Raw genomic sequence first — 55,257 nt, 5'->3', positions numbered from 1 at the left:
TCCCGCTTGCCGCTCACGTAGGTGACCGGCAGCGCACCTTGCGCCAGCCAGTCGCCGAGATCCGGCTGCTGGCCCAGGGAGGTGGCGCGCAGCATGGCGGCCACGGCCTTGCCGTCGTTGCCAAGGCGGCGGGCTATCTGGCGGGCGCGGGCATCCTCGCCCAGATCGGCGAACACCCCCTGCCGATACCAGTCGGCCAGCACGGTCGCCAGGGGCTCCTGCTCGAAGCGCCGGGCCCAGCCCTCATCGTGGGCGAGACGGGCGGGCCGCTCTGCCGGTGGTAGGCCGGGGTGGCAGTTCTCCAGCAGCAGGGCCTGCAGCCCAGCCGGCGACTGGCTGGCGTGATAGAGGGCGAGCCGCCCGCCCAGCGAATAGCCCACCAACAGGTAGCGACAGATGCCGCGCGCGGCCAGCTCGTCGCACAGCCAGCGATGGGCCTGCTCGAACCCCGCTACCCGCACTGCCTGGTTGCTGCCGTGGCCCGGCAGATCCAGCTCCAGGCTGGGGAGGTCGGCCAGGGCCGCCTGCACGGGTTGCCAGTCGTTGGCATCGCCGAGCAGGCCGTGCAGCAGCACCAGCGTCGGCTGGTCGGCACTAGCTGCCACGGATCGCGCTTCCCAGTGCCTTCAGATCCTCGGCGACTTCGCTGCTGGGGACCTTGATTTCAATCAGCGTTACCCCCTTTTCCAGTGCGGCGGCGTAATCCCGTTCAAAGTCGGCGAGGGTGGCCGGCGCCCGGTAGTGGAGGCCGAACATGGCGGCAGCGTGTTCGAAGTGCAGGCCGTGGGGCAGGCAGTAGTAGGTCTCCAGCAGCGCGTCCTGGGTCGGCACCGGCAGCATGCGAAAGATGCTGCCGCCGTCGTTGTTGAGCAGGATCACCACCAGCGGCCGGCTCGATTTGCCGAGCAGCGCCAGGCTGTTGAGGTCGTGCAGGGCGCTGAGATCGCCGAGCAGCAGGGTGGTGGGCTCATTGTTGCCCGATCCGACCGATTGCGCGAAGCCGTAGGCGGTGGCGATGAGGCCGTCGATGCCGGAGGCGCCGCGGTTGGTCATCACCCGGCTGGGGCCCTTGCCCACTTCGCCGAGCATGTCCATCAGCCGGGCCGGCATGCTGTTGCCGACAAACAGCTGGCCCCTGATCAATTGGTTCAGGCGGTGGCACACCCCGAGCTCGGAGAAACGCTCGCAGGCACTGCGCACCTGCTGGCTCACGGCCTGCTGGCGCTCCGCCAGCCGGTGCCAGGGCAGGTGCGGGTGCGCCACCGGATGGGCGGCGGCAAAGGCGCCGGGTTCGCACAGCAGGCGGCGGCGCAGCCGGTAGTCCGGGTCGAGCCGGGCTGGCTGCGGGTCGATGAGCCAGTATGCCTGCCAGGGCTGCTGCTTGATGAACTGACCGAGCCGCTTGGAAATGAGGCGGGCGCCAAATTGCAACAGCACCTCGGCCCGGGCCAGTTCGGCCACGAAGCCGCTGTGTTGCAGGGCGAGATCGGCGTGCACCAGGTTGCGGCCATCAAAGCGCAGCTGGCTCTGCAGGTCAGCCAGCAGTGGCCAGCCGAGCCGCTCGGCCAGGGCGGCGACCGCCTTGGCCTGGGCGGGATCCTGGATGCGGCCGGCGATGATGAGGCCGCGCTTGCCCTGCAGCTCGTCCCAGTCGGGCTGATGCGGGCAGGGGGCCTGCGCCAGTTGCCAGGGGCTCCAGGGCTCGGACGAGCGGAGCCAGTCGCCGAGGGGGGCCAGGTAGGCGGAGAAGTCCAGATAGGTGTCGCCCGGATAGAGGGGCTCCGGGTACATGCAGTTGAAGTGCACCGGCCCCGGCGTGCGCGCCTGCTGGGCCAGCGCCTGATCCACCGAGCTCAGCACGAAGGCGGCCGGGATGGTGGCGGTGGGGCTCGGCAGGTTCTGCTGATAGACGGGGTAGCGGCCGAAGATCCCCTGCTGATCGATGGCCTGGTTGGCGCCGTTGTCGATGAGTTCGGGCGGCCTGTCGGCAGAGAGGATGATGAGCGGCACGCCGGTGAGTTGCGCCTCGGCCACCGCCGGCCAGAGGTTGGCCACCGCGGTGCCCGAGGTCATGATCACCGCGACCGGGCGGCCGCTGCCCTTGGCCAGCCCCAGCGCCATGAAGCCGAGGCCGCGCTCGTCAAAGTGCAGATGGCGGCGAAAGCCGGGGTGGGCGGCCGCCGCCATGGTGAGCGGCGCCGAGCGCGAGCCGGAGGCCAGCGCGATGTCGCGCACGCCGAGGCGAAAGAGCTCCTCCAGCAAGAGGGAAGACCAGACGTGGTTGAAGGTGGCATGGTGGCTGGCAAACTCTTGACGCGCGGACATGAGGCTCTCGCAGTGAGGAAACGGTGAGAAAACGCTATCCCAGCAGGGAGAGCACGTTGGCGATCTTGTTGTCGAGTTCGGCCCACTCGGCGGCAGGCTCTGAACCCGCGACGATACCGGCGCCGGCAAACAGGGTGATGGCCTGTGCCGTGATGCGGGCGCTGCGGATGGCGACCGAGAACTCCGAGGTCTCCCGGCTCAGCATGCCGCAGGCGCCCGCATACCAGCCGCGATCATAGGGCTCGCGCTCGCGGATGAAGGCCAGCGCCGCCTCGCGCGGGGCACCGCCCACCGCGGGGGTGGGGTGCAGCGCTTCCAGCAGTTGCCAGTCGCAGACACCGGGCTTGAGCTCGGCCTCGATGTCGCACTTGAGGTGCTGCAGCAGCCGCAGTTTGAGAATGCGCGGCTCGGTCAGGCTGGCATCCGTGGTGAGCGGCGCCAGCCGGCTGAGGATGTCGGCGTGTACCAGCCGGTTTTCCAGCCGGTTCTTGCTGTCGGCCAGCAGCTCGGCGGCCAGTTGGGCATCAACCTCTTCGTCGCCGGAGCGGCGGATGGTGCCCGCCAGCGCCTCGGTGAAGAGGTGCTGATGTTCACGGCGATAGAGCCGCTCGGGGGAGCAGGCGATGAAGCTCTGCTCGGGCGAAAACTGGAAGCCGAAGTGAAAGCAGTCCTGACCGTGCTGTGCCCAGCTGGCCAACAGCGACCAGGGGGCGACGGCCTGCGGGTCGACCGCGTGCGTCGCACCGTCATGGGTGAGCCGGCTCTGGCGCGACAGCACCACCTTGGGGGTGTGGGCCTGGAAGTCGGGGGCGGTAACCTGCTCGACCAGGGTCTGCCACTGTGGCTGGCTCGGGCAATCTTCCCGCTGCCATGAATGACGAGTCAGCGGCGGCAGAGGGGCTTCCGGCCGAAGGGCGTCGAGGGCAGCGGCGGCGGCCTGCAGTTCGGCCTCGAAGGCGTCGCTGCCGGTCTGCTCTGGCAACCAGAGGTTGAGGCAGAGGGTGACGCACTCGCCACGGCGCACCAGCTCGATGCGGGGCAGCACGAAGCGGCAGGGGCCGAACCCCTGCCAGCCGGGCTGGGTGGGGTCGAACGCCAGTCCGCCATAGTAGCGGGGGCTGTCGTCATGGGGCTGGCTGGTCTGTTCGCAGACCTGACGGATCGCCTGGGATTCAGTCAGCTCGCTCAGGCAGCCCAGCGCCACGTATTCGGGACGGTCGTGTCCTCTGGCATGCCAATAGATACGGGGATAGAGGGTCTGCGCCGCGAGCCAGCCCAGAAAGGAGCCGACCTCGATTGCCACGCGCAGCCGTACGAAGCCGCTGGCATTGCCGTGACGCAGGGCGTCCAGTTGTTGCTTGATATGGGTCTGAGCCAACATGGATTTCGTCTATGAGCCGATAGTGACGGTCCATCCTGCAGAAGGATGCCGTTGGTTTATGCCAAAGGAGCGATTATTCCTATATATTATCTGCCCATTCGTCCATGTAAATCGCCCGGGGAGCTACCTCCCGAGGGGCCAAGTATACCGAAATCCGGTTCGATAACCCTTAACACGATCAATATCTGATTGTTTGGCCATCACAATATGACAAATACCTTATCTATTTGGTTGCTGGCGGCGCGTTTGCGAACGTTGCCGCTGGCGTGCTCCTCCATTTTGCTGGGTTCCGGGCTTGCGGCCAGCCGCGGTGCCTTCGACGGCACCATCATGGCACTCTCCCTGCTGACCGCCATTCTGCTGCAGATCCTCTCCAATCTGGCCAACGATTATGGGGATGCGGTATCCGGGGCGGACAATGGCGAGCGGATCGGCCCCCAGCGCGCCGTGGTCTCCGGCCTCATCACCCGCCGGCAGATGTGCGTGGCCATGGCGCTGACCGCGCTGGCCGCGGTGGTCAGCGGCCTCGCCCTGCTGGGCTGCGCTTTTGGCGATCAGTGGCTGCAGATCCTCACCTTCGTGCTGCTCGGCGGCGCCGCCATCGTCGCCGCCATCACCTACACGGTGGGCAAGACCCCTTACGGCTATCGCGGCTTCGGCGACATCTCGGTGTTCCTGTTCTTCGGCCTGCTGGGGGTGCTCGGCTCTTACTACCTGTTCACCAAGACCCTGCAGTGGGATCTGCTGCTGCCGGCCACCGCCTGCGGCCTGCTGGCCACTGCGGTGCTCAACATCAACAACGTGCGCGACATCGAGACCGACGCGGTCAGCGGCAAGATCACCCTGGCGGTGCGGCTCGGTCGCAACCGGGCCATCGCCTACCACTGGGTACTGCTGGGGGCGGCGTTGCTGACCACCATCGCCTTCCTGCTGACCCAGCCCGCCAGTTTCTGGCCCTGGATCTTCCTGCCGGCCATGAAGCCACTCACCGATGCCGCCAAGACCCTGCGCCAGAGCTTCGATGGCGAGGTGCTGACCGGCGCGCTCAAGAAGACCGCCATCAGCGCCTTCCTCTACAGCCTGTTGCTCTCCATCGGGCTGGCGCTCTCCTGACCGGGTGTCATGTGATCGGCAAGGCAAAAGGGCTCCCGGACGGGGGCCCTTTTTGTTGGTTGAGGTATGCTGGCCGGCCAATCACTCATCAGGCCGGAACGCCGCCATGCGCGACTCGCTCAAACAGAAAATCATTCAGGTGTGCCATCAGAAAATCGCGCAGAAGGGGGAGACTGTCGGCGTCTCCTTCTATGCGTTTTTTGCCAACCGCAATGACGACCCCGAGTTGCTGATGGAGGCGGCGACCTGGTGGATCCAGACCCAGCGCCTCGATCACTTCGAGAAGGCGAGGAAGATCCTCCAGCTGGTGGAGCAAGCGTAAAGGCGCGCTGAAACCAGGAGGGCTCCCGTGTGGGAGCCCTCCTTGATTCGCTGCTTGGTGCGGTGCACGGTGCCGGCGACTAGCTGACCCGTGCCAGCCGGGGTGCCCGACGGCGGGCGAAGAGCAGGCAGTCCAGCAGCCAGATCACCAGCATGGAGCCGCCCACCAGCGGGAAGCAGATACCGAGCAGGATCAACAGGGCAATGGCACCGCGCATGGGGGGCAGGCTGGCCGGCAAGGGCGGGGCGGCGAGGCGACCACTGGGGCGGCGGCTCCACCAGATCCAGAGCCCGCTCACCGAGCTCAGCAACACCAGCAGGCAGATGAGCAGCATGGCCAGCTGGTGCGGCCAGCCGTAGAGCTTGCCCATGTGCAGCATGACGCCGGTTTCCACCGTCTTGGCGACCGGGCCGTAGTCTTGCCAGCGCACGTCGGCCAGCACCTTGCCGCTGTATTGATCGATGTGCAGGGTGGCATCGTTGCGCGGATCATCGGCCGAGATGGCGATGGTGTAGACGCCGCTCGCCCCGGCCGGTGGCGTGATGCTGTAGCCCGGCGTGACCTGGCGCGCAGCGGCGATCTCCACCACCTGTTGCAGCGGGATGCGGTGCTCCGCCATCACCATGCCGTCGTGCTCGCCGCCGTGACCCATGGCGCTGTGGTCGTGGGCCTTGGGCTCGGCCGAGCTGGGGATGGGGGTGTTCTCGACCGCCCAGGGGACTGTCTGTTGATGGGAATGGTTGAGGCTGCGCGCCAGGGGAGCCGACTTGGGTACCTCGTTCCACATGGCGGCCGGGAAGCGATTCCAGACGGCGGCAAACTGATCGCCCCAGAAGCCGGTCCAGGTCATGCCGCTCAAGAGCAGCAGCAGCAGGAAACCGGCTCCCCAGAAACCGACCACGGCGTGCAGGTCGCGCCACCAGAGCCGCCCGCGCTGGCTCCAGCGCGGCCACAGGATGCCGCCGACTCCTGGCCCCTTGCGTGGCCACCAGAGATAGAGCCCGCTGATGAGCAGCACTATGCCCCAGCCGGCGGCCAGCTCGATCAGCCGATCCCCTATGGTGCCGAGCAGCAGGTCGGCGTGCAGGGCGCGCGCCACCGCCTGCAGATTCCACTTGTTGTCCAGAGTGCCGAGCAGGGCGCCGCTGGCGGGATCGAGGAACAGGGTCAGCTCGTTGCCGCCCTGGCGGACGATGAACTGGGCGCTGGCCTCCGGGCTGACCGGTGGCAGGTACTTGCTCAGGCTGGCATCCGGCATGGCCACCATCGCCTTGACCAGCAGCTGATCGGCGCTGAGCGGCTGGCTGACGGGGGCGACCTTCATCAGCTCGGGGTACATCAGGTTGTCGAGCTGGGGCTTGAACAGATAGACGATCCCGGTCAGCGAGAGCAGGATCAGGAAGGGGGCGACGAAGAGACCCGCATAGAAGTGCCAGCGCCAGATGCGCTGATAGTGGTTCGCGTCCCGATTTTTCATCTCTGTTCCTTGCGCCGTGAGTTAACGTTTCAGTTGGTGGAATGTTGGTGGCGGCGCGGATGATAGCAGCAACGTTTTGTTAACTGCAACAGAACATGGCGGCTGGCCGATGTGGCGGGCAAGGGCGTGCTGAGCCGGCGGCCAGTGGGTCAACCGGTGACGCAGTCCATCCAGGCTAGCGTCTGGCAGAATGGACTTTTTGCAGAGAAATCCTTACCTTGTTGCAACATAAAAGGGTGCTTGCGCGACGAAAAATCCAGGGAAGGAGGCAGACGTGAAGTTGCAACCACACGGCCATTTCGAGATGCAGCGACGCGGTCAGGTGCTGATCTGCCGCCCGAGCGGCCCCTTCAATCTGGCGGGGGCCATGGCCTATGAGGCCCAGTTCAGCCAGCAGATCGCCAGCCTGCGCGACGCGCCCTGGGGCATTGTCGAAGTGGCGACCGAGTTCGAGGCAGCGGGCCCCGAGGTGCTGGCCCGCTTTCGCCGCCAGTTCGGCTGGTGCGCCAGCAACGGCTGCGCCTTTCTGGCGGTGGTGCTGGCGGGCAGCTTCAAGCAGTATCTGGCGGATCAGGTGTTCAGCGGTTTGCCGTTTCAGGGCGTCCGCTACTTCGAGCAGACCGACGAGGCGCTGCAGTGGCTGGAACGGCAACTGGCCGGGCTGGTCTGACGGCACGGCAGGCTGATTATTACCCGCAGCTCAATTGAGCTTGATAAACCACTTGTCCCGCTCGTCGACGCAGTCGGGTTCGCCCATTTCAAATTCACGGCATATCAAGGGGCGGACTTCGTAGATGCGGCACATCATGGTGTTGCGGTCGAGCGCCGCGCACCAGCCATCTTCCAGCCGGTGCATCACAGGCACTTCACCTTCTCGCTCTTCCACATAGCGATCCGGTACGCCGGTATCGGTAAACAGCATCACCTCGAGGCGGCAGCAGCAGGCTTCGCAGTTCTGGCAGCTCACTTCGGGTCGGGTTGTCTGGGTCATGGCATCTGCCTTGTTCTCATGGGCACGGATAAATATGAAACAGGCGCCGAACCGGCGCCTGTGTCGTGAACCTTAGCCCAGCTTGCGAGCGCGGTAGCTGCGCCCCTTGATCTTGCCTTCCTGCAGCCGCTTGAGGGCGGCGCTCGCCACCTGGCGCTTCACCGCCACGTAGGAGTACTGCTCGGAAATCTGGATCTTGCCCACATCGGCCCCGGCAATGCCGCCTTCGCCAGTCAGGGCGCCGAGGATGTCACCGGCGCGCACCTTGCTCTTGCGGCCCGCATCGATGGAGAGGGTCACCATCTGCGGTGCGATCGGCTTGATGTCGCGGCCGATCCCGGCCAGGTCGCCCTGGGGAATGGGGGCCTGCTGGTACTCCTCGATGAAGTTGACGCGCTGGGCCTCGTTCGGCTGGTAGAGGCTCAGTGCCAGGCCCTGCTGGCCGGCGCGGCCGGTACGGCCGATCCGGTGCACGTGCACCTCGGGGTCGTAGGTCAGCTCGTAGTTGATGACTGCCCCCAGTTCCTTGATGTCGAGACCGCGGGCGGCCACATCGGTAGCCACCAGGATGGTGGCGCTGCCGTTGGCGAAGCGCACCAGCACCTGATCCCGCTCGCGCTGCTCCAGGTCGCCGTTCAGCGCCAGCGCCGAGAAGCCCTTGGCGGCCAGGTGATCGGCCACGTCGTTGCAGGCCCGCTTGGTGTTGCAGAACACCACGCAGGAGCTCGGCTGGTAGTGGCTGAGCAACCAGCCGAGGGCGTCGAGGCGCTGGCCGGCCGGCACTTCATACAGCTTCTGCTTGATGGCGCTGTCTTCGTGCAGGGACTCCACGCTCACCTCGACCGGGTTGCGCTGCACACCGCGGCTCATCTGGGCGATCCCCTCCGGATAGGTGGCGGAGAACAGCAGGGTCTGCCGATCGCACGGGGCGTGGCTGATGACCCGGTTGATGTCTTCGCCAAAGCCCATGTCCAGCATGCGATCCGCTTCGTCCAGCACCAGCGTCTTGAGGCCGTCCAGCTCGAGGGTGTCCTGCTCCAGGTGCTTGAGGATCCGGCCCGGGGTGCCGACGGCGATGTGGGCGCCAAAGCTCAGGGTGGCGGATTGCGGTGCGGTCGGGGTGCCGCCGCACAGGGTGACCAGCTTGACGTTGGGCAGGGTACGGGCAAGACGGCGGATCTCGGTGGCAACCTGATCGGCCAGCTCGCGGGTCGGACAGAGCACCAGCGCCTGCACCTCGAGTCGGTTGACATCGAGGTTGGCAAGCAGGCCGAGGCCGAAGGCGGCGGTCTTGCCGCTGCCGGTTTTTGCCTTGGCGATCAGGTCTTTGCCATCGAGTACCAGGGGCAGACTCTGGGCCTGGATCGGGGTCATCTGCAGATAACCCAGGCTGGCGAGGTTGTCCTGCAGGGCGGGGGAGAGGTTCAGGCTGCTAAATTCGTTGTTCACAAAAAGACTCTATATCGGAGAAAACGGGCTGCGCCGTGCGCAAGGGCGCGCATTGTACCAGAAAGCGCTGCCGGGTGTGGCGGATTTTTGAACGACTGGACGGCGACGATGACGGGGCCGCCGCCGGGGAAAAACGGTGGCGGCATGTTGTCCGGCTCGTCTGAAAATACCCCACTGCCTTTCGGGAATTAGCTGAAAGAGGCCGGGCCATTCATCGCAAATAAGATAAACGTTTGTCACTTTGATTTGATTAAATAAATTCGCCGTAAATTTAACCTCACCGCTATGACGCCATTCGCCAGGTTTTAAATAAATGTGAGAAAGCTGTGAAAATAGCCCTTTCAGACTGAGTGGTTTATTTTCAACTTACTGTTTATTAATGATTTTTATGTTTATTGAACAATGATTAGATGCTTGCGTGAGCGTTTAATTAATTTAAAAACGTTTGTATTATCCAGCATGCATATTTTTACCGCAGATTGTGATGGCTATCTGATTTTTAAATATGCAAATGTCTATGATGGCGCCGGTCAAAAAATTACAAATTACTCAGGTGCTACTGGTATGGAATACGTTCACTTTGTGCTCGGACTCGTGATGGTCCTCGCTCTTGCTTTGCTGGCCAACCGCCACAACTGGAAACAGATCAAACTGCGTTATATCGGCCAACTGCTGGTGGTCGAACTGGCGCTGGCCTGGTTCATGCTGAACTCCGAAGTGGGTCTGGCGGTGGTGGGTGGCTTCGCGGCCGGCTTCACCAAGTTGATGGAGTTTGCCAAACAGGGTACCGACTTCGTGTTCGGTGGCCTGGTCAATGAAGGGGCCTTCTCCTTCTTCCTGATGGTACTGATGCCCATCGTCTTCATCTCCGTGCTGATCGGTATCCTGCAGTACATCCGTCTGCTGCCGCTGGTGATCCGCGGCATCGGTACCGTGCTGGCCAAGATCAACGGCATGGGCAAGCTGGAGTCCTTCAACGCCATCAGCTCCATGATCGTCGGCCAGTCCGAGAACTTCATCGCGCTCAAGAACATCCTGCCGCACCTGAACGAGAAGCAGATGTACACCCTGGCCGCCACTGCCATGTCCACCGTTTCCATGTCCATCGTCGGTGCCTACATGCAGCTGATCGAGCCGCGCTACGTGGTGGCCGCGCTGGTGCTCAACATGTTCAGCACCTTCATCGTGCTGTCGCTGATCAACCCCTACGAGCCGGACAATACCGTGACCGACGCCAAGGCGCTGGCCGAAGGTGACGAGCACCACAGCCCGAAGAAAGAGAACTTCTTCGAGATGCTGGGCGAGTACATCATGGCCGGTTTCACCGTGGCGGTCATCGTGGGCGCCATGCTGGTCGGCTTCATCGCCCTGATTGCCCTCATCAACTACCTGTTCGAGATGGCATTCGGCGTCAACTTCCAGTTCGTCATGGGCTACCTCTTCTACCCGATCGCCTGGATCCTGGGCATCCCGAGTGGTGAGGCGCTGCAAGCCGGCTCCATCATGGCGACCAAGCTGGTGACCAACGAGTTCGTGGCCATGATGGATCTGGGCAAGATCGCGGCCCAGCTCTCTCCGCGCACCATCGGCATCCTCTCCATCTTCATGGTGTCGTTCGCCAACTTCAGCTCCATCGGCATCATCGCCGGTGCGGTGAAGGCGCTGAACGAAGAGAAGGGCAACATGGTCTCCCGCTTCGGTCTGAAGCTGGTGTACGGCTCCACCCTGGTGAGCCTGCTCTCCGCCGTGATTGCCGGTGTGATGCTGTAATACCGCCACCTGCGCTCACCATGACAAACCCCTGCCTCGGCAGGGGTTTGTTTTTTTGGGCAACAGCAGGGGGGAGCTGGCCTGACGGACCGCTAGCCTGGCCAGTGGGCCCAGTAACCGGCGGCCAGCAGGGTGAGAGTGCAAAAGCCGGTCTCGACGGCGCCGCCACTTTTGAGCGGCCAGCCCGGCAGCCGGTAGCGGCGCTTGCTGGGCCACAGCAGCGGAATGCCGGCCGGGGTGAGCCAGTCTCCCTGCAGGTGGCTGAGGTAGCCGATGATGAGAGCATCCTTGACGCCGGTGGGCAGCAGGGCGGGAGCCAGGCTCTGATCCAGTCCCCAGATGGCGGCGGCCACCGCCAGCAGGCTGTGGGTGAAGCCGCGATGGCCGAACAGCCGCGACAAGGGTTTGGAAATCCAGGGCAGGCGTTGCCCCAGCACCGACTTGGGGTGGTCGAGGTCCGGCAGCAGGGCGCTGGCCAGTGCGGCAGGAATGGTGTGCCACAGGCTGGCGTCGGCCAGGGCCGGCGTCAGCTGGAGTTTGTGGGCGAGCAGGGTGCAGGTAACGGAGAAGAGCAGGTGCCCTTGGGCGGTCATGATGGCTACGACATGGGGAAAATGGCGGCGCATCTTACCAGTGTCGCGGGCCATTGCAGCAAAAAACCGGGGCCCGAGGGGCAGCCCGGTCATTAACTGCGCGGATCTTCCACCTTGGCGTCGGCGGGCACCCGTTTTTTGCCCAGCACCATGGCGCGCACCAGGTCGCTGCGGGTGAGGCGATCGGTCAGGATCACCACGGCCGCATGGACGCCGACGGCGGCCATCAGGGTGTTGGCAATGATGCCGTGCAGCTCCTCCATCCAGTCCTCGCCCCAGAAGGCATCCCAGGTGGTGAGCCAGCCGGTGACGACGGTGCCGACCAGCGACAGCAGCAGCAGCCAGATCATCAGGGCGCCGACTGGGTTGTGGCCGAGGTAGTAGGGGTGACGCCTCTGGGCCAGTTGACGCAGGTAGTAGCGAACCCGGGCCGGGGTCGGCCACCACTGGCCGAAGCGGGCGTAATGGGGACCGACCAGCCCCCACAGCAGGCGGATGATCAGCAGGATGCCCACTGTGTAGCCGGCATATTTGTGGGGCTTGCTGCCCTCTTCCAGCACGAAGAAGTTGAGCAGGCAGAGGGTGACGGTGGCCCAGTGAAACACCCGGATGAGGGGATCCCAGACTTTCACTTCAGACGAGGTTGTCATGGCGTGGCTCCATAGAAAGGGCCGGCAGGAGACCGGCCCATGGCCGGATTATTCGTCGATCTCTTCTTTCACTTTCTTCAGATCGGTCGGGTCGAAGTAGATCTCGACCTTGCGCTTCTCCTTGTCCCAACCGTAAATCTCGTAGCAGTTGGTCTTGGTGACCTTGAACTTCTTGATGTCGTAGCCCATCGCCTTGATCTGCTGCTGGGCGTCGGTTTCGCTCATCCACTTGCTCTTGTCGGCCTGGGTACATTGGGGATCGGCCAGGGCTGCGCCGCTCAACAGGGGGATCAGTAACAACAGGGGGGTCAGTTTCATTGCTTGCTCCTTGCGGGTGGTTGGGTCAACAGCCACAAGGTTAGTTCACCTGCCTTAAGAAAGAATTAAGCGCAAAGGGAAATGAATGGGTCTCCCCGGTGGCCGACCGGGGAGGGGGTAATCAACTCAGCTTGCCTCGGATGAGCCACTTGTCGAGGGCGTTGGCGAAACGCTGCTTGTCGGCCGCGTTGAGGGGGGCCGGGCCGCCGGTCTGCACCCCGGCCGAGCGCAGCTCCTCCATGAAGTTGCGCATGCCGAGCCGCGCCTTGATGGTCTCGCGGGTGTAGATCTCGCCGCGGGGATTGAGCGCCTCGCCGCCGGCATCGATCACCCAGGAGGCGAGCGGAATGTCGCCGGTGATCACCAGATCGCCGGGTTTGACCTGCTGGGCGATGACATGATCTGCCACATCGAAGCCCTTCTCCACCTGCTGGGTCTTGATGAAGGGGGATGGGGGCACCCGCAGCCCCTGATTGGCCACTAGCGTGGTCACCACCTGGGCACGGTGGGCGGCGCGGTAGAGGATCTCCTTGACCGGAATGGGGCAGGCATCGGCATCAACCCAGATGGGCATGGCAGGGCTTCCTGTGTCTGAAACGAGTGGCGCATCTTAACACGGCCGGCGCGGGGCGGCTGCCCCGGGGCTGAGTCGGGCCCGGCTTTGGTGTAAGCTGGGCCGATGAACATGAGCGAAAAGGACGAGCAGATGGATCGGGTGCCCAGTGACGTAATTTATGGCCTGACCCTGGATGGCAGGGGTGGCATGCAGCCACTGGTGGCGGGCAGCGAGATACCGGCAAAGCAGCCGGGCTGGCTGCATCTGGACTACGGCAATCCGGAGGCGGCGCGCTGGCTGCTGCAGACCCCGCTGCTCAATGATGCGGCGCGCGAGTCGCTGCTCGGCCAGAGCAATCGCCCCAAGCTGGTCCGGATGGGGGAGACGGTGCTGCTGATCCTGCGCGGCATCAACCACAACAAGGATCACAGGCCGGAAGAGATGGTGGCGCTGCGCATCTACATCACCCCGGATCTCATCATCAGCAGCCGGCGCCGGCCGCTGTTGTCGGAGCAGGACGTGTTCAACCAGCTCAAGCTGGGGGGCGGCGCCGATACCCCGGCCGACTGGCTGGTGGAGATCTGTGACGCCCTGACCGACCGGGCCGGGGAGTTCGTCGAGGAGCTGCACGACCAGATCCTGGATCTGGAGGAGATGGTGCTGATGCGCGACCTGCCCGCCAACGGCAGGCTGGCGCTGATCCGCAAGCAGCTCATCATGATCCGCCGCTACCTCTCGCCGCAGCGGGATCTGGTGGCGCGCCTCGCCAACGAGAAGATCAGCTGGCTGGATGAAGATGACCGCCGGCGTCTGCTGGACATCGCCGACCGGTTGCGGCGCTGGCTGGACGATCTGGATGCCGGGGTGGCGCGTACCGCCGTGCTGGCGGACGAGATCAACAACCTGATGGCGGAGGCGACCAATCGCCGCGCCTACCAGATGTCGGTGATGGCGCTGCTGTTCCTGCCCGCCAGTTTCCTGACCGGCCTGTTCGGCATCAACCTGGGGGGCATCCCCGGAGCCGAGAGCCCGACCGCCTTCTGGATCTTCTGCGGCTCCCTGGTGGCGCTGGCGACCGGGCTGGCGGTCTGGCTCAAGCATCGGCGCTGGTGGTAAGGAGCAGACATGACGACATGGGAATCTTTTGGCGTGACCCTGCTGTTGCTGCTGGGCCACACCCTCGTTCGCGGGCTCATTCACAAGAGCCTGCTGGCGCTGGCCCAGACCCGGCAGGTGAGCGAGAACCGGGTGCTCTACGTGGAGCATGTGTTCCACTTCCTGCTCGGCTGCGCCACCCTGCTGATCCTGGCCGGGGTGTGGGGGCTCGACTTCTCGCGGCTGGTGGTGCTGGCCTCCTCTTTCTTCGCGGTGCTGGGCGTCGCCATGGTGGCGCAGTGGTCGATCCTCTCCAACATCACCGCCAGCATCACCATCTTCTTCGCCTTTCCCTACAAGATTGGCGACCGGATCCGGATCCTCGACAAGGATGACTCGGTCACCGGGGTCATCACCGAGATTGGCCTCTTCTACGTGCGGGTGCGCGATGACAACGGCGATCTGGTCACCTATCCGGCCAACCTGATCCTGCAAAAGCCGGTCAGGCGGCTGGAGGGCAAGGGGGCGGAACCCCTGCAACCGGAATGAGAAAAGGCTCCCGCGGGAGCCTTTTTTGAGCCTGCCGATCCCTCAGCGTTCGAAGAAGCGGTAGAGGTGCTCGACCTGGATCGGGCAATCCGCCACCAGGTGCACGTGCTGGCGGGCCTCCTCGACCGAGCCGAAGTAGCGGGGGCAGCCCAGGGTGTCGGTCATCTCGTACAGCTTGCCGTCCTGACCCCTGAACTCCACGATCCAGCCGGGCAGGATGGCGTCCTGCAGGATCTCGGCTTCCTTGAAGGCTTGCTGCTGATAGAGCTGGCGAAGTTCGCTGACTGTCATGACATCCTCCCGTGACGCTTGATGCCACTTCAAGTCTAGTGGCTGCGGTCGGGGTCGGCCGGCTCATTTGGCCGATTTGAGGTGCTCCCAGGCCCAGCGCAGGCGGATGAAGGTGTCGGCATCGCCCCCGCGATCCGGGTGGTGTTGCAGCGCCAGCTCCCGCCAGCGGCGGCGGATGGCATCGGGTTGTGCCCCGGTCGGCAGGGCGAACAGGGTCAGCGCCTCGGCCCTGTGTTCATCCCGCTCACAGGCCCGCCAGAAGCTGCCGAGCAGCGTCTCCACCTCCTCCCGGTCGGTCTGCCAGAACACCTGCCAGTCGAGGTAGTAACTGCGCAGCGCCTCGCCCCGGGCGAGGGCGCTTCCCCCCTCGCGGGTGGCGAGCGGTTCGAGCCGGATATCCAGGGTGCTGATCACCAGCCACCACCCTTCGCCATGAAGTTCGGCCTGCAGCTGGTAGAGAGCGTTCATGATGAGGAAGTTGAGCCGGAACAGCTGCAGCTGCTCATCCCCCGGCAAAGGCGGAATGGCCTCCTGGCGGCGCAGCTCGGCCAGCAGTTCGTGCACCTTGTAGCTGCCGCTTGCCTGCCGCAGCAGTGTCAGCAGTGGGGCCAGCAGCGGGTTGGGCCGGGTCTCGCTCATGGGATGGCCGTCTCCTTCGGCGGCTGCAGGGCGATCAGCAGCTCCCCGGCCAGCGGCTCGACGGGGCCGGTGACGATGCGGGGCCGCCCCTTGCCGTCCAGCACAAACAGCGGAATGGCGCCCGGGTTGGCCTCCTGGTACTGGGCCCAGTCGAACGCCTCGCTCAGCCGGGTTGCCTTGATCTGGCCGCCCCGGCTCAGCAGGCCGCTCAGCCGGGCGTAGTTGATGTCGGGACCGAACAGGTTCTGGCGGGCGCGGAAGGTGGCACTCTCCCGATTGGCCTTGCCGTGCTGCTCGCTGGAGCGCAGGGAGTAGACCTTCTCCTCGCCGTAGAGGTGGGCGAAGTGCAGCACGCCGAGGGCGTTGTTGTGGCGGTTGGGGGAGAGCGCCAGCACTGTGCTGATGCTGGTGAGCGGCAGATGCAGCTCGGCGTGTTCGGATTGCGGATTGCCGAAGTAGCAGGGCAGGTTGCTCATCCGTGCCTGACGGCAGAACTCCCAGGCCGGATCGCAGAGCTGGACCGGCACCCCCTGATCCGCCAGGGCCCGGCCGATGGCCCGCGCCACCGAGTTGGCCCCGATGATGAGCCAGGTGTTGGGGGCGCTCTGGCGCATCTTGAGCAGACCGGCCAGCGGCGCCGAGGTGAGGCTCTGCAGCACCACGGTGGAGATGATCACCGCAAACACCAGCGGCACCAGCTTGTCGGCATCGGGAATGCCGGCCTGGTGCAGGCTGATGGCGAAGGAGGCGCTGACCGCCGCCGCGACGATGCCGCGCGGTGCAATCCAGCCGAGCAGGGCGCGGGCCCGCCAGGAGAGATCCGATCCCCAGGTGGAGACCAGGATGCAGAGCGGGCGTGCCACGAACTGCACCACGCACAGCAGAGCCAGCACCATGGGGCCGAGCTGCCAGAGCTGGGCCAGATCGAGGCGGGCCGCCAGCAGGATGAACAGGGAGGAGATGAGGATGACGGCGAGATCCTCCTTGAAAGCCAGCACCTCTTCCAGATCCAGCCCCTCCTGATTGGCGAGCCAGATGCCGAACACGGTGACGGCCAGCAGGCCGGATTCGTGGCTGAGCCAGTTGGAGAGGCTGAAGGTGACCAGTACCAGCGCCAGCACCCCGAACTTGTGCAGGCTGACCGGCAGCCAGTCCTTGCGGATCAGCAGGGTGGTGAGCCAGCCGGCGCCGACCCCGATGAGCGACCCTACCCCCACCGTCTTGGCCAGCGCCAGCAGGGTGTGGCCGATGAGATCCCCCTGACTGCCGAGGCGCACCGCCTCGAACACCAGCACCGCAAACAGGGCGCCGATGGGATCGATGACGATCCCCTCCCAGCGCAGGATGCGGTCCACCTCCCGGGTGGGGCGGATCACGTTGAGCATGGGGGCGACCACGGTCGGGCCGGTCACCACCAGCACGGCGCCGAGCACCATGGCGACCCGCCAGTCCAGCCCCAGCAGGAAGTAACCGGCGCTGCCGATGACGGCGAAACTGGCCAGCATGCCCACCGAGCAGAGGTTGCGTACCACCTTGCCGATCCCTTTCAGCTCGGCCAGGTGCAGGGTGAGCGCCCCCTCGAACAGGATGATGGCGACCGACAGGGAGACTAGCGGAAACAGCAGGTCGCCGAGCAGGGCATCGGGGTCGAGCAGGCCGCTGACCGGGCCCAGCAGCAGGCCGGTGAGCAGCAGAAACAGGATGGCGGGCACCCGCAGCGACCAGGCCAGCCACTGGGCCAGCACTGAGACCAGGGCGATCCCGGCCAGGGAGAGAGCAATCATGCAGACCTCGATTAAGGCGATGAACCTGGAGGAAGTGTAGTGGGGAAGATGGTCAGATTGACACCGGCCGGCGGCGGGAACAAGGGGGGGACGCGGATCGCGCGACAGCGGGCGTCACGGCGGCATGGCCGCGGGAGAGGGGCGGGGTGTGGCCGCTGGCTGCGGCCACCAGCCGGATTAGATGGGGCTCTCCTTGTGGAGTTCGGTGACGCAGTCGGCCACCGCCAGCACCAGCGCCGAGCGCACCACCTGATCGAGCCGGTTCAGCTGCATCTGGTAGAAGGGCCAGTCCTCCTCGTTGGCGGGGGCCTCCTGCGGCATCATGCCGCCCTGGCTGACGCCGTGCAGACGTGCCAGCAGATCGCGGATGGGCTTGTCGCTGAAGCGGTAATCCTTGGGGTCGCGCACCAGAAAATCGCGGATCTTCAGGTAAGCCTCGAGATCCTGATAGCGTTCGAGAGAGATGAGGCCGAGGGCGAAGATGAGCTTGAGGCGCACCTCCAGCTGGCCGAGAGGGCCGCTCTGGTTGAGCAGGGGTTCGATGGCGTATTTGACGGCATACTCCTCCTGACGGAACGCGCGTCGCATCAGAGAGTCGACCGCCTCTTCCAGGATGGTCACGACCTCGAGAAAGAAGCCGCGAGGGCCATCCTGCTCGTTCAGTCGCTCCAGTACTTCATCTTCCTGGTGTGTGGTCATAAGTGCATTGGGTCCAGCTGACAGGGAGAGAGTGGGCCTCTCTCCCGGTTTTTATCGTGTGAGGCGCTTTGGTGGCCGGCCTTAGTGGGCCGGCGGCGATGGCGCCTCATCAGGTCACTTCAAATTGCCATAACGGGTGACGATGGCGCTGACGATGTCGCTGTCGGCAGCCAGGCCGGTGATGCGGGCCAGAGCCTGGGCCGGGCCCAGCTCCGCCAGCAGCTGTTGCAGCTCCACCGCCTGCGGGTCATCGGCGTTGCGATAGTGCAGCGCCGCAGCGATCCCCTCCTGCAGGTGATCGCTGGGCAGGCCGTACTCCAGGGTGCCGAGCAACGGCTTCACCAGCCGATCCCCCGCCGCCAGCTTGCGCAGCGGCTGACGGCCGACCCGGTCAATCTCGTCCACCAGATAGGGGTTGGCGAAGCGGGCCAGGATCTTCTCGATGTAGGCGGCGTGCAGGCGCGGGTCGAAACCGTAGCGTTGCACCAGCACGGCGCCACTCTCCTCCATGGCGCGGCGCACCTTGCTGCGGATCAGCGGATCCTCGATCGCCTCGCGGATGGTGCGATAGCCCCTCAGCTTGCCGAGGTAGGCGGTGACGATGTGGCCGGTGTTGAGGGTGAACAGCTTGCGCTCGACGAAGGCCATCAGGTTGTCGGTGGGCTCCATGCCCGCCACCTGCGGCAGCTCGCCCTTGAACTGGGTCTGGTCGACGATCCACTCGCTGAAGCTCTCCACCGTCACTTCCAGCGGATCATCGTTGGCCGCCGCCGGCGGAACGATGCGGTCCACCGCCGAGTCGACGAAGCCGATGCAGGCGTCGAGGGTGGCATGATACGCGACCGGCAGGTACTTGAGTACCTCCTGCTTGAGATGGCTGGTGCCGCGCACCATGTTCTCGCAGGCGATGACGTTGAGCGGTGTCAGGTTGCCGGCATCGAAGCGGGCCTGCAGCCCCTTGGCCAGGGTGCTGGCAATCTTGTCCAGAATGTTGGGGCCGACCGCGGTGGTGACCAGATCGGCGGTGATGATGCGGGCGATCACCTCGTGGCCGGCGGAGCTCACCGCCGCCACGTTGCGCACCACGTCCAGCTTCTGATCCGCTCCCACCACGTGCACCTTGTACTCCTGGCGGTGGTTGAGCTGGTCGATCAGGGTCTCGTTGACGTCGGCGAAAGTGACCTGGTGGCTGGCGTCAGCCAGCAGTTTTCCGATGAAGCCGCGACCGATGTTGCCGGCACCAAAATGCAATGTTTTCATGATATTAACCTCTTGAACCAAAGACGATGAAGGACGATCAGGCAGCCTGTTCGGCACCCAGCAGATCCAGGAATTCCTGGGGATCCTGAGTGCTGGCCAGCCGGTCGATGAGGCCGGGTTCGTCCAGTGCATTGGTCAGGCGGGTTATCACCTGCATGTGTTCGTCGTTGCGGGCGGCGATGCCGATCACCAGCCGCGCTACTTCATCGGCCGCCTCGCCGAAGGCGACCCCGGCCGGGTATTGGCAGATGACGATGCCGGTGCGCTTCACAAACTCCTTGGCGGCGATGGTGCCGTGCGGCACGGCGATGGATTCACCGAGGTAGGTGGAGACCAGCTGTTCGCGCTCCAGCATGGCGTTGACGTAGTCGGGCGCCACATAGCCCCGCTCCGCCAGCAGCTTGCCGGCAGCCCGGATGGCGGCCTCCTTGTTGTCGGCCTTGAGCCCCAGGTGCACGTCATGACGGCTCAGGGTGAACACTTCGGCGGCCTGCGGCTCGTAGCTGTCGTCGTTGGCGGCCACCAGCAGCTGCGGGTTGGCGACATCATCGTTGGCGGCCTGAGTCAGACTCTGTACCAGCTCCTGATAGAGACCGTTGTCGAGGAAGTTGGTGAGCGAGATGTGGTGGGCGTGTGGCGCGTGGCGACGGGCCCGCTCGGTCAGATCCTTGTGGGTGATGACCCAGTCCACCTGATCGTCGAGCTGATCGATGGCGCGGTTGGTGACGCTGATGTCGAGGCCGGCGGCCTGCACCCGCTTGCGCAGCAGGCCGGCGCCCATGGCGCTGGAGCCCATGCCCGCATCGCAGGCGACGACTATGTTGCGCACCGCCATCAGTTCACCGCCCGGCTTCTTGGCCGCTGCGGTCTCGGGCTTGGCACCCTTCATGGCTTTCATCTTGCGAGTGGCTTCACCGAGGGCATCGGCCTCGTCGGCTTCCGGTTGCTGGGCACGCACGAACACGGCGGCGACCAGGAAGGAGACGGTGGTGGAGGCGACGATGGAGAGTAGCACCCCGATGAGGGAGGCTTTCGGCGTCATCAACAGCACGGCGAAGATGGAACCCGGTGAGGCGGGGGAGACCAGACCTGCGTTGAACAGGGTCAGGGTGAACACCCCGGTCATGCCGCCGGCGATCACCGCCAGAATGAGGCGCGGGTTCATCAGCACGTACGGGAAGTAGATCTCGTGGATGCCGCCGAAGAAGTGAATGATGGAGGCACCGGCAGCGGACTGCTTGGCGGCGCCGCGACCGAACACCATGTAGGCCAGCAGCACGCCCATGCCCGGGCCCGGGTTCGCTTCGATCAGGAAGAAGATGGAGCGGCCGTGCTCGGTGGCCTGCTGGATCCCCAGCGGCGAGAAGATGCCGTGGTTGATGGCGTTGTTGAGGAACAGGATCTTGGCCGGTTCGACGAAGATGGAGGTGAGCGGCAGCAGGTTGTTGTCCACCAGGAAGCCGACGCCACCGGCCAGTACGCCGGAGAGCACCTTGACGAAGGGGCCGATCACGAAGAAGGCGAGGATCGCCAGCAGCATGCCGATCAGGCCCGCTGAGAAGTTGTTGACCAGCATCTCGAAGCCGCTCTTGACGCGACCTTCCATCGCCTTGTCGAAACGCTTGATGGCCCAGCCACCGAGCGGGCCGACCATCATGGCGCCCATGAACATGGGAATGTCGGTCCCCACGATGACACCCATGGTGGTGATGGCACCGACCACGCCGCCGCGCTCACCGCCCATCAGCTTGCCGCCGGTATAGCCAATCAGCAGCGGCAGCAGGTAGGTGATCATGGGGCCGACCAGCTTGGCCAAGGTTTCGCTCGGCAGCCAGCCGGTGGGGATGAAGAGGGCGGTAATAAAGCCCCAGGCGATGAAGGCGCCTATGTTGGGCATGACCATATTGGACAGGAAGCGTCCAAAATTCTGTATCTTGACTTTGGTATCCGGTGATAACATGTCGGGACCCCGTTTTAAGCCTGTTTGATTAAAAGTGGTAGTCGGGCTGGCCGGTTTTGCCGAACCGCCATCCCTGTCGTCTAAGCAACTTCAATCTACCAGCTTGTGATCAAATTAGGCTGAAAACGGGGTGTCTTGTGACACAGCTCTCAAATACCCCGACCTCCCCCCTCCCTTCATAGTGATCTCGATCACATTCACTCTCTGTATTTCGGCTACATTTCGATCTTTGCTGCCACCAGTATCGTTTTTATGTGATGTGAATCACCTTATGTTGTTTGCGCAAACCCGATGTCAATGTGATCTATTTCTCATTTTCATTATTTGTATTCAATTGGAGCAATTCGCCTGGCCTGAAAAGTGAGGGTGTTGACGATTGATTGCTTGAATCCATATTCAAATAACCAATGAATCAATTATTTTGTAACCCACTTTCAGTTTTTCATGATGCCCTTCAGCCGCAAAGCCGACGCATCAGCCACTCCAGTGGGCCTCGCTCGAAGCGCTGACTCCAGAGATTGGCAAACAGCAGCGCCGCCAGGGCGAAGAGGGTGGCGGCCAGCACCACCTCGGGCAGATCCTGCCCCTGCAGCCAGCCGATCGCCTCCAGTACCCCCATGCCGAGCATGATGTGGGCCAGATAGAGGGTCAGGGTCTGCCGGCCGACCGGCAGCCACACTCGCCACCAGCGTGCCTCGGGCAGGGCGCGTCCCAGCCAGAGGCAGAGGGCGATCAGGGTGCTGGCCGCGCCCATGCCGAACAGCAGGTAGAGCGGCGCCGGGGGAATGGGCTGGGTCGCCAGCAGTGGCGCCAGCTCGGGGGCCGGCAAGAGGGTCGGCAACCAGAGCGACAGCCCCTTGGCCAGCGCCATGGCGCTCACCCCGCCGGCCAGCAGCCAGCGCTGGGTGAGCGGATTGGCCAGAGATTGGCGGCTCAGCCAGAGGCCGTAGAGCAGAAAGCCCAGCCAGGGCACCACCGGGTGCCAGCCGTTGAACAGCAGATTGCGGATGAAGCCGGCCAGGGTCCAGAACTCGGGATAGCTGAAGCTGTGCCACTGCCAGCCCCGATCGTAATCGAGCAGGAACAGCAGGCCGACGAAGCTTGCCGCCAGCAGCGGGATCAGAGCCAGCAGCCAGGGGGAGGGAAGCCGCAGACAGCAGGCCCCCAGCAGAAAGTAGACGGCGTAGTAGTGGATGATGTCGGCCGGAAACACCAGGTAGTTGAGCAGTCCCACGATCAGCAGGAACAGGGCCCGCCTGGCGGTATGGCTCATGGCCGCCGACCACGCCAGCTTGCGGGTCGACAGCCCCAGCCCGATGCCGGCCAGTACCACGAAGCTGGCGGCGGAGCGCCCCTCCAGTGCATCCAGCAGGGGCTTGAGCCAGGTCGGCTCCCCCGCCAACACCCCCATGGCGATGCGAAAATTCACCAGCACCATGCCGATAAGCGCCATGGCACGGGCCAGATCCAGTCCTTCCAGTCGATTGTGCGGGGTCGTCATGGTGGTGACTCCTTGGAGTGATCAGCAGGCCGGACCGAGCAGCTGGTCCAGCAGGGATGGCAACCTTTGTTCCACCGGTGCCTGCTCTGGATGCAGAGCAAGGGCGTGGCGCACCGCCTGCCCCTCCAGTGCGTCCAGCAGCAGCTGGGCGGTGAGATCCGGCAGCAGGTGTGCGGCCAGCTCCCCCGCCTGCTGGCCACGGCGCACCGTCGCCGCCAGGGCATCGCACAGCTGGCGCTGGTTGCTGGCGAAGGTGGCGGCCATCTCCGGATGGCGGGTCAGCTCGGCCAGGATCTCGGTGCCGAGCAGCAGGTTCTCCGGAGTCAGCGACCAGGCGAGGTAGCCGGCGGCGAAGCGGGCCAGCGCCGCCCGGGCCGGCCCCAGGGCCAGCTCATCCAGCAAAGGCTGCAGCTCGGCCGCCTCCAGCGAGGCGATCAGGGCGATCAGCTCTTCCTTGCGGGCGAAGTGGTTGTAGAGGTTGCCGAGGCTCACTCCGGCGGCGGCGGCGATGTCGCGCATGCCGGTCTGGTGGAAGCCTCGCTCGATGAAGCAGCCGAGCGCCGCCTGGATGATCTGTTCGCGCCGCTGCTCCAGCCGCAGGTTGTTGGTGGTCATGGGGATGCCTCTTGCCTGAAAATTTACCATGAGCGAACGTTCGTTCATTTATGGATTCACTCTATGCTCGTGGCGAGCAACTGGCAAGCTCGGGGCGTACAAAAAATGATCGCCGGACTCGGCGCGCGGCATGGCCCAATAAAAAATGTCCGCTGTCAAGTCTTTGGCGCAGGGATGCATCGGCGCGAAAGGTCTTATGGGGCAACAGGTTAGGCCAGATTTCGGCCATCGCGTACGCTTGTCTCTTTTCGAGCTAGGTGCCGGATAGGCGCTTCGCGGCGGCAAACCCAGGGGCGGCACAGCGGGCAAGGTCGCATCGTCATCATAGCCCTAGCGTGTCACAAACCACCTCTCAAAGCGAAAGCGCAGCCCTCGGGCTGCGCTTTCATCGTGCGCGTATGGCGGATGCGTCTGCATCGTCAACCAGGCTTAGGGGCTGCGGCCTTGCCCACACTTCCCTTCCTGAATCCTCGATCCCCCGCCATAAAGGCTTCGAGCATGTGCGGGATCAGCGTGGCCGCATCAACCGCTTCGCCATACGCCTGCGCGTGCAGCGCGGCGTAGGCATCGAGGTCGGCTTTCAGGCTGGCCGGGCAGGAGAAGGTCAGCTTCATGACTTCATGGCGAGGCAGAGGGCCAAGCCGCAATTTCCTGGTCGTGCTCATCGTGAAGTTCCCTTGTTGAAAAAGAGCGGCTGATAGGCACGCAACACCAGATCGCGCGCCACGATGATCCGCACCGGCAAGCCGGGCCGGCTGGTCAAGGTCGGCTGGATGTTGAGGTTGCGCCGGGTCATCTCCTGGCCGACCTGATTGATGCTGTCCTGCGCGCTGTCGCGCCCGGCGATGATGATGCGATCGCCGTCCTGCCGGTTCTCCGGCGCGGCCAGCTCGGCGCCGATGCCTAGCAGCGTGGTCAGCGCCGCGCCGGCAAAGATGCGATCCCAATGCCAATCCACATCGTCTTCCAGGCCGGCATAGCCGGCCGGGTCGGTGCCGGCCAGGTTGTCGAGCGTGAGCGATGACGTGTCCGGCAGGATGATCCGGTTCCACACCACCTGCACCCGGCTCTGCCCGTAGCTGACCTGGCTGTTGTAGCGGCCCAAAATGCGCGAACCCTGCGGGATCAGCAGGAAGCGCCCGGTCGCCGTGTCATAGACCGGCTCCGTCACCGTGGCGATCACGTCGCCCGGCAAGTCCGACTTGATGCCGGTTACCAAGGCACCTGCGATCACCGTTCCGGCCATGACCTGGTACGGCGAAGCCGGCAGGGTCAGGTTGCCGGAATTGCGGGTTTCCGTAGAACCACCTTTCAGAAAAGCCTCTTTCTGGTCTTGCCGGTTCTGCACGGCGGTCGGGTCGGCAGGCAGGGCCGCCGTCGAAGCCGGCCCTGCGGCCATCGGGTCGAAGGCCGCATTGGCGGCGAAGCCCGGCGCGGCGGCGACCTGCGACTGCGCGACCGGCGCAGCCGCCTGCGCACCCGAACGGAAGAACACGGACGAAGCCGCGGCCGCTTCGGCTTCCTTGCGCAGCGCGTCGTTCGGATCGTGGCCGGGGGCCGCATAGGCGGCCGTCACCGGCTGCTGCGACTTCACGATGGCCGGGCCGAGATCGCCCGGCAGCGGCGGCCCCAATTCGGGAACGGCGGGCGGCAGCTTCGAGTAATCCGCCGGCAGCGCATCCAGCCCTTCCGACTTCGAGACGCGATCGACGTTGTAAAGCTCGGCCTGCTCGCTGGCTCCGCGCCTCTGCGGTTGCAGCGACCACATCAGCGCGCCGAGCACGGCGACCGCGAGGCCGCCGGCAAGGATGGCCAGGGTGCGCCGGTTCAGGCGCGTGACCGGGCGCGGCTGCGCGCGCAGCGCCACCGCCTCGGGCGCGATCTTGTCCGCCGCCTGCGGCGTGGCGAGGTCGGGAGTGTCGTCCTGGCTCATGGTCAGTTCCTCCGCGCCACGCCATCGGTGCGCTCGATGCGTACCACGTCGCCGCCATCGCCGCCCAGGCGCAGTTCAGCCGCGCCGAACAGCCGATCCACGATGTAGTACGGCGAGCGGAAGCGGTAGTTCACCAGTTGCCCGTCGCCCTGCGCACCAATGACGAATAAGGGCGGCAATTCGCCTTGCGCGATGCCGGGCGGGAACTGGATATAGACCTTCTCGCCGTCGTCGAAGGCGCGCAGCGGCTTCCACGGCGGATTGCTACCGCTGACCGCGTAGCGGAAACGGATCTTCTCCAGCGACAAGCCAGTATCGACCGGCGCGGCGGCGCTGGCCGCCTGCGACTGGCGCTGCAAGGCCAGCATCCGGTCTTTCGGATAGTCCCAGGACACCGAGGCCATCCACGCCTTTTCCGTCGAGGTCAGTTCCAGCAGGTAGGTGCGTCGGCTGGTGGTGATGACCAGATTGGTTTTCAGGCCCGAGCGGATGGGCTTGACCAGCACATTGACGCGCAGCGCTTCGCCGCTGCCGCTGGACGTATCGCCCACGATCCAGCGCACGGTATCGCCAGCGGCGACCGTCATCAGTTCCTCGCCGGGCTGCAAGGAAACCACGGTCACGCGCCCCGGCGCGGCATAGACCTGATAGAGCGCGCCGTCCGTGAAGGGCCACACCTGAATCGCATTGACGTAGCCCTCGCGGGTCGGCGCGATGCGCGCCTCGGCGTTGGCGCGCGAAACGCGCACCTTCTCGTCGGCTGGCTCCGGCGCAGCCGGGGCCATATCGACCTCCGGCAGCGGCTTCAACTGCGCGGGCAGCGCCAGCGGCTCGGGGACGGCCACGACTTCGACCGGCTTGGGCGGCTCGGGCAGCGGTTGCGCCTGCACCGGCCCATCGAGCGAAATGACCGGAGGCGGCTTGCCCTGCGAGGCGCAGCCCGCAAGGGCAAGCAGGATCGACGGCAAAGCGTAAAAGCGGAAAGGCAGGTTCATGGCTTGGCTCCTTCGGAAGAATCCAGTTCGCGGCTCCACGCCAGGCCATTGACGTAGATGCCCAAGGGATTGCGGCGCAGGCGTTCTTCGGTGCGCGGGGTTTGCAGGACGATGGACACCACGGCCGTCCACCGCTCCAGCCCGGCGGCCGCGCCGTTGACATAGCGGCGTTCCGTCCAGCGCACGTTGAATGACGTGTCGCTTGCGCGGACGACACTGGTGATCTGCACCGTCACCGACTCCTTGCCGATGCGCGCGAACGGGTCATTGGTGCGGGCGTAATCGTTGAGCGCGGCCGCGCCTTTGTCGGTCGTGTAGTCGTAGGCGTCGAGCCAGTTCTGCCGCACGACGATGGGATCGACGGACAGCGAGCGAACCATCGTCACAAAGCGCGCCAAGTGGTGTGCGATCTGCGCATCGCCTGGCCGGTACGGCGTGGCGGCTTCGCCTACGGCGCGCACCTGGCCGGCTTCATCCACCTCGATGACATAGGGCGTGACGATGGACTGCGCCGAGCGCCACACCAGGCCACCGGCCATCAGCAGTGCCAGCACTAGACAACCGAACGCCATGAGACGCCAGTTCTTCGCCTGTACGCGGGCCGAGCCGATACGGTCGTCCCAAACTTGGGCGGCGGATTGGTATGGGGTGGCAGGCTGCGGCGTGTCGGCATAGCGCACCTGCGGTCGCTTGAATCGCATGGGTTTCTCCTTGAAGGTCAGGTATCGGAATCGCGCAGGCTCGGGCCTTGCCCGGAGCCGCCGCCGTCGCCCCCGCGAAGCGTGTGGGCGGCGGTGGTCGCGGCATGGGTGATTTGCTGGCGGCGGTGCATCCGCTTGGCCCAGGCGGGTTGTTCCTGCTTGGGCGAGCCGGCAGCACCGTCTGCTGCTTCGCCAGCGGCGGCCTGGCCTGCGCCAGCAGCGCCAGCGCCTGTGCCGTTCCAGCCGGCGCGGAATGAATCGGCCACCTTCTGCCCGGCAGCGGAAGCGCCAGACGCGGCGCGGCGGCCCGCCGCCTGTGCGCCCGTCTTGGCGACATTGCCTAGGCCAGCCGCTGCACCCCTGGCCCCGCCGCCAGCAGCGGCGGAACCGGCCTGGAACGCCGAGCGGGCGCTACCAGCCGCCGAGGTCGCGGCACGCGCACCCGCGCCGGCCAGCTTGGCGGCGGCCGGGGCCATGCGCGCTCCAGCCATGACCGCGCCGCCCACGCCAGTAGCGGCGGCGCCGATGGCAACACCCGTGCCGACAGCACCAACCGCCGCGCCGGCCATCGCGCCCGCGCCGAGTTGCGGCGCACCGGACACGAGGCCCGTGGCGATGCCGGGGCCGAAGATGCCGAGCGCCAGCAAGGCGAGCGAGGCCAGCATCACGACCAGCGCGTGGTCGATGGATGGCTCGTCGGGGTGAACCTGGAACTCCGTGAACAGGCCCGATCCGATGCCGACGATGACGGCCAGCACCAAGACCTTGATGCCTGACGACACCACGTTGCCGAGTACCTTTTCCGCCAGGAAGCTCGTCTTGTTCCAAAGCGCAAACGGGATCAGGACGAAGCCGGCCAGCGTCGTCAGCTTGAACTCGATCAGCGTGATGAAAAGCTGTACCGCGAGCACGAAGAAGCACAGGATCACCACCAGCCAGGCGAGGAACATCACCACGATGGGGTCGATGTTCACGAACACCTCGGGGAAGCCCGCCATGTCGCCGATCTGTTCCAAGATCGGCGCACCCGCGTCGATGCCGGTCTTTGCCAGTCGCCCCGGCTGAAGAAAGTTCTCCATCGTGATGGCCGAGCCGGTGGCAGTGATGCCCAAACCGGCGAACGAGCGGAACACGATGCTTGCCAGCCAGTTGAAGTTGCCGATGATGTAGGCGAAGGCGCCGACGTAGAGCACCTTGCGAACCAGTTTGGCGATCACGTCCTCGCCTTGGCCAGTCGCATGGCTCATGGCCCAGTACAGTCCCGCGATGGTCATGTCGATGACGATGAGCGTGGCCGTCAGGAACGCCACCTCGCCTTGCAGCAGTCCGAAACCGGAGTCGATGTAGCGCGAGAATGTATCGAGGAACTTGTCGATGATGGTCACGTCATTCATGGCGTGTCCTCCGTAGCGGCGAGCGGCGCATCACCAGCGTCATCGGTGGGCGTGTCGAAGCTCGCCGGGATCGGTGGCAGGTCGGCCAGCGAGCCGTATTCGTCCGGCCCGGTGTGGCCGGCGAAGAAGCGCCGCCGGAAGGCGTCGGCGGCGGCGCGGCAAGCGTCTTCGCCCACGGCCTGCCGGTCGGCCGCGCATTGCGCGCGTAGCGCCTTGAGCCGCACGGCATCGGCGGCCAAGGTCGCGGCCAGGTGTTCGGCCGGTTGCTGGCCGCACGCGGTCAGCAGCACGGCCAGCAACGAAACCGGCAGGACGTGAACGCATCGCATGGCCGCCTCCTGTCAGTTGTTGTAGAAGTTGACGGACTGCGGCGTGTACGGCGTGCCGGTGCCGAGGAAGCGCCGCCGCACTTCGCGGGCGCGCTCGGTGGCCGCCGCCTGCCGCGCCAGTTCCAGCGAGGCCGCCCGGTCTTGCGTGATCTGGAGCTGCTGGGCCTGGATGGACTGCTTGGCCTGCAAGGCGAGAAGCTGGTTCGTCGCCTGCATGGCTTGCAGCGCGCCGGTGGCCGACTGGCTCTGGCTCACGAGGTCGGCCAGTGCGCTTTCGTCTTGGGCCAGGTTCTGCGACACCTGCGCCTGCATCCGCATCGCGGTGTGCAGGCCGTTCAAGGTGTTCTTCCAACGCTCTTGCGCGTCGCGTAGCATCTGGTCGCCGCTCACCGTCGCTGCGTACTGCTCCGGGTACAGCCGGGCGAAGGTGGCATCCATGCTCTGCACGTCGTAGGCCAGGCCGCGTGCCTCGGTGATCAGGCGCTCGGTAGTCGCCAGTGTCGAGCGCAGGCGATTGACGATGTTGAAGTCGAGATTCGCTAAGTTGCGCGCTTGGTTCATCAACATCTGCGCTTCGTTCTGGAGCTGATTAATCTGGTTGTTGATCTGCTCCAGTGTGCGCACGGCGGTCAGCGTGTTCTGCACGAAGTTGGACGGGTCGAACACCGTCAGTGCGGATGCAGGCTGTGAGGCCAACAGCGACACCGACAGCACGGTGGCGAGCGAGGCAGACAGCAAACGGTGCTTGGTATTCATGGTGAAACCTCCAGTGGTGGGGAGTTGAGGAAAGAAGCCGCCGCCGGTGAGGACGGCAGCAGGTCGGCGGCCCAATCGAGGCCGCGATGGCGCAGCCACGCGCCGGCGAAGCCGGGAGCGCCGGCCTGCGTCAGCACGCGGTCGATGTCGCGTTGGTCTTGTGGTGTAGATGCGCCCGCAAAAGCGAGCGCGGCCGGCCCCAGGTCGAGGTCGAACAGGCGATTGCCCAGGCGCGATTGGTAGTAGTAATCGCGCTTGGGCTGCGCGGTAGCGACGATCTCGATTTGCCGACTGTTGAGGCCGAAGCCCTCGTAGATCGTGCGAATCTGAGGCTCTGTCGCCTGAGGGTTAGGGAGAAAAATCCGACTGGCGCAGCTTTCGATGATCGCGGGCGCGATGGTCGAGTCCTTGATGTCGGCCAGCGATTGCGTGGCGAAGATCACCGACACGTTTTTCTTGCGCAGCGTCTTGAGCCATTGCCGGATGCGCGCCGCGAAAGACGGCTCATCGAGGAACAACCAGGCTTCATCGAGGATCAGCAGCGTGGGCGCACCGTCGAAGCGCTCATCGAAGCGGGCGAACAGGTAGCGCAGCACCGCTTGCACGGCGGCGGGGCTGTGCATCAGTTCTTCCATCTCGAAGCCCTGCACGGCGGCCATGCCCAGCCGGTCGCGGTCGGCGTCCAGCAGCTTGCCGTGCGCGCCACCCAGTACATACGGCGACAGAGCCTGCCGCAGCGCGTTGGATTGCAGCAGCACGGAAAACCCGGTCAGCGTGCGTTGCTCCACCGGCGCACCGGCCAGGCTCCCCAGCGCCGACCAGATCGCCGCCTTCTCGTCCGGGCCGACGGTGACGCCTTCATGCAGAAGACGGCCTTCCACCCATTCGGCCGCCCAGGTGCGGTAGCCCTCGCCGTCGATGCGGGCGAGCGGCTGGAAGGCAATGCCGCCATCGGCTCCGAGATCGTAGTGCTCGCCGCCCAAGCCGAGAATGGTGTCTCGCATCGAGCGCCCCATGTCGAATGCGAAGATGCGCGAGCCGAAGTAGCGGCGGAACTGCATCGCCAAAATGGCGAGCAGTACCGACTTGCCCATGCCGGTCGGGCCAGCGACCAGCGTGTGGCCCACGTCGCCGATGTGCGTCACCAGCCGGAACGGCGTCGCGCCATCGGTGCGGGTGACGATCAGCGGCGGGCCGCCCAGGTGGTCGTTCTTCTCCGGCCCGGCCCATACCGCCGACAGCGGCATCATGTGCGCCAGGTTCAGCGTCGAGACGATGGGCTGGCGCACATTCGCATAGGCATTGCCGGGAATGGACGACAGCCAGGCATCGACCGCGTTCAAGGTTTCGGGGATGGTGACGAAGCCCCGGCCCTGGATGACGCGCTCCACCATGCGCAGCTTTTCATCGGCAGCGGCCGGGTCGGCGTCGAGCACCGTCACCGTGGCGGTGAGGTAGCCGAAGGCGACTTGATCGCTGCCCAGCTCCTGCAAGGCGGCATCGGCATCGGCCGCTTTGTTGCTGGCGTCGGTATCGACCAGCGGGCTTTCCTGCTGGAAGATGGTTTCGCGCAGCAGCGCCACCACGTTCTTGCGCTTGGCGAACCACTGGCGGCGCAGGCGGCCCAACTCCTTTTCCGCCTCGGCTTTGTCCATGCAGACAAAGCGCGTACTCCAGCGGTAGCCAAAGCCCAGGCGGTTGAGGTCGTCCAGCAGGCCCGGCCAGGTGGAAGTCGGAAAGCCCCGTACCGACACCACCCGCAGGTGCTGGTCGCCCAGCGTCGGCGCGAGGCCGCCGACCAGAGCGGAATCGGCCAGCAGCGCGTCGATATGGAACGGCACTTCCGGCACGCTCACGCGGTAGCGCCGCGTGGACACCGTGGCGTGCAGGTAGGTCAGCGTTTCAGCGTCATCGAGCCAGGCGATTTCCGGCATCACACCATCGAGCAGGTCAAAGACCCGATCCGTTTCCGCCACGAAGGCATCGAGCCGGCCGCGCCAGTCCACGCCGTCGCTGGGCGTGTTCTCGTAAAGTAGCTTGGCGGCGCGGGCGCGGGATTCCTCCGGCGGCAGGTAGGCCAGCGTCAGGTGATAGCCGCTCTCGAAGTGATGGCCCGATTCCTCGAACGCGGCACGGCGTTCTTCCTCCACCAGCCACGACAGTGGTTCGGGGAAGTCGGAACGCGGATAGTCGGCGGCGGGACGGCGCTCGGCCTCGATGAACAGTGCCCAGCCCGAACCCAGCCTGCGAAGCGCGTTGTTGAGCCGGGCCGAGGTGGCGATCAGTTCGCCTTGCGTGGCGCTGTCCAAGTCCGGTCCGCGAAAGCGCGCCGTGCGCTGGAAAGCGCCATCCTTGTTCAAGATGACGCCCGGCGCGATCAGCCCGGCCCAGGGAAGCCAGTCGGCCAGCAGCGCGGGCCGCTGGCGGTATTCGGCAAGGTTCAGCATGGCGGCATCCCCCTACACGTCCAGCAGCGGCTTGTGCTTGATGTGCCGGGCAAACACGACCATGAACTGCGGATCGACGCGCGCGCCCCACACCGCCAGCGAATGGCCGACGATCCAGAGCACCACGCCAGGAATCCAGAGTTGCAGGCCCAGTCCGACGGCGGCGGCCAGCGTGCCGTTCGCAATGGCGACCGTTCGCGGCGCACCGCCCATGAGGATCGGTTCGGTCAGCGAGCGATGCAGCGGCACCTCGAAGCCCGGAAGATCGTTGGCCGTACTCATACGACAGCCCCGCCGGAGAAGCTGAAGAAGCTCAAGAAGAACGAGGACGCAGCGAAGGCGATGGACAGGCCGAACACAATCTGGATCAGCTTGCGGAAGCCGCCCGACGTATCGCCGAAGGCGAGCGCGAGGCCCGTGGCGATGATGATGATGACCGCGACGATGCGCGCCACCGGCCCCTGAATCGACTCCAGAATGGATTGCAGCGGCCCTTCCCAGGGCATCGAGGAACCGGCGGCCTGTGCCGTGCCAGCCAGCAACAGCAGCAGCGCGGCCAGCAGCAGACCTTGCCCCGCCGGGTGGGCTAGGCTGCGCAGCCGCGCAAGGCTGGACAGGCGGGGAAGCGGATTTACGGAAAAGCGGAAAGCGTGAGCGTGCATCTGCGTCATGGCAGTTCTCCAGGTTGGTCAGGGGACGGAGAAGAAAGCGGCGGCAACTCGGGAAACGGCGTTTCCAGCGCGTCCGCCAGGCGATAGCCCATGCCGTCGAAGCCGACGACGCGGGCAATGCTTCCGACGCGGCGCTTGCGGCCACGTCCGGCGATGTGGATGACGACGTTGACCGCCTCGGCGATCAGCGCACGCGGCGGGTTCACCGCGACTTCGAGAATCAACTGTTCGAGGCGCAGCAATGCGCCCAGCGCGGAACCAGCGTGGATGGTGGCGATGCCGCCGGGGTGGCCGGTGCCCCACACCTTAACCAAGTCCAGGGCTTCGCCGCCGCGTACCTCGCCGACGATCACGCGGTCGGGGCGCAGGCGCATCGTGGCCCGCACCAGCTCGGTCATAGACACGACGCCAGCGCGGGTGCGCAGCGGCACATGGTCGCGGGCTGCGCATTGCAGCTCGATGGTGTCTTCGAGCACAAGCACGCGGTCGCCCGTGGCGGCGATCTCCGCAAGCAAGGCATTGGCGAGTGTGGTTTTGCCGCTGCTCGTCGCCCCGGCGATCAGGATGTTCTGGCGCTCACGCACGGCGCGGCGCAGGAACTCGGCCTGGCCTGTGGTCAAGATGCCGTCGGCCACATAGCGATCCAGCCCGATGATGCTCACGGCGCGCTTGCGCAGCGCGAAGGCTGGGCCGGGCGCTGCGGGCGGCAAGATGCCCTCGAACCGCTCGCCGGTTTCGGGCAGCTCGGCGGTCAGCAGCGGCCGCCCGCGATGCACCTCTGCGCCGACGTGCGCAGCCACCAGCCGGATGATGCGTTCGCCATCGTCTTGGGACAGCTCCACGCCCAGCGGCATGCGGCCCGATGACAACCGATCCACCCATAGGGTGCGGTCGGGGTTGAGCATGATTTCCACCACGTCGGGGTCGGCCAGCGCAGCGGCGATGACTGGCCCCATTGCCGTGCGCAGCATCTGGATACGGCGATCCAGAGAGGTTGCGGCGGATGAGAGTTCGGGCGGGGTTTGCGGAATGGCGCTCATGAGGCACGCTCCTGCGCTTCAGCCAGTGCCTCCGCGTCATCCATTCGCGCCGGGTCTGGGTGCAGTTCTTCCACAACGTCGCGCACCAGGCTGCGGCCACGCAGCAGGTGGCGGCCGAGCCGCTCCACGAATTGCTCGAAACGCGCTTTGCCTTGGGCGCGAGCTGCGTCCTGATGGGCTTCGGGAATCGGGGTGCTGACGGTCAGGAAGTAGCGGATGAACAGCGCCAGTGTTTCGATCTGGATGTTCTGGTCGCGCTCCATGCGCTCGGCCTGCCGCGACAGGCGATCGAGCCGCTTGGCGATGGCCGCCTCGCGCTGGTCGCCAGCATCGGGCGATAGCCACGACGCGAGCGCCGCCGCGACAATGGACGACTTGGACACGCCTTTCTTGGCGGCCAGTTCTTCGAGACGCTTGGCGTGCTCGGGCTGAATGAACAGATTGAGGCGGTATTGGCTCATAAGTCGATTCCGTCGTTGGGGTCGAGGGAAGCCAGCCGGGCCGTGCGCTGCATGGCCGGGTCGAGCTGGCCGGGAAGCGGCAGCGGCAGGTCGTCGTCGTCATCGAGCAGAGTCAGGTCATGGCCGGCGAGCAGCGGTTCGGGGCTGTATTCGCTGACTTCGGATAGCTCCGGCTGTCGGCGTGGGCCGCCGTCATCGGCGGTGCCTGTGCCATCGCCGGACAGGCCCGCAGCCCGGACCGTTGACACGGCTGGGATCGATAGGCCGCTCCAGTCGTCGGGCCGGGCCGGTGGCGCGTCCGCGTATTGCCCGGCCGCGAGCACAGGCGGCGGTAAAACGCGGTTCTTGAAATTCGCGTCGGCGTAGTAGCGCAGCTTCTTGGCCTTGATCGGTGCCACGCTGGACACCATCACCACAGCTTCCTCAGTCGGAAGCTGCATCACTTCACCGGGCGTCAGTAGCGGGCGGGCCGTCTCCTGCCGCGACACCATGAGGTGCCCCAGCCACGGTGCCAATCTGTGCCCGGCATAGTTGCGCTGCGCGCGCAGTTCGGTAGCGGTGCCAAGCGTTTCGGAGATCCGTTTCGCAGTGCGTTCATCGTTGGTGGCGAACGTCACGCGGACATGGCAGTTATCCAGAATCGAATGGTTCTGGCCGTAGGCTTTGTCGATCTGGTTGAGCGATTGGGCGATAAGAAAACTGCGGATTCCGTAGCCCGCCATGAAGGCAAGCGCCGTCTCGAAGAAGTCCAGGCGGCCCAGCGCCGGGAACTCATCGAGCATCAGCAGCAGCTTGTGGCGGCGTTCGATGCCGTCGCTGCCGTCGAGCGATTCGGTGAGCCGTCGGCCGATCTGGTTGAGGATCAGGCGAATGAGCGGTTTCGTCCGCGAAATATCCGAAGGTGGCACTACCAGATAAAGCGACACCGGATGCTCGGACGCGATCAGGTCGGCGATACGCCAGTCGCAGCGCGAGGTGACTTCGGCCACCGTGGGGTCGCGGTAGAGGCCCAGGAACGACATGGCGGTGCTCAACACGCCGGAACGCTCGTTGTCCGACTTGTTGAGCACTTCGCGCGCCGCCGAAGCGACGACTGGATGCGGGCCACCACCTTCCACGTTCACGAGGTGCTGTGTGGTCATCATCCGGTGCAAGGTCAGCTCGAAGGGGCTGGCCGGATCGGAGAGGAAATTGGCGACGCCGCGCAGCGTCTTGTCCTCGCCCGCGTAGAGCACATGCAGGATGGCCCCGACCAGCAGCGCGTGCGAAGTCTTCTCCCAATGGTTGCGCTTCTCAAGCGCGCCTTCTGGATCGACCAGAATGTCGGCTATGTTCTGTACGTCACGCACTTCATGTGCGCCGCGCCGAACTTCTAGCAGCGGGTTGTAGGCCGCCGACTTCGCATCGGTCGGATTGAACAGCAGGCAGTGTGAGTAGCGTGAGCGCCAACCTGCGGTGATCTGCCAATTCTCGCCCTTGATGTCGTGGACTACGGCGGATGCAGGCCAAGAAAGCAGCGTCGGCACCACAAGGCCGACGCCTTTGCCTGAGCGCGTGGGCGCGAAAGTGAGGATGTGTTCCGGGCCTTCATGCCGAAGGTACTTGCCATCGTGCTGACCGAGGAACACGCCGATCGGCTGCGTAAGGCCGGCTTTGCGAATGTCCTCCGTACTTGCCCAGCGTGCCGAGCCATAGGTCGTGACTAGGCGTGATTGACGAGAGCGCCAGATCGACATGCAGACTGCGACCACCACCGCCAGCAAGCCACTGCCACCCGCTATGGCACCGCCCGTGTCGAAAACGCGTGGCGCGTAGGCATCGAAGAAGAACCACCACTCAAACAGCTTCCACGGGAGGTAGATCGGTGTGCCGAGGAAATCAAACCAGGGGGAGCCAAGGCGTACCTGATAGCCAAGGGCTGCTGCCGTCCATTGTGTGGCGCCCCACACACCCGCGATCACGATGCCGAATACCACGGCTATCTGACCGAACAGCACATTCGTACCTTGCATAGCCCCGCCTCCAATCTCTCCTACGCTGATTCCCTTGGGAAACGCGGCTTAGAAATGTGCCGCAGGCGTCAGGATCGGTGCTGGCTTAGTGCCGGTCAAAGACCGTTTGGGGCAGAAAGGTCGATAAGAAAGAATGAATTCGCGCTGTGTCTAGCCAGGGAGTGACTCCGTAAGCGCCGGCGAATATCAGCGTGCCGAACAGAAGATTCAGGCAGACTAGCGAATTGCTGAATTGCTGAATTGCTGAATTGCTGAATTGCTGAATTGCTGAATTGCTGAATTGCTGAATTTCAGAATTTGGGGGATTCTTTGGGCGGTGTGTATGGCGTTTTTCCGTCACCGTAGAACCGCTTACGTGTTGCCTCCGCTACCCGGTTGCAAAGCAGTTCGCCCAAAGTAGGCCGATCCGTCTTGCATTGCTGGCGCAACTTCTTGAGCTGTTCCGGGTCTGCCACCAGCTCTTCTACTGTCGGGGTTTTCTTTTCTGCACTAGTGGCTTTGTGCGGTTTATCAGATTGACCGCATGCGACTAGCATTGCAGCGACGAGCGTGATGGCGAGTCTCATGGCATCAATTCCTCCGGAAGATCGGGATTTCGGCTTTTTGTTGACCTGAGAAACTCTGGCAATTCGATGGCCTGTACTCGCTGAATGAAGCGCGCAAGCTCGTCAAACGGATCGCCTTCAAGTCTGAGTAGATAGGTCGTCAAAGGTGGTACGCGTGTCGAAAGCGGCCTCGCCACGACTCCTGGCTCTCGGGAGGCTGCAATGTGTGCAGCCCCTGTAAGTCCGAGTGCAAAACCGGCAGATACCAACGCCATCATCAGGTCGAAAGTGGTAACCCGCTCGGCAACTAGAGGCTGCATTTCAGCCCGGCTAAGTACTCGCTCAATGTGCTTGGCGTGGCCCTCGCACACTTGAGGATCAGATAGCACTAGCGGGTAGCGCAGCAGTTCATCCAATGGAATTCGCTTAAGAGCCAGCAACGGATGCCGAGCTGGCAGCGCCACCATAAGCGTGTCAGTCCACGCGGGAAGTGCGACGATTCCATCACCTACGTCGTCGGACTGTGCAAAGCCGACGTCATACAGGTCGTCGTGCAATCCTTTGATTTGTTGGGATAGTGGCACCTCAAAAAAGCGAATCTCAACCTCGGGCTCCTCCTCGCGACACAACGCCAATAGGGCTGGTAAGCACAGTAGTGTTGCGCCGTCTGACAAGGCGACGCGGAGTTGTCCATGAAAGCCATTTTTTGCTGCCTTCACGCAGTCCCGCGCCTGTTGCAAGGATGCGAACACCCGAGGTGCGTGCTCCATGAGCATCAACCCAGCTCGTGTCAAACGCGTGCTTCTCGTGTTCCGAATAAAGAGCTGTGCTCCTAACTCCTCTTCGAGTTCTTTGATCGTGCGAGACAGTGGGGACTGCTCAATATGCAGTTTCGCAGCGGCGCGAGCGAAGTGAAGTTCCTCGGCGAGCGCCATAAAACAACGTAGATGTCGAATTTCCATGCGTCCCCTACTAATCGTCGATCTATTCAGTATTTAAAACTCGCTGCCATGCTGCGTTCTTCCAACTCAAGGACTCAGGGTGAAGATTGCAGATTCACATGCTCTGGCGAACCAGAAAGCGCTTTAGCGAGAACACCCCATTGCACGGCTGCGTCGGCGCGAGCACGGACCAGAGCCGCTCGCTGGGACAAGGTGCCACGCTCCGCTTCTGCAACAACGGTCGCATCCACCTGTCCCGCCTCAAAGAGGCGTCGACTGCGGTCAAGGAGTCGATCAGCGACGACAAGACCATCGACCTGATGCTGCAGAGAAGTCCGCTGGGTCTGCCAGCCCAGATAAGCGTTCTCCACATCCTGAAGCGCAAGCAAAACCGTGCGTTCCAGGTCAGCCTGTGCGCCGCGACTGCGTGCTGAGCCCTCGTCGATTCCCGCTTGTATTGCTCCACCGTCAAAGATCGGAAGCGTCACACCCAAGCCCAGAGAGAAAATGTTCCCTGCCACACGTGTTCCGTTGTTCTCGAAGCGTTGGCGCCCACCACTCAAATCGAGCACAAGTTTGGGGAACCGCTCGCCTTCTGCTGCGTTCCATCGCGCCGTCGCCGCTGCAAGACGCGCCTGCGCGGCTCTGACGTCGGGGCGCTGCTGCAGCAATTCGCCTGGCACGCTTCTGGGAGTCCAATCGGGCATGGTGAGAGAGGCAAGCGCAGGACCGCTGCCAAGCGCCCCCGGAATCCGGCCAACGAGCACATCCAAGGCATGCGTTGCTTCGCCGCGTACGCGTCGCAACTGCTCTTGCTCCACCCGGAGGGCGATGACCTCGGAACGCGTGCGTTCAATGTCAAAGCCCGTAGCTTGACCTGCCTTGAACTTCTGCTCTGTCAGACGCTCAAGGCGCTCGGCGACTTGAAGTCGCTCTTTTGCCAGATCTTCCAGCTCTGCCGCCTGCCGCTGCTGCAGTGCAGCGGACACTGTCTCAAAGGCGATCTGCCAACGTGTCGCGAACCAGTTCTGTTCGACAGCAACTGCGTCCATCCGTGCGCCATCAGCGGCATGCGAGAGGCGGCCCGCTAGATCAACTTCCCATGAAGCCGACAGCGGAAGCCTGGCATCGCTGCTGATGGTCGGTGCCAAAGAAAAGTCGCGCGCGCGCGTTGCTTGGGGCGTGAGCGCCAAGCTAGGGAACATTGAAGCGCGTGTACGTCGGGTGATCGCCACAGCTTCATCAATCCGCGCTCTTGCAATAGCGAGATCGGTGTTGTGCTCCAGCGCGTTGCGCACCAGCGCGTCAATCAGCGGATCACCGTACGCCGTCCACCACTCGGCCGGGAGTGCTTGTGCTGGCACCTGCTGCACAGCCAGACCCGCTTCGTTCATGAATTTGGCCGGAACCTCAACGCGTGATGTCTCCACCCTGTGAGGCGAGTGGCTGCACGCGGCGAGAAGCGTGATCGATAGGAATGCAACAGCAGTAAGGCCGCGGCGGGCGTAGGGATCGGACATGTTGAGCCACTAGGTTGTGAATTGAGGAGGCCGTCTTGACGGGCATAGTTCATGGCGTGTACTATACCGTCCAGACGGTTCAAAAATCAAGCATCTTTGGAGTTTCACCATGGCAACTCGTATGAAATCAAGCCCAGAGGAGTCGCATTCGGCGGACAACGGCGCTGAAGCCCCCTCCATCTCTAAGAAAGCGCAACAAACACGGGAGCGCATCCTTCAAGCTGCGCGTGACGTAGTCATGGAGGGAGGTGCCGGGCACCTAACGCTTGACGCGGTCGTTGCACGGGCAGGAATTTGCAAAGGTGCGTTCCTGTACCACTTCAAGACCAAGCGCGATCTGCTCCTCACGATGATTGATGACCAGGTCTCGGCGTTTGATGGCGGGCAGGAAGAGCGAGAGCTGCCATTCGTCGGCGATCCAGACCCTTGGCTATCCAGCCAGGTCTCGGCTATGCCTGACGGCGGGATGCAAAAGATGAGCGCTGCATTGCTGGCGGCCGTGGCTGAAGACCCCACGCTGCTTGAGCCTGTGCGCGGCTGGTACCGCAGGCAGTACGAGAACGCGAGCAAATCTCCACGCGGCACCGATATCGCCGGAATCGTTCTATTTGCCTTGGACGGAGTCTTCCTCGCCGAAATGATGGGTTTTCCGACGTTTGCTGCCGAAGACCTTTCTCGACTCATGCACACCCTCCAGGCGCTCGCCCGCGGCGAACTGGAACTCACCCCTATTGATAAACGCTGATGAAAGGCCTTCCCGTGTCTTGCACTCCCTTTAAATCCCAGTCCTGGCAAATGCAGAAAGTCGGCCTCGCGTTTGTTCTGCTCGCATCGCTTGCCGGCTGTGGTAGTCAGAAGGAGCCTGCTTCCGATCCACCGCGAGCGGTCAAGCTGCTCACGGTGGGGGATGTAGGTTCTGTGGCCAATCGCATTGAATTGAGTGGTCTAGCTCGCTCCAGTGAGCGGAGTACCTTGGGGTTCGAGACTGGCGGGCGTATCAGCAAGCTTCATGTGGACGTGGGAGATCGCTTCTCTCGCGGACAGCTTCTGGCTGAGTTGGATGTTCAGCCCGAGCAACTCCGCCTAGAACAGGCTCGGGCGACACTCGCTGCTGCGGAAGCCGCATTGGCAGACAGAATCGTGCAGACAACGCAGCAAAGGGGGCTGCTTGAGGGCAACGTAATCTCCCCGGCTGCATTCGAGAGTGTGAAAGCACAGTTGGTTGCAGCTGAAGGCCAGGTGCGCAATGCAAAGGCCGCATTCGGCCTTGCCGAGCGTGCGCGAAGGGGGGCCGCCATTCATGCGCCATTCGACGGCGTCGTCGCGGAGAAACTCGCTCTGCCGTTCACAGATATTGCAGCCGGAGCGCCGGTGCTTCAAGTGGATGGACTACGCAGCGGCGTAGAAGTCCTTGCGACTGCATCGACGACCCAGGCGGCAAATATCAAAATTGGGCAGGTCGCCGAACTGCGCCTGAGCGAGTCAGCAAGTCCCGTTCGTGCTTCGGTACAACGCATCGGCTTGCGTGCTGAAAATGGCTCACTTTTACCTGTCGTGCTCGTTCCTCAAGATGCTACTCTTGCGCGCAGTCTTCGACCCGGGTCTGCCGTTCAAGTATTGCTGAAGGCACCGGAAGCGAAGGATGCCTCACCAGATCGTCTGATGCTTCCCTATTCGGCACTGGTGCTCAGTGAGAAAGCAGGACAAGCCGCAGTGTTTGTATATGACGTGACCGGAAAGAAGGTGCACCGCCGGGAAGTGCAATTCCAGAGCGAGCCAGGCGGCGACAACGTTCGCGTTGTGGGCGGCCTGAAGCGCGGCGAGATGGTAGTCGCGGCTGGCGCGAGTTGGCTGACGAACGAGCAACAAGTCACCCCACTCAAGGCCACGACCCAATTGGCCGGACGCTGACCCGCTACAGGAAGACTTCGCTATGAAGATCACAGAAATGGCGCTGCGCGCCAGCAGACTCACCTACCTTGCCGCGGTCATCATTCTTGTTGCCGGCATTGCCACGTTTCTCAATTTCCCTTCGCAGGAAGAGCCATCGGTCACGATTCGAGATGCGGTTGTTGCCGTTCTGAACCCTGGCATGCCAGCCGAACGTGTTGAGCAGTTGATCGCGCGTCCGATCGAGGAGCGTTTGCGGGAGCTGGCCGAGGTCAAGCGTGTAACCACAACCGTTCGCGCGGGCGGGGCCGTCATACAGGTCACGATCTGGGAGCGGTACACCGACCTAGCCCCCATATGGCAGCGCGTTCGCGCGAAGGTTGCCGATGCTCAGCCTCTGCTTCCACAGGGTACGTTGGGGCCATTTGTCAACGACGACTTCGGCCGTGTTGCCGTGGCCTCCATTGCGGTGACCGCGCCGGGCTACTCCATGGGCGAAATGCGTGTGTCGTTGAAAGAGATGCGCGATCGCCTATACGCGCTTCCCGGCGTTGATCGCATCAGCTTCTACGGCTTGCAGGAAGAGCGCGTCTATCTCGAATTTGATCGACCAAAACTAGCCCAGCTTGGATTGACCCCACAAGGGGTGATCGATCAACTCGTTAAACAAAACGTCGTGCTTTCAGGCGGGCAAATCGCCATCGGTGGCATCAACGCTTCGGTGGCTGTTAGTGGAGAGGTTCGCGACGCCGCTTCGCTGCGCGCGTTGCCGATCATGATGGCGCAAGCTCAGGGTGCGCGCGGTGCTTCGCCTGCTCCTTCAATCTCACTGGGAGAGCTTGCGCGCGTGCAGGTACAACCTGCAGATCCTCCCGAGTCTGCTGCAGTCTATAAGGGCCAGCCTGCCGTAGTGATGGCAGTGTCCATGACCTCGGGCCAGAACGTGGAGCAATTCGGCGTAGCCCTCAAATCCCGTGTGGCCGAGCTTGAGAAACTTCTGCCCGCAGGTTTCGAGCTCTCCTATGTGACATTCCAGGCAGACGTCGTCAAACGTGAAATGGGCAAGATGAACCAGGTGATGATCGAAACGATTGTCATCGTGCTCGGCGTCGTCGTCCTTTTCCTGGGATGGCGCACAGGATTCATCGTCGGGATGATCGTGCCGCTTACCATTCTGGGGGCACTGATCGTGATGCGCGCGCTGAACATCGAGCTGCAAAGTGTTTCGATGGCAGCCATCATCATCGCTTTGGGGCTCTTGGTAGACAACGGCATCGTGATTGCCGAAGACATTGAACGGCGCTTGGCAGCCGGTGAAGACCGCAAACAGGCTTGTCTCGAAGCGGGTCGTACCCTCGCACTGCCGCTGCTGACGTCCTCATTGGTTATCGTCATCGCCTTCTCCCCGTTCTTCTTCGGCCAGAGTGCGACGAGTGAGTATCTGCGCTCTCTCGTCATTGTCCTCGCGCTCACGTTACTCGGATCTTGGCTGTTGTGTCTGACCGTCACTCCACTGCTGTGCTACCACTTCACCAAAGTGCATCATCAACCGGCGAATGACGCGCAAACCTACAACACACGCTTCTATCGCGGCTATCGCAAGTTGCTTGAGTGGGTGCTTGACCACAAGGCGATCTACGTTGGTGTGATGACGGGTGCATTGGCCGTAGCTCTGTACGGATTCACGACACTGCCATACGACTTCTTGCCGAAGTCCGACCGAGTTCAATTCCAAATACCGGTGCAGCTCGCCCCTGGAACGGATTCACGGCTCACTCTTGCCAAAGTGAAGGAAGTGAGCGGCTGGCTCGGTGATCAAGAAATCAACCCCGAAATCACGGATCACATTGGCTACGTCGCTGACGGTGGGCCGCGCTTCATCCTTGGGCTCAATCCCCCATTGCCAGCATCGAACATCGCGTACTTTGTCGTGACGGTCAAGGCAGGCACCAACATTGACGTCGTGATTGCCCGAACTCGGGCTTACTTCGCGCAGCATCATGGAGATGTACGCGCAGAGCCTCAGCGGTTCTCGCTAGGCACTACCGAAGCCGGCACAGCCGTCTACCGGGTCAGTGGGCCGGATCATGAGGTGCTGATGAATGCGGCGGCGAAAATTGAGTCCGCGCTACGGGAGCTGCCAGGTACGGCCAACATCAAGAACAACTGGGATACCCGTGTCGGCCGTCTCGATGTTCGGGTCGATCAAGATCGTGCGCGACGTGCTGGCGTCACCACCGACGACATAGCTGCCTGGCTTGGCACCCGCTACATCGGCCAGTCGATCTCTGTGATCCGAGATGGCGATACCAGCGTGCCAATCGTGATGCGCGGGACGTCCAATGATCGGCGCAGCACTGCGGACGTTGGTTCGACGACCATCTATCCAGCGTCGGGTGGCCAGCCGGTTTCCCTGGCGCAAGTGGCCGATGTCACGCTCGCTAGCGAGCCGTCTGTGATCCAGCGCCGCAATCTCATTCGTACAGTCACAGTTCAGGGGCAGAACACCGCATACACCGCGCAAGAGATCGTGGATCACCTCGCACCTCGGATCGCCGCAATTGAACTACCTGCAGGCTATGCCATAGAGCTTGGTGGAGAAATTGAGGAATCGGCTGAATCGAATGCATCGCTCACGCACTACATGCCGTTCGCTCTTCTGGCGATGTTGCTGCTATTCATCTGGCAGTTCAACTCCTTCCGCAAGCTGATCGTGATTCTCGCAACGATTCCCTTCACGTTGATTGGGGTCGTGATTGCACTGAAGGCAACAGGCACTCCTTTCAGCTTCATGGCGACATTCGGGGTGCTTGCGCTGTTCGGAATCATCGTCAACAACGCCGTTCTTCTGCTCGAACAAATTGAACACGGCCTCTCGGAAGGTCTCGCCCGACATGAAGCCCTGGTGGGAGCTGCGATGCAGCGGCTGCGTCCAATCGTGATGACCAAGGTGACCTGTATCGCGGGTCTCGTGCCCCTGATGTTGTTTGCGGGGCCGCTGTGGAAGGGCATGGCCATCGGCATGATCGGTGGTCTCGCACTTGGCACGCTCGTGACGCTTGGCCTGATTCCGTTGCTCTACGAGGTGCTGTTCGGAATGAAGTGGCCGGGCAGCAAACGGAGTCACGAGGCGGTACAACAACCAGTGCAACCGGTCTGATCCCTCAGCGTAACTGTCCACACGCTTCCCCCGATCTCTCTCGTGGCCGGAGAGATCGGGGAGACAGATTCTCGCCATCAGAGAGTTTAAGAAGAAATCAGAAGCAGAGCGAATTGACCGCCTACTGCCTATTCTTTGATGCTTTGATGCTTTGATAATCAATTTTCACTGAATAGATTTGGAGAAATATATGAACCCGTTGTCATGGAATCCATGGTTGGTTCTACTGATTGCCGGCCTGTTCGAAATCGGTTGGCCACTAGGCCTCAAGATGGGTGCGGCCAATGCAGCGATGCGCTACGTGGGGCCGGCGATTGCAGTTGCCTGTATGGCAGCCAGTGGATTTTTCCTATGGCTATCACTCAAGCATATTCCCATGGGAACAGCCTATGCGGTCTGGACCGGCATCGGTTCACTAGGTGCATTTCTTGTGGGTGTGTATGTGTTCGGTGACACGGCTTCCTTGATACGTTGGGCCGGCATTGCGCTTGTTGTCTCCGGAATTGTCTGTTTGAAAATGGGATAAGCGAAACTTTCTATGAATACCTCTATTTCACCGGCCCGGCTCCTTCTGGTGCTAAGCCTTGCTGCGACCTTGTCTGGCTGTGCATCAAACGGAATGACTCGATCAGGGTTTCTTGGTAATTACGATGCATTGGAAAAAACGAAGTACGAGAACGTTTTACTCTTTAAAGCGCCTGGCTTTGAGCCCCGTCATTACCGGGAAATAGTAGTCGAGGGTGCTCAGATAGTGACGGGAACTGGACGCATTGATGGTCTTGACTCGGAGCAAGTGCGTGAGCTTCTCGATCATGTCAACAGTGAACTGCGACATCTCCAAACTAAGTCCGAAGCTCCCGCATCGTCAGGCCGCATACGTGTGCGTGTGGCAATTACGACCATTGAGACGCCCAATAGAGCAGTCAACACCCTAACGACGTTGCTTGTTGGACCAGTGACAACTGGGGGAGCTAGTTTGGAGTTTGAGGCAGTAGATGAACAAACAGATCGTCGGGTGGCTGCTGCTAGCTGCTTCGAGCACGGCAACGCTCTCGCGGATTTCAAAGGCTCCTACACACTGCTCGGGCATGCAAAGTCTGCAATCACCACCTGCCTTGAACGGATCAATAGCGCTTGGAGAAGTGCTGGCTCGTGAATAGCTGCTATTCCATAACTTCGCGCGGATCGCGAGGAGCCTCATCAAGGGGATTCGTAGGGTGCCGTTCTTGTAACGTCTGCAGCATTCTGGAGTGGCTCTGCTTCGTCGCAAAATTGCCGGCGTTTCTCGTTCTTGTCTATTCGAAACGCTGCGTGGTGCTGCTTGCAGAGGTAAAGCGCCTGGAGGTGTGTAAATTCACACGATGGAGTTTGGCCGGTGTGCTGGCAACGGTAGTTCTGACAGGGTGTTCCACTTACCGTCCTTGGATCAACCCGACACTTTCCGACGCCGCCTTAATGTCTCTCGCCGAGAACGACCAACGCATCAGGCCGTCGGAGGTCAACCAACCGGTGGTTGTAGCGGTGACACTGTCAGGCGGGGGCGCTCGGGCGGCGGCCTTCGGCCTGGGCGTGCTGCGCGAACTCAAGGCCACACGCTTCGCGCTAGAGGGCCAGGAGACCACTCTGTTGGATCAGGTGTTCCTGGTCAGCGGAGTGTCGGGGGGCAGCATCCTTGCCGCGCACTTCGCGGCCTTCGGCGATGCCACGCTGACTCGTTTCGAGCCGGATTTTCTGCTTGTGCCTTTTGAGGGGCGACTCATACGTGAAGCTCTGTGGCCTGAGCGTCTTTATAGACTAACTTCACCTTGGTTTGGGCGCAGCCAGATCCTGGCTCAACGCTTGGACGAACTTTTTGAAGGCCGCACCTTTGGTGACGTGCGTCGACGACCGGGCGCGCCCGATCTGATGATCACGGCAACCGACCTCACTACCGGTGCCCCTTTCGATTTCACTACCGAGCAGTTCCGGCTAATCTGTTCCGACCTCGATGCCACGCCGCTGTCTTTCGCGGTGGCGGCCTCGTCGGCAGTGCCGCTGCTGCTGTCGCCCGTAACGGTACGAAACAACGCGAATACTTGTCCGCCGCCTCTTCGATCTTTGCCTATCCGTGGGCAAGATTTCAGATCACGCATCCTGCAAAGCAGCATAGACAGCTACCTCAATGCGCACGATCGGCCCTTTATCCACCTCGTAGACGGTGGTGTCTCCGACAACCTCGGCGTACGTCTGATGCTAGACCGGCTAGTAGCCTCGGGCTCAATGAGCGCCAACTTCTCGGACGTCAAGCCCGGAAGCCTGCGCCGACTCGTGTTGGTGACGGTGAACTCCGAACGCGGCCTGAGCGAGCGCGTGGACAGTAGCGACCGAGTCCCCAGTACGACGCAAGTACTTGAGTCGCTGATCTTCGGTGCAGGCGCTCGCGAGACCCAGGTGACGCTGGCCATGCTTAACGACGACCTGCAGCACTGGCGTTCCGAGATTGTCCGCACCCGTGGCCAAGCGGACAGCCCCTTTGCAGCTGACGCAGAAATCCATGTAGTAAGCGTAAGTCTGAACGACGTGCCGGACGACAAGATCCGGCACTCGCTGCTACGCGTGCCCACAGCCTTCACAATCGAGGCCAAGGATGTCTTGGACCTGCAAACTGCGGGAAGCGAAGCACTGAGGCAATCCGAGGAGTTTCTGGCGCTGATTGAATCTTTAAAAAGAATCTCGACGGGCAAGCAGACAGTGCCTAGGACTCAGCTCCCCTTGATATTTAAGTGATACCGATACCGGGCTTTCGTCCGAGTTCCCAAGAGGCACTTCCGCCGATAACCTTTGCGGCAAGCTGTTGTCCCAGTCGCGGCTCAATTACCGGCCGCCACGGCACAAGGCTGAACCCCATGCCGTCATCGAGCATCGCGTAGCGCCCGCTGGCGAGCATAATGGAACGCCGGTAGATACCGGCTACGCGCTGCCCGTCGGCCACCGGGCGATGCTCTAGGCCGGTTTCCGCCGCAATGTCTTTCGCGGCCTGCACTAGTTCCCGATTGCGTAGCGTGCCCAGCAGGTTGCGCGCGAGGATGACGCGCTGCCCGCGGCGCTGTGCCAGCCCCTGTTCTTCGAGGAAATCGGCTCGCTGCTGTATGGCCTGCTTGGTATCACCGCCAAAGCCCAAGTTGCCCAGCCCACGGCCACCGCCGATCAGTTGCTGGTCAAGCCAAGTCGCGCCGATGACGCGGGCCTGCCGTTCAATAGGAAGGTGTGATTTCAGCTCTACGGCTACATCGCCCAGCCGTTGCGCGTCGTATTGGCGGCCACGCTCGGCCAGGTCGTCCGGTACCTTCCATAGCCCTTCGGCCACGCGCTCCACGATGCAAGCCCGGCGCAGGGCTTCCAGCCGCCGGACATGAGCGGCGACGACTTCCTGCGGGTCGCGTCCGGGCGTAGCCCGGCCCTGCTCGATTACCAGGTGATGATCGGTGCGGTACAGGCCATCGCTCGCCAGCGAGGCGATGTTCTTGTCGGCCGTGCGCACCTCAGTCGAACCCTTCACCTCTACCACAGCGCCCGTGGGATAGTTCGCCAGTTCGTCGCGGGCGTTCAGTGCAACGTAGTGGGCCTTACCGTCCGTGCCGTCGATGATCAGATAGCCTCGGTCGTGCAACTCATCGGCAAGCCCCTTCGCGGCCACGCGGCCGATGAGGCTGCGACCATCGTCGCCCGGCTCGAACACCGCCAGCTCACGCGGCTGGCCGCTCATGGCCCGCTGCATCGTTCGGATGATGTCGCCACGCTCACCCAGGGCACGCAAGGTCTTCTCGGCATCGGCATGAATGGCCCAGGTGCCCAGGCGCTGCAAGCGTTGCAGGCGGCCGATCAGCAGCAGGCGCTGGCGTTGCAACCTCGGCTCGTTGAGCCGTTCGACATGCACCCGGCCATCCTCGCCGGTCTCGCGCTGCAAGGTGCGATCCAGGCTCGTCCACCGCTCCTGTTCCACCTCGCGCCTCAAGGTCTGCTGAATCTCCAGTTCGGTGCGCGGCCCCAGCCACTCGGTCGCCAGCTCGGCGGCGCGATGGCGAAAGCCTTGCGCGATGTAGTCACCCGCGATGATGAGGTCTTTGCCGGTGTCGTCGCGCCCGCGCACGATCAGGTGGGTGTGCGGGTTGTCGGTGTTCCAGTGATCCACCGCCACCCAATCCAGCCGCGTGCCCAGGTCGGCTTCCATGCGGCTCACCAGATGCCGGGTGTAGGTGCGCAGGTCGTCCAGCTCGGCCCCGTCCTCGGGCGAGACGATGAAGCGGAAATGGTGCCGGTCGTCGGCGCAGCGTTCCTTGAAGGCGTCCAGATCGGCTTCGTCGGCCTGTGGCCCGTAGCCCCGGCCCGGTTCGCCATCGCGACCCGCGCCGTCGCGCTCGATGTAGCGCAGGTGCTTGGCGAGCGATTGCGGGCTGGCCCGCTGGTGATTGACCAGCAAGGTCTTGATGGTCACGCGCCGCGACATGGGCATTAGCTTCGCCCCGGCGAAGCGCGCCGCCGTGTGGCCACGTCCGAGCCGAGAGCCGGGCCGCTGGCCGGTGCCAGCCGCGCCAGGACGGCGTACTGCCGACTTGCCGCTGCTGGCTTTGCCGGCCTGCTTGAGCACCTTGGAAACGAAGCTCTGCCCCTGGCCCTTGCCCCGGTTCTTCGGGGCGCTGGGGCGCACGCGAAAGTCGTCGTCGCGGCTGTCGGTCATGGCTGCGCTCCCCGCAAGCTTGGGCGTGTCCTGTCGTGCGAAGCACGCGGACATGCCAGCATTGGCGCGACCCTCGCGCCAAACGCGGCACGGTGGCGAAGCCGCTCCGTGCCGCGTTCCCCCCATGTGCTGACTGGCTTTCGACGCGGCCAGGTGCCGCGTCCTTTTGTCTTGCCTTCCGCCTTTGCCCTTCGCTGTCGCTCCAGGCAACGGCGGCCCGGCGGCGCTGCTGCGTGAACAGACAGCGCGCCGGCGAAAGCGCCAATGGCCGCAGGCCGGGCGCGTTCGAGGCAAGACGCCTGAACGTTGGACGGCTGCGCCGGATGCTGCGCGACGTGCGGTGCGAATGCACCGGCACGACAGGCGCAGCGACACTGAAGCAGCCAGCAGAACGACATGCCCGATGGCACGTCAGAGCGCAGCGAATCGGCGGCCATCATGGGCGTATCTCCGGCCACACCGGATGCGCAACGCCGATCACGGCGGATGCGCTGACCGGGCCGAAATAGCGGCTGTCGAACGATGCTGGATTCGTCACGCTCAACAGGAGCAGTTCGCCCGGTTCAAGGCGGCGGCAAAGCTGCAAGGACGGCAGCGCCCGGCCCAGCCGGTCGGCGGGCAGTACGGCGGCCGAAGGCACGCCGTCGATGCGTACCTGACCGGCGACGATGCAGACGTGTTGCGGCGCGACCGCGCCCACACGTTTGAGCAGCGGAACGCGCGTCGGCAGGTAGCCGCGCTGCGCAGCGAGCGCGGCAGCCGTGGCCGGAAGCGGCACCAGCACGATGCTGTCCACGGACAACGGACGTGGCAGCGAGGCGGTGCGCGGGTCGAACGGGTCAATGCGATACCAGCCGACCGCCACGCTGTCGGACGGGTTGTAGGTCAGACGCGGCAGCGGCGACACGAAAGCCGCCCAGGCCAGCGCAGCGAAGCCGATGGCGGCCAGTGTCGCCAGCACGATGCGAGCGCGCAGGCGTGAGCGAGGACGCGGCGCCACGTCGGGCGCGTTGGGTGTGGTGGTCGGGGCGGTCATGGCAGCACCTTCCCGGCCAGCCAGGCGGTATGCCGCTCGGTGGTGTATTCAGGCAGCGCAAGGCGAGCCGCAAGACGGTTGCCCAGCGTGCGCCAGTACGCCGGCGACACGTCGATGGCAGCGATGCCCAGCGCCTCGATGCCGTCGATGCGCTCCAGCACGGCGCGCACGTTGGCATCGCCTTCGGTGTGTAGGAGCAAGCGCGCGCCCGGCTGAACACCGGGGATGCGCTGCGCCGCGTCCAGCGGTGTGCAAGCCTGCATCACCATGAGTTGCCAGCGGATCGTGCCGTAGTCGTTGGCCTGCCAGCGGATGCGGCAGAGCATCGCGCCCGGCAGGAACACCGCGCAGCGCCGCCAGCGGTCGAGCTGAAGCGTGCGCGCCGGTTCGCCGAAGCGCAGGTAGAGCTTGAAGCGATGTTCGAGGTAGGCCAGCGAAACGCGCGTCAGCGGCACATTGCCGGCCTGTCCGGCGAGTGCCGAAAGCGCAGGCAGCGGCGCAGCCGGTGCCGCGTTCGCGGCAGGCCAAGCGAATGCGTTCATGGTGTGTTCTCCGGCGGAAACTCCCGCTCCAGCAGGCCGCGCAGCAGGTCGGCCACGGTCACGCCTTGCGTGAAGGCCGACACCTTGATGCGCGCCCGCATGGCGGGCGTGATGTCGAGCGTGAGGCGGGCCGTGTAGAGGTCGCCTTTGCCCAGCGCGTCGGCATCGCCCTGACGAATCCACGCCTCGGCGTGCGGATTCGCGGGCGGACGTGCGCCGATGCCGACGCGCTTGCCCGTGCGTTTGCTGTTGGGTGGCTGCTGCGCTGTCATGTCGGCCACCGCAGCAGTTCGTCCACCAGGGCGGTGATTTCGCGGGCGGCGGCACTGTCGGGCGCTGTCTCGCGTGCGAGCCGGCCAGCGGCCACGCTGTCGGCGAAGACGATGCGCTGATGCACCTCCGAGCGCAGCGCGGGCAGCGGCTGTTCGGCGAGCGATTGCCGCGCCTCGCGCCCGATGATGGTGGTGCTGACGCGCCGGTTGATGACGAAGGCCGCGCGGAGCAGCGGCCGGAACACCTGCGCCTCGCGGATCAGCGAAACCATTTCCGAGCTGGCCCAGAGGTCGTAGGGGCTGGGCTGCACCGGGATCAGCACGCGCTCGGCCGCCAGCAGCGCGGAGCGCGCCAAGGCGGCGATGCGCGGCGGCCCGTCGATGATGACGTGATCGGCCCGCCTGGCGAGTTCTGGTGCCTCTTGGTGCAGCGTTTCGCGTGCGAGGCCCACGGCGCTGAACAGCCGTGGCAAGCCTTGCTGGCTTCTGCGCTGCGTCCAGTCCAGGGATGAACCCTGCGGGTCGGCATCGAGCAGGACGACATGCTGGCCGCGCATCGCCAGTTCGCCCGCGATGTGCGTGGCGAGCGTGGTCTTGCCGACACCGCCTTTCTGGTTGAGCAGAGCGAGGATCATGGCGCGGCCCTCCCTGCTGGAAAGCCGGGCTTTACCTGCCGTGCAAAACGCTGTTCGCCGTGCCGTTTCTCGGTTGTCCACCGAAACGGCGCGCTTCTACTAAAAGTTATGTATTTCTTGTTAGGGAAGTTAGAGGGGCCGCAAACCCGCGCCGTTATTGGCTTTCCGGCGTTTTCGTACTCCTGATAGCACGATAGGCGTACTCCCGATAGCACGATACCCGGTACTCCTGATAGCACGAGGCCGTCCACACCTTTTCCACGAGTTATCCCCGTGCCGTGTGCAGCACGGGCCGGAAGGTCAGCAGTTCTTGTCCGTCGTCCGGCATTCGCTCGATGCCCAGGACGTAGCCGGGCAGCGACTGCCGCGCCACCAGGACGCGCAGGTCGTAAGCGAAGTCGGAGAAGCGCGCAGCGCTGCCCGACTTGCGGTGCAGGTGCCGGAAGTCGAATTGCCAGCCGCCCGGCTGCTTGCCGCCGTGCTTGCGCACCAGGCGGTACAGCCAGCGCTCGATCCCGCCCTTCAAGCGGAAATAGGCTGGGTCGATGGTCAGCACCAAGGCGGCATCGAGCACGCCCGCATAGAACCAGTCCGGCAGGATCAGTTCGATGCCCAGCGGCACGCCGCTGGCATCGGCCAGTTCCTTCCACTCGTTGATCCACGAGAAGCGATGCAATCGCCTTCCCGTGGTTTCGCGGATGGACGTGGCCACCGTGGTCGATTGCAGCCGGTCGAGCGCGGCTTTCAGGCGCAGGTAGTCGTTGAGAGACGTGCCGCGCCCGATGAAGCGCAGGATCTCGTAGGGAGTGGCGCGTATCCAGCGCGACGGGCGCAAGCCCGCGTCGCGCGCCTCCACGATCTGCGAGGCGGCCCAAATCAGCAGGTCGGCATCCCATATCGTTGCGATGCCGTGCTCCTGCGTACCCTCCACGCGGATGGTGATGCCGCCGGCGCGGAAGTCGATCGGCGCGGTACGCCGCGACTTCGCCAGCGAGAAGAACGGAAAGGCCATCAAGTCCTGGCTGTCGCGGGGTGCCATGTCGCCCGGCAGCGCGCGGAACAGGTCGAGCTGTTCGCGCTGCAAGGCTTGCCCTGGCGGGCTGGACATGGCGACGGCCACCCACGCGCCAGCGATCAGCGGCCATCACGGTAATCGCCCGCGTGGCGTTCGGCATATTCCGGGTCGGAAGTCGCCTCGTAGCTGCGCTGGTCGGCCCAGGCATCGAGGTCGGACACCGCGTACATGACGCGGCGGCCGAACTTGCGGAACTTCGGGCCGCCGCCGATCACGCGCTGTTTCTCCAGCGTGCGTGGCGACAGGCGCAGGTACTCGGCGGCTTCGTCGTTGGTCAGGTAGCGTTGGGGCTGCGCAGGCGCAGCGACAGCAGCGGCGGCAGGCCGCAAGGGAGCGGGTCGCATGGGATGTACCTCCATCAAGCCCGGCCACACCACGCGGCCGGTTAGAGGCACTTTCAAGAAAGCGAGGCTGCTTGCTAAGGGACGATCTACGGGGGACGCGAAACGTCCCCCCCTACTGCAACGGCGGCGGAAGCTGTGCCAGGCGGCGATAGCCGCCACGCATCAGCGCATCGCCACGACGTACCAGCCGCCGCACGCGGGCACGTAAGGCGCTGTCCTTGTGCCAGTCGGCGGCGACGGCATCGGCGCCGAACAGCCCTTCGGCCACTTCGCGCAATGACGCGCCCGCCAGGGTCGCGTCGAGCGTCTGCAAGGTGTGCAGTTCCAGCACCGCGGCCGTCGTGGGCCTGGAACGGGCCGCCGCCGCAGGCGTGGCAACCGTGGCCACGGCCAATGCGTCCAGCTCGGACGCGAGCGTGCGATAGCGCGCGCAGGGCGTGGCGCAGGCGCGGGTGGCGTAGAGGTAGGCCATGCCGTCTTCCAGGCCCGGCGCGAGCGCGAGCCGCAGGCAGCAGCCGGGCCAATGCGACACCAGCACCAGGCGCTTGCCGTCGTGGATCAGTTGCTTGCGGCCAGGGACGCGCCAGAACTCGAAGGCATGGGCTTCGGGTGGCGGGTCATCGTCCGGGTAAACCTGCACGACGGCATCGTGATCGGGAAACCAGGCCGGATGCGCGTCGCGCGCATCCAGGGCTGGGTCTTCCAGCAGGCGCAGGCCCCACGCCTGCGCCGTGTCCGGCCGGCGGCGGCGGCGCAGCCAGTCGCGGCGGTAGTCGGGATTTCGGCGCAGGTATTCCCACGCCAGCGCAGGGCCGTCAAGGTGCAGAACGTAGAGATAGGCCGCTGTCGGATACCAGTGTTCGGCGCTGCGATCAGTCATGGCGAAACCTCCCTCTGTTTGGGATGCGTCGCCACGATTTCCGCGATGCGGGAACTATCGAAATGCCATCAGGTCGTCATCAAAATTGGTTAGGCTGTAACTGTCGGTGTCAAGACCATTTGGCTCTGCGTGTTGCGGAAATCGTCTGAATGCGACGGCTACGCCTTCAGGAAAATGACGCGCAGCACCGAACACCGTGCCGCAGCCCGCGCCCAAGATCAGGACTGTTTTCAACAGGATCGCACCACTTCGGTGCAAGAATGCGGATTCAGACCTGCACGGTCTTGATCAAGATTGAAATAGTCACGATGCGCCCCGGCTGGCTAGGCCGCGCTGGTTTTCATCAGTCCGTGATCGCGCCGTTCTCCTGCGCCAGCCGGACGTACTCCGATAACGGGCGCACCGCCTGGAAATACCGATCCCGCCGCACCGGCAGCTTGCGCGGCCCGACGATGCCCGCCAGGTCGGACAGCTTGACCATCCCGAGCTCAGGCATACCGATACCGAGGTCGATCAGGCCGTAGGCCGTGTCGCCATCCGCCGGGTCGAGCGACACCAGCAGCCAGGTCACATGCGCGTCCGGGGTGAACAAGCGCACCACGGGCAGCGGGTCGAGCCGCTGACCAGCGGCGAGCGCCGCGCCGTGGGCCAGCAGCCGGGCGCGTTCATCAGCGGTGACAAGCGGCAGGGTCATGGGCAGCTTCTCCACGAAACCGACGATGCGCGAATGCGCTTTGGTGCCGAAGCGCAGAACTGCCGAAACGCATCCGTGCATTCGTGTGGAAGCACCGATGTGCAAGCCATCGCATCCGTAGAAGAACAGAAGCGCCGAAGCGGAATTGTCGGAAGCCGGAAAGACACGGATGCGATTCCCCGGTTCTGTCGGAATCCGCATCTGCGGATTTCCGTAAAAGCACGAAAGCGGGCCTTTCAGCCATGAATGAACACTATAGATTGTAGCCCTATAGGGCGCAATGGGCTGTCATCTTGGTTTTTATGGGGAAACCAAGTTAGTGACAGCGAAACACTCATTGGCAACGGCAATACGGACAGTCAGGAAGGCGCGAGGCTTGAGCCAGGAAGCGTTCTCCGACGTGTCCAGCCGCACCTATATGAGTACGCTGGAGCGCGACTTGAAAAGTCCGACCCTGCACAAGCTGACCGAGCTGTGCGAGGTCATGGAAGTGCATCCGCTGACGCTGTTGACGCTGGCCTACGCCGGCGACGACACGCACAAGGCCGACGAACTGCTGGCGCGGGTGCGCCAGGAGTTCGAGGCCGTGCTGAAAGAGCGCGACGCGCCCTAGCGCGTCTGAATGCCCGCAAGCGGAGCGCGCAGCGCCGCCAGGCGCGAAGGCGTGAGGGATTGAAGCCGATTGGCCGTGACGGCGTAGCCGGCACGGGGCGCAGCCCGAAAGCCCGGCGGCGCTTCCAGCGCCGACACGCCATCTTGTGCCTGCGGCTGCCAAGGGTTGCGAACCCTCCAGTCAGCACCCATGCGATACCGGCCCTGGTGGACGTACCCAGCGCGGAGCGACTGCCGAAACCCTATGCGTGCGGTGATGCGATGAGCAGCACAGTGCCCCGCCGCAATGGGCGGGGCGCTGTGGGCGGCCGTCAGGC

At 63.9% G+C, this 55,257-nt stretch carries 57 protein-coding genes (2 of these 57 only partly in view); 13 read left to right on the top strand and 44 right to left on the bottom strand.

The genetic code is table 11. The features are described from left to right. The 3 genes in view from menH to PG881_RS04810 are tightly spaced (at most 34 nt apart) and all read right to left on the bottom strand, a layout consistent with a single transcriptional unit that may run on beyond the window. Positions 1–605: the 5' portion of a 2-succinyl-6-hydroxy-2,4-cyclohexadiene-1-carboxylate synthase gene (gene menH / locus PG881_RS04820; RefSeq protein WP_270798268.1), read on the bottom strand. 166 nt of this gene lie to the left of the window's left edge; the window shows 605 of its 771 coding nt (coding positions 1–605); the start codon lies at positions 603–605; the stop codon falls past the left edge of the window. Then, a complete protein-coding gene (menD, locus tag PG881_RS04815; protein WP_270798267.1) occupies positions 595–2,325 on the bottom strand; it encodes a 2-succinyl-5-enolpyruvyl-6-hydroxy-3-cyclohexene-1-carboxylic-acid synthase in 1,731 nt (576 codons plus the stop codon). The genes menH and menD overlap by 11 nt, the downstream gene beginning before the upstream one ends. 34 nt (positions 2,326–2,359) lie before the next feature. Further along, positions 2,360–3,706: an isochorismate synthase gene (locus tag PG881_RS04810; RefSeq protein ID WP_270798266.1), complete on the bottom strand. Its 1,347-nt coding sequence runs from the start codon at positions 3,704–3,706 to the stop codon at positions 2,360–2,362. A 207-nt stretch (positions 3,707–3,913) separates the two neighbouring features. On the opposite strand from PG881_RS04810, the gene PG881_RS04805 reads away from it, so the two are divergent. Together PG881_RS04805 and PG881_RS04800 are read left to right on the top strand one after the other, a co-directional pair. Further along, entirely contained in the window at positions 3,914–4,819 is a 906-nt protein-coding gene (locus tag PG881_RS04805; protein ID WP_024943656.1) for a 1,4-dihydroxy-2-naphthoate polyprenyltransferase, read from the top strand. A 106-nt stretch (positions 4,820–4,925) separates the two neighbouring features. Further along, positions 4,926–5,141 carry a DUF6500 family protein gene (locus PG881_RS04800; RefSeq protein WP_029304506.1) on the top strand — a complete coding sequence of 72 codons (216 nt, stop codon included), beginning with the start codon at positions 4,926–4,928 and terminating at the stop codon, positions 5,139–5,141. Between the two features lie 79 nt (positions 5,142–5,220). Here the strand turns inward: PG881_RS04800 and PG881_RS04795 are convergent, their stop codons facing one another. Further along, the gene (locus PG881_RS04795) at positions 5,221–6,618 is read right to left on the bottom strand and encodes a PepSY-associated TM helix domain-containing protein (protein ID WP_270798265.1); all 1,398 of its coding nucleotides are present in this window, start codon (positions 6,616–6,618) and stop codon (positions 5,221–5,223) included. A gap of 274 nt (positions 6,619–6,892) precedes the next feature. Between PG881_RS04795 and PG881_RS04790 the strand changes: the two genes are divergently transcribed. Beyond that, complete coding sequence (locus PG881_RS04790) at positions 6,893–7,288, top strand: hypothetical protein (protein WP_024943653.1); 396 nt, start codon at positions 6,893–6,895, stop codon at positions 7,286–7,288. Between the two features lie 30 nt (positions 7,289–7,318). Here the strand turns inward: PG881_RS04790 and PG881_RS04785 are convergent, their stop codons facing one another. Together PG881_RS04785 and dbpA are read right to left on the bottom strand one after the other, a co-directional pair. Continuing rightward, on the bottom strand, positions 7,319–7,609 hold the full coding sequence (locus PG881_RS04785; protein WP_016349308.1) for a YkgJ family cysteine cluster protein: 291 nt from the start codon (positions 7,607–7,609) through the stop codon (positions 7,319–7,321). A 72-nt stretch (positions 7,610–7,681) separates the two neighbouring features. Beyond that, positions 7,682–9,058 (bottom strand): ATP-dependent RNA helicase DbpA, encoded by a 1,377-nt coding sequence (gene dbpA, locus PG881_RS04780; protein ID WP_270798264.1) that lies wholly within the window; start codon positions 9,056–9,058, stop codon positions 7,682–7,684. 564 nt (positions 9,059–9,622) lie between these two features. Here dbpA and PG881_RS04775 point away from each other — a divergent pair. Next, positions 9,623–10,828, top strand: a complete 1,206-nt coding sequence (locus PG881_RS04775; protein ID WP_016349310.1) for a NupC/NupG family nucleoside CNT transporter — start codon at positions 9,623–9,625, stop codon at positions 10,826–10,828. Between the two features lie 92 nt (positions 10,829–10,920). Here the strand turns inward: PG881_RS04775 and PG881_RS04770 are convergent, their stop codons facing one another. The 4 genes from PG881_RS04770 to PG881_RS04755 all read right to left on the bottom strand — a co-directional run bounded on the left by PG881_RS04770 (position 10,921) and on the right by PG881_RS04755 (position 12,963). After that, the gene (locus tag PG881_RS04770; RefSeq protein ID WP_270798263.1) at positions 10,921–11,421 is read right to left on the bottom strand and encodes a metal-dependent hydrolase; all 501 of its coding nucleotides are present in this window, start codon (positions 11,419–11,421) and stop codon (positions 10,921–10,923) included. Positions 11,422–11,513: 92 nt separating this feature from the next. Next, positions 11,514–12,071, bottom strand: a complete 558-nt coding sequence (locus PG881_RS04765) for a cytochrome b/b6 domain-containing protein (protein WP_016349312.1) — start codon at positions 12,069–12,071, stop codon at positions 11,514–11,516. 48 nt (positions 12,072–12,119) lie between these two features. Then, positions 12,120–12,389: a PepSY domain-containing protein gene (locus tag PG881_RS04760; protein WP_270798262.1), complete on the bottom strand. Its 270-nt coding sequence runs from the start codon at positions 12,387–12,389 to the stop codon at positions 12,120–12,122. 121 nt (positions 12,390–12,510) lie between these two features. Next, positions 12,511–12,963, bottom strand: coding sequence for a YaiI/YqxD family protein (locus tag PG881_RS04755; protein WP_011704516.1), 453 nt, complete (start codon positions 12,961–12,963; stop codon positions 12,511–12,513). Positions 12,964–13,068: 105 nt separating this feature from the next. Between PG881_RS04755 and zntB the strand changes: the two genes are divergently transcribed. Both zntB and PG881_RS04745 read left to right on the top strand, forming a co-directional pair. Beyond that, positions 13,069–14,061, top strand: a complete 993-nt coding sequence (gene zntB, locus PG881_RS04750; protein WP_017408928.1) for a zinc transporter ZntB — start codon at positions 13,069–13,071, stop codon at positions 14,059–14,061. Positions 14,062–14,070: 9 nt separating this feature from the next. Further along, on the top strand, positions 14,071–14,589 hold the full coding sequence (locus PG881_RS04745) for a mechanosensitive ion channel domain-containing protein (RefSeq protein ID WP_029301879.1): 519 nt from the start codon (positions 14,071–14,073) through the stop codon (positions 14,587–14,589). A 42-nt stretch (positions 14,590–14,631) separates the two neighbouring features. On the opposite strand, the gene PG881_RS04740 is transcribed toward PG881_RS04745, so the two are convergent. From PG881_RS04740 to PG881_RS04625, 24 genes are all read right to left on the bottom strand, one after another. Next, positions 14,632–14,880, bottom strand: coding sequence for a hypothetical protein (locus PG881_RS04740; protein WP_011704519.1), 249 nt, complete (start codon positions 14,878–14,880; stop codon positions 14,632–14,634). A gap of 63 nt (positions 14,881–14,943) precedes the next feature. Continuing rightward, the gene (locus PG881_RS04735; RefSeq protein ID WP_270798258.1) at positions 14,944–15,519 is read right to left on the bottom strand and encodes a DNA-J related domain-containing protein; all 576 of its coding nucleotides are present in this window, start codon (positions 15,517–15,519) and stop codon (positions 14,944–14,946) included. Continuing rightward, the gene (locus PG881_RS04730) at positions 15,516–17,303 is read right to left on the bottom strand and encodes a cation:proton antiporter (protein ID WP_270798255.1); all 1,788 of its coding nucleotides are present in this window, start codon (positions 17,301–17,303) and stop codon (positions 15,516–15,518) included. The genes PG881_RS04735 and PG881_RS04730 overlap by 4 nt, the downstream gene beginning before the upstream one ends. Before the next feature lie 177 nt (positions 17,304–17,480). Next, positions 17,481–18,002: an MltR family transcriptional regulator gene (locus PG881_RS04725; protein WP_005308438.1), complete on the bottom strand. Its 522-nt coding sequence runs from the start codon at positions 18,000–18,002 to the stop codon at positions 17,481–17,483. Between the two features lie 114 nt (positions 18,003–18,116). After that, on the bottom strand, positions 18,117–19,262 hold the full coding sequence (locus PG881_RS04720; RefSeq protein ID WP_016349320.1) for a mannitol-1-phosphate 5-dehydrogenase: 1,146 nt from the start codon (positions 19,260–19,262) through the stop codon (positions 18,117–18,119). A gap of 37 nt (positions 19,263–19,299) precedes the next feature. Further along, complete coding sequence (locus tag PG881_RS04715) at positions 19,300–21,222, bottom strand: PTS mannitol transporter subunit IICBA (protein ID WP_016349321.1); 1,923 nt, start codon at positions 21,220–21,222, stop codon at positions 19,300–19,302. A gap of 454 nt (positions 21,223–21,676) precedes the next feature. Further along, the gene (locus PG881_RS04710; RefSeq protein WP_270798252.1) at positions 21,677–22,723 is read right to left on the bottom strand and encodes a DUF418 domain-containing protein; all 1,047 of its coding nucleotides are present in this window, start codon (positions 22,721–22,723) and stop codon (positions 21,677–21,679) included. Positions 22,724–22,744: 21 nt separating this feature from the next. Beyond that, entirely contained in the window at positions 22,745–23,338 is a 594-nt protein-coding gene (locus tag PG881_RS04705; protein ID WP_043162754.1) for a TetR/AcrR family transcriptional regulator, read from the bottom strand. A gap of 419 nt (positions 23,339–23,757) precedes the next feature. After that, positions 23,758–24,003: a DUF2274 domain-containing protein gene (locus PG881_RS04700; protein ID WP_023110632.1), complete on the bottom strand. Its 246-nt coding sequence runs from the start codon at positions 24,001–24,003 to the stop codon at positions 23,758–23,760. Continuing rightward, positions 24,000–25,271 carry a TrbI/VirB10 family protein gene (locus tag PG881_RS04695; RefSeq protein ID WP_023110633.1) on the bottom strand — a complete coding sequence of 424 codons (1,272 nt, stop codon included), beginning with the start codon at positions 25,269–25,271 and terminating at the stop codon, positions 24,000–24,002. The genes PG881_RS04700 and PG881_RS04695 overlap by 4 nt, the downstream gene beginning before the upstream one ends. Before the next feature lie 2 nt (positions 25,272–25,273). Further along, a complete protein-coding gene (gene trbG / locus PG881_RS04690; RefSeq protein ID WP_023110634.1) occupies positions 25,274–26,266 on the bottom strand; it encodes a P-type conjugative transfer protein TrbG in 993 nt (330 codons plus the stop codon). Next, a complete protein-coding gene (gene trbF, locus PG881_RS04685; protein ID WP_023110635.1) occupies positions 26,263–26,967 on the bottom strand; it encodes a conjugal transfer protein TrbF in 705 nt (234 codons plus the stop codon). Before trbF ends, trbG begins: the two co-directional genes overlap by 4 nt. A gap of 17 nt (positions 26,968–26,984) precedes the next feature. After that, positions 26,985–28,361, bottom strand: coding sequence for a P-type conjugative transfer protein TrbL (gene trbL / locus PG881_RS04680; RefSeq protein ID WP_023110636.1), 1,377 nt, complete (start codon positions 28,359–28,361; stop codon positions 26,985–26,987). Continuing rightward, positions 28,358–28,690 carry a hypothetical protein gene (locus PG881_RS04675; protein WP_023110637.1) on the bottom strand — a complete coding sequence of 111 codons (333 nt, stop codon included), beginning with the start codon at positions 28,688–28,690 and terminating at the stop codon, positions 28,358–28,360. The genes trbL and PG881_RS04675 overlap by 4 nt, the downstream gene beginning before the upstream one ends. 12 nt (positions 28,691–28,702) lie before the next feature. Then, entirely contained in the window at positions 28,703–29,446 is a 744-nt protein-coding gene (trbJ, locus tag PG881_RS04670) for a P-type conjugative transfer protein TrbJ (RefSeq protein WP_023110638.1), read from the bottom strand. Beyond that, positions 29,443–31,893, bottom strand: a complete 2,451-nt coding sequence (gene trbE, locus PG881_RS04665) for a conjugal transfer protein TrbE (RefSeq protein WP_270798240.1) — start codon at positions 31,891–31,893, stop codon at positions 29,443–29,445. The genes trbJ and trbE overlap by 4 nt, the downstream gene beginning before the upstream one ends. A 12-nt stretch (positions 31,894–31,905) precedes the next feature. Next, on the bottom strand, positions 31,906–32,175 hold the full coding sequence (locus PG881_RS04660; RefSeq protein ID WP_023110640.1) for a VirB3 family type IV secretion system protein: 270 nt from the start codon (positions 32,173–32,175) through the stop codon (positions 31,906–31,908). Then, positions 32,172–32,564 (bottom strand): TrbC/VirB2 family protein, encoded by a 393-nt coding sequence (locus tag PG881_RS04655; protein WP_023110641.1) that lies wholly within the window; start codon positions 32,562–32,564, stop codon positions 32,172–32,174. Before PG881_RS04655 ends, PG881_RS04660 begins: the two co-directional genes overlap by 4 nt. Further along, positions 32,561–33,604: a P-type conjugative transfer ATPase TrbB gene (gene trbB, locus PG881_RS04650; RefSeq protein ID WP_023123861.1), complete on the bottom strand. Its 1,044-nt coding sequence runs from the start codon at positions 33,602–33,604 to the stop codon at positions 32,561–32,563. Before trbB ends, PG881_RS04655 begins: the two co-directional genes overlap by 4 nt. Continuing rightward, on the bottom strand, positions 33,601–34,065 hold the full coding sequence (locus PG881_RS04645) for a ribbon-helix-helix protein, CopG family (RefSeq protein ID WP_004883086.1): 465 nt from the start codon (positions 34,063–34,065) through the stop codon (positions 33,601–33,603). Before PG881_RS04645 ends, trbB begins: the two co-directional genes overlap by 4 nt. Then, the gene (locus PG881_RS04640) at positions 34,062–36,077 is read right to left on the bottom strand and encodes a conjugal transfer protein TraG (RefSeq protein ID WP_004883083.1); all 2,016 of its coding nucleotides are present in this window, start codon (positions 36,075–36,077) and stop codon (positions 34,062–34,064) included. Before PG881_RS04640 ends, PG881_RS04645 begins: the two co-directional genes overlap by 4 nt. A gap of 290 nt (positions 36,078–36,367) precedes the next feature. Continuing rightward, positions 36,368–36,643, bottom strand: coding sequence for an EexN family lipoprotein (locus PG881_RS04635; RefSeq protein ID WP_004883082.1), 276 nt, complete (start codon positions 36,641–36,643; stop codon positions 36,368–36,370). Continuing rightward, a complete protein-coding gene (locus PG881_RS04630; RefSeq protein ID WP_004883081.1) occupies positions 36,640–37,584 on the bottom strand; it encodes a LysR family transcriptional regulator in 945 nt (314 codons plus the stop codon). Before PG881_RS04630 ends, PG881_RS04635 begins: the two co-directional genes overlap by 4 nt. 74 nt (positions 37,585–37,658) lie before the next feature. Then, entirely contained in the window at positions 37,659–39,083 is a 1,425-nt protein-coding gene (locus tag PG881_RS04625) for an efflux transporter outer membrane subunit (RefSeq protein ID WP_028699135.1), read from the bottom strand. 109 nt (positions 39,084–39,192) lie between these two features. Between PG881_RS04625 and PG881_RS04620 the strand changes: the two genes are divergently transcribed. The 6 genes from PG881_RS04620 to PG881_RS04595 all read left to right on the top strand — a co-directional run bounded on the left by PG881_RS04620 (position 39,193) and on the right by PG881_RS04595 (position 46,899). Continuing rightward, complete coding sequence (locus PG881_RS04620) at positions 39,193–39,828, top strand: TetR/AcrR family transcriptional regulator (protein ID WP_004883078.1); 636 nt, start codon at positions 39,193–39,195, stop codon at positions 39,826–39,828. After that, positions 39,828–40,994, top strand: coding sequence for an efflux RND transporter periplasmic adaptor subunit (locus PG881_RS04615; protein ID WP_023123862.1), 1,167 nt, complete (start codon positions 39,828–39,830; stop codon positions 40,992–40,994). Before PG881_RS04620 ends, PG881_RS04615 begins: the two co-directional genes overlap by 1 nt. Positions 40,995–41,016: 22 nt before the next feature. Continuing rightward, on the top strand, positions 41,017–44,133 hold the full coding sequence (locus PG881_RS04610) for an efflux RND transporter permease subunit (protein WP_270798216.1): 3,117 nt from the start codon (positions 41,017–41,019) through the stop codon (positions 44,131–44,133). Between the two features lie 190 nt (positions 44,134–44,323). Next, entirely contained in the window at positions 44,324–44,659 is a 336-nt protein-coding gene (locus PG881_RS04605; protein WP_129324624.1) for a DMT family transporter, read from the top strand. A gap of 12 nt (positions 44,660–44,671) precedes the next feature. After that, complete coding sequence (locus PG881_RS04600; RefSeq protein ID WP_270798210.1) at positions 44,672–45,289, top strand: DUF3313 family protein; 618 nt, start codon at positions 44,672–44,674, stop codon at positions 45,287–45,289. 221 nt (positions 45,290–45,510) lie between these two features. Next, positions 45,511–46,899 carry a patatin-like phospholipase family protein gene (locus PG881_RS04595; RefSeq protein ID WP_270798208.1) on the top strand — a complete coding sequence of 463 codons (1,389 nt, stop codon included), beginning with the start codon at positions 45,511–45,513 and terminating at the stop codon, positions 46,897–46,899. Here the strand turns inward: PG881_RS04595 and PG881_RS04590 are convergent. The 9 genes from PG881_RS04590 to PG881_RS24015 form a co-directional block, all read right to left on the bottom strand. Further along, complete coding sequence (locus PG881_RS04590) at positions 46,892–48,850, bottom strand: relaxase/mobilization nuclease domain-containing protein (protein WP_270798206.1); 1,959 nt, start codon at positions 48,848–48,850, stop codon at positions 46,892–46,894. The two genes, PG881_RS04595 and PG881_RS04590, sit on opposite strands and share 8 nt — an antisense overlap. A 436-nt stretch (positions 48,851–49,286) precedes the next feature. Next, positions 49,287–49,886 carry a S26 family signal peptidase gene (locus PG881_RS04585; RefSeq protein WP_004883067.1) on the bottom strand — a complete coding sequence of 200 codons (600 nt, stop codon included), beginning with the start codon at positions 49,884–49,886 and terminating at the stop codon, positions 49,287–49,289. Then, complete coding sequence (locus tag PG881_RS04580) at positions 49,883–50,428, bottom strand: DUF2840 domain-containing protein (RefSeq protein WP_004883064.1); 546 nt, start codon at positions 50,426–50,428, stop codon at positions 49,883–49,885. The genes PG881_RS04585 and PG881_RS04580 overlap by 4 nt, the downstream gene beginning before the upstream one ends. Next, entirely contained in the window at positions 50,425–50,700 is a 276-nt protein-coding gene (locus PG881_RS04575) for a hypothetical protein (protein ID WP_004883063.1), read from the bottom strand. The genes PG881_RS04580 and PG881_RS04575 overlap by 4 nt, the downstream gene beginning before the upstream one ends. Beyond that, a complete protein-coding gene (gene parA / locus PG881_RS04570; RefSeq protein WP_004883061.1) occupies positions 50,697–51,335 on the bottom strand; it encodes a ParA family partition ATPase in 639 nt (212 codons plus the stop codon). The genes PG881_RS04575 and parA overlap by 4 nt, the downstream gene beginning before the upstream one ends. A 265-nt stretch (positions 51,336–51,600) precedes the next feature. Beyond that, entirely contained in the window at positions 51,601–52,419 is an 819-nt protein-coding gene (locus tag PG881_RS04565) for a replication initiator protein A (RefSeq protein ID WP_425267602.1), read from the bottom strand. Positions 52,420–52,469: 50 nt separating this feature from the next. Further along, positions 52,470–52,754 (bottom strand): helix-turn-helix transcriptional regulator, encoded by a 285-nt coding sequence (locus PG881_RS04560; protein WP_004883058.1) that lies wholly within the window; start codon positions 52,752–52,754, stop codon positions 52,470–52,472. Positions 52,755–52,866: 112 nt separating this feature from the next. Next, positions 52,867–53,634, bottom strand: a complete 768-nt coding sequence (locus PG881_RS04555) for a DUF2285 domain-containing protein (protein WP_004883055.1) — start codon at positions 53,632–53,634, stop codon at positions 52,867–52,869. Between the two features lie 343 nt (positions 53,635–53,977). Next, on the bottom strand, positions 53,978–54,529 hold the full coding sequence (locus tag PG881_RS24015; protein WP_004883053.1) for a DUF2958 domain-containing protein: 552 nt from the start codon (positions 54,527–54,529) through the stop codon (positions 53,978–53,980). Between the two features lie 79 nt (positions 54,530–54,608). Between PG881_RS24015 and PG881_RS04545 the strand changes: the two genes are divergently transcribed. Further along, positions 54,609–54,941, top strand: a complete 333-nt coding sequence (locus PG881_RS04545; RefSeq protein ID WP_004883052.1) for a helix-turn-helix domain-containing protein — start codon at positions 54,609–54,611, stop codon at positions 54,939–54,941. A 310-nt stretch (positions 54,942–55,251) separates the two neighbouring features. On the opposite strand, the gene PG881_RS04540 is transcribed toward PG881_RS04545, so the two are convergent. Further along, positions 55,252–55,257: the 3' portion of a DUF736 domain-containing protein gene (locus PG881_RS04540; protein ID WP_014703526.1), read on the bottom strand. Its footprint extends 309 nt past the window's final position; only the last 6 of its 315 coding nucleotides appear in the window; its start codon lies beyond the right edge, outside the window — the gene reads right to left on this strand; it ends in the stop codon at positions 55,252–55,254.

Source organism: Aeromonas sp. QDB54, assembly GCF_027707385.1.
In the GTDB taxonomy this organism is placed as follows: Bacteria; Pseudomonadota; Gammaproteobacteria; order Enterobacterales; family Aeromonadaceae; genus Aeromonas; species Aeromonas hydrophila.
This window is presented reverse-complemented; position numbering and strand designations above follow the sequence as displayed.

Bases quoted from the DNA above. Each gene is read 5' to 3' on its own strand.
- menD (WP_270798267.1), bottom strand. From the start codon at position 2,325: ATGTCCGCGCGTCAAGAGTTTGCCAGCCACCATGCCACCTTCAACCAC.
- PG881_RS04810 (WP_270798266.1), bottom strand. From the start codon at position 3,706: ATGTTGGCTCAGACCCATATCAAGCAACAACTGGACGCCCTGCGTCAC.
- PG881_RS04805 (WP_024943656.1), top strand. From the start codon at position 3,914: ATGACAAATACCTTATCTATTTGGTTGCTGGCGGCGCGTTTGCGAACG.
- PG881_RS04800 (WP_029304506.1), top strand. From the start codon at position 4,926: ATGCGCGACTCGCTCAAACAGAAAATCATTCAGGTGTGCCATCAGAAA.
- PG881_RS04795 (WP_270798265.1), bottom strand. From the start codon at position 6,618: ATGAAAAATCGGGACGCGAACCACTATCAGCGCATCTGGCGCTGGCAC.
- PG881_RS04785 (WP_016349308.1), bottom strand. From the start codon at position 7,609: ATGACCCAGACAACCCGACCCGAAGTGAGCTGCCAGAACTGCGAAGCC.
- PG881_RS04775 (WP_016349310.1), top strand. From the start codon at position 9,623: ATGGAATACGTTCACTTTGTGCTCGGACTCGTGATGGTCCTCGCTCTT.
- PG881_RS04770 (WP_270798263.1), bottom strand. From the start codon at position 11,421: ATGACCGCCCAAGGGCACCTGCTCTTCTCCGTTACCTGCACCCTGCTC.
- PG881_RS04765 (WP_016349312.1), bottom strand. From the start codon at position 12,071: ATGACAACCTCGTCTGAAGTGAAAGTCTGGGATCCCCTCATCCGGGTG.
- PG881_RS04760 (WP_270798262.1), bottom strand. From the start codon at position 12,389: ATGAAACTGACCCCCCTGTTGTTACTGATCCCCCTGTTGAGCGGCGCA.
- PG881_RS04755 (WP_011704516.1), bottom strand. From the start codon at position 12,963: ATGCCCATCTGGGTTGATGCCGATGCCTGCCCCATTCCGGTCAAGGAG.
- zntB (WP_017408928.1), top strand. From the start codon at position 13,069: ATGAACATGAGCGAAAAGGACGAGCAGATGGATCGGGTGCCCAGTGAC.
- PG881_RS04745 (WP_029301879.1), top strand. From the start codon at position 14,071: ATGACGACATGGGAATCTTTTGGCGTGACCCTGCTGTTGCTGCTGGGC.
- PG881_RS04740 (WP_011704519.1), bottom strand. From the start codon at position 14,880: ATGACAGTCAGCGAACTTCGCCAGCTCTATCAGCAGCAAGCCTTCAAG.
- PG881_RS04735 (WP_270798258.1), bottom strand. From the start codon at position 15,519: ATGAGCGAGACCCGGCCCAACCCGCTGCTGGCCCCACTGCTGACACTG.
- PG881_RS04730 (WP_270798255.1), bottom strand. From the start codon at position 17,303: ATGATTGCTCTCTCCCTGGCCGGGATCGCCCTGGTCTCAGTGCTGGCC.
- PG881_RS04725 (WP_005308438.1), bottom strand. From the start codon at position 18,002: ATGACCACACACCAGGAAGATGAAGTACTGGAGCGACTGAACGAGCAG.
- PG881_RS04720 (WP_016349320.1), bottom strand. From the start codon at position 19,262: ATGAAAACATTGCATTTTGGTGCCGGCAACATCGGTCGCGGCTTCATC.
- PG881_RS04715 (WP_016349321.1), bottom strand. From the start codon at position 21,222: ATGTTATCACCGGATACCAAAGTCAAGATACAGAATTTTGGACGCTTC.
- PG881_RS04710 (WP_270798252.1), bottom strand. From the start codon at position 22,723: ATGACGACCCCGCACAATCGACTGGAAGGACTGGATCTGGCCCGTGCC.
- PG881_RS04705 (WP_043162754.1), bottom strand. From the start codon at position 23,338: ATGACCACCAACAACCTGCGGCTGGAGCAGCGGCGCGAACAGATCATC.
- PG881_RS04700 (WP_023110632.1), bottom strand. From the start codon at position 24,003: ATGAGCACGACCAGGAAATTGCGGCTTGGCCCTCTGCCTCGCCATGAA.
- PG881_RS04695 (WP_023110633.1), bottom strand. From the start codon at position 25,271: ATGAGCCAGGACGACACTCCCGACCTCGCCACGCCGCAGGCGGCGGAC.
- trbG (WP_023110634.1), bottom strand. From the start codon at position 26,266: ATGAACCTGCCTTTCCGCTTTTACGCTTTGCCGTCGATCCTGCTTGCC.
- trbF (WP_023110635.1), bottom strand. From the start codon at position 26,967: ATGCGATTCAAGCGACCGCAGGTGCGCTATGCCGACACGCCGCAGCCT.
- trbL (WP_023110636.1), bottom strand. From the start codon at position 28,361: ATGAATGACGTGACCATCATCGACAAGTTCCTCGATACATTCTCGCGC.
- PG881_RS04675 (WP_023110637.1), bottom strand. From the start codon at position 28,690: ATGCGATGCGTTCACGTCCTGCCGGTTTCGTTGCTGGCCGTGCTGCTG.
- trbJ (WP_023110638.1), bottom strand. From the start codon at position 29,446: ATGAATACCAAGCACCGTTTGCTGTCTGCCTCGCTCGCCACCGTGCTG.
- trbE (WP_270798240.1), bottom strand. From the start codon at position 31,893: ATGCTGAACCTTGCCGAATACCGCCAGCGGCCCGCGCTGCTGGCCGAC.
- PG881_RS04660 (WP_023110640.1), bottom strand. From the start codon at position 32,175: ATGAGTACGGCCAACGATCTTCCGGGCTTCGAGGTGCCGCTGCATCGC.
- PG881_RS04655 (WP_023110641.1), bottom strand. From the start codon at position 32,564: ATGACGCAGATGCACGCTCACGCTTTCCGCTTTTCCGTAAATCCGCTT.
- trbB (WP_023123861.1), bottom strand. From the start codon at position 33,604: ATGAGCGCCATTCCGCAAACCCCGCCCGAACTCTCATCCGCCGCAACC.
- PG881_RS04645 (WP_004883086.1), bottom strand. From the start codon at position 34,065: ATGAGCCAATACCGCCTCAATCTGTTCATTCAGCCCGAGCACGCCAAG.
- PG881_RS04640 (WP_004883083.1), bottom strand. From the start codon at position 36,077: ATGCAAGGTACGAATGTGCTGTTCGGTCAGATAGCCGTGGTATTCGGC.
- PG881_RS04635 (WP_004883082.1), bottom strand. From the start codon at position 36,643: ATGAGACTCGCCATCACGCTCGTCGCTGCAATGCTAGTCGCATGCGGT.
- PG881_RS04630 (WP_004883081.1), bottom strand. From the start codon at position 37,584: ATGGAAATTCGACATCTACGTTGTTTTATGGCGCTCGCCGAGGAACTT.
- PG881_RS04625 (WP_028699135.1), bottom strand. From the start codon at position 39,083: ATGTCCGATCCCTACGCCCGCCGCGGCCTTACTGCTGTTGCATTCCTA.
- PG881_RS04620 (WP_004883078.1), top strand. From the start codon at position 39,193: ATGGCAACTCGTATGAAATCAAGCCCAGAGGAGTCGCATTCGGCGGAC.
- PG881_RS04615 (WP_023123862.1), top strand. From the start codon at position 39,828: ATGAAAGGCCTTCCCGTGTCTTGCACTCCCTTTAAATCCCAGTCCTGG.
- PG881_RS04610 (WP_270798216.1), top strand. From the start codon at position 41,017: ATGAAGATCACAGAAATGGCGCTGCGCGCCAGCAGACTCACCTACCTT.
- PG881_RS04605 (WP_129324624.1), top strand. From the start codon at position 44,324: ATGAACCCGTTGTCATGGAATCCATGGTTGGTTCTACTGATTGCCGGC.
- PG881_RS04600 (WP_270798210.1), top strand. From the start codon at position 44,672: ATGAATACCTCTATTTCACCGGCCCGGCTCCTTCTGGTGCTAAGCCTT.
- PG881_RS04590 (WP_270798206.1), bottom strand. From the start codon at position 48,850: ATGACCGACAGCCGCGACGACGACTTTCGCGTGCGCCCCAGCGCCCCG.
- PG881_RS04585 (WP_004883067.1), bottom strand. From the start codon at position 49,886: ATGACCGCCCCGACCACCACACCCAACGCGCCCGACGTGGCGCCGCGT.
- PG881_RS04580 (WP_004883064.1), bottom strand. From the start codon at position 50,428: ATGAACGCATTCGCTTGGCCTGCCGCGAACGCGGCACCGGCTGCGCCG.
- PG881_RS04575 (WP_004883063.1), bottom strand. From the start codon at position 50,700: ATGACAGCGCAGCAGCCACCCAACAGCAAACGCACGGGCAAGCGCGTC.
- parA (WP_004883061.1), bottom strand. From the start codon at position 51,335: ATGATCCTCGCTCTGCTCAACCAGAAAGGCGGTGTCGGCAAGACCACG.
- PG881_RS04560 (WP_004883058.1), bottom strand. From the start codon at position 52,754: ATGCGACCCGCTCCCTTGCGGCCTGCCGCCGCTGCTGTCGCTGCGCCT.
- PG881_RS04555 (WP_004883055.1), bottom strand. From the start codon at position 53,634: ATGACTGATCGCAGCGCCGAACACTGGTATCCGACAGCGGCCTATCTC.
- PG881_RS24015 (WP_004883053.1), bottom strand. From the start codon at position 54,529: ATGCGGATTCCGACAGAACCGGGGAATCGCATCCGTGTCTTTCCGGCT.
- PG881_RS04545 (WP_004883052.1), top strand. From the start codon at position 54,609: ATGGGCTGTCATCTTGGTTTTTATGGGGAAACCAAGTTAGTGACAGCG.